Origin of the sequence: Klebsiella sp. NPDC088457 (genome assembly GCF_044900465.1) — a bacterium.
Taxonomy (GTDB): domain Bacteria; phylum Pseudomonadota; class Gammaproteobacteria; order Enterobacterales; family Enterobacteriaceae; genus Klebsiella.
Genome location: NZ_JBJDNH010000047.1, coordinates 1 through 40,468 on the forward strand (window position 1 = coordinate 1; position 40,468 = coordinate 40,468).

Here is a 40,468-nt window from a genome sequence, read left to right on the forward strand (position 1 = left end):
GCGTTAACGGTGCTTCAGCATCGTGGCCAGGATGCCGCAGGCTGCCTCACCATTGATGCAAATAACTGTTTCCGTTTGCGGAAGGCAAATGGGATGGTGAGCGATATTTTTGAGGCTCGCCACATGCAGCGTATGCAGGGCAATATGGGTATTGGTCATGTCCGCTATCCTACGGCCGGCAGCTCAAGCGCCTCTGAGGCGCAGCCTTTCTACGTCAACTCGCCGTATGGGATTACGTTGGCGCACAACGGCAATCTGACCAACGCTCACGAGCTGCGTAAAAAGCTGTTTGAAGAAAAACGCCGCCACATCAACACCACTTCCGATTCTGAAATCCTGCTCAATATCTTCGCCAGCGAGCTGGATAACTTCCGTCATTACCCGCTGGAAGCGGATAACATCTTTGCCGCGATTGCCGCAACCAACCGCCAGATCCGCGGCGCCTATGCCTGCGTGGCGATGATCATTGGTCACGGGATGGTTGCCTTCCGCGATCCGAACGGTATCCGTCCTCTGGTGTTGGGCAAGCGTGATGTCGGCGACGGCCGCACCGAGTATATGGTCGCTTCCGAAAGCGTGGCCCTGGATACCCTCGGCTTCGAGTTTCTGCGCGACGTTGCGCCGGGTGAAGCGGTGTACATTACCGAAAAAGGCCAGCTGTTTACCCGCCAGTGCGCGGAAAACCCGGTCAGCAACCCGTGCCTCTTCGAGTATGTCTATTTTGCCCGTCCGGACTCCTTTATCGATAAGATTTCGGTTTACAGCGCCCGCGTCAATATGGGCACCAAGCTGGGCGAGAAGATCGCCCGCGAATGGGAAGATCTGGATATCGACGTGGTCATCCCGATTCCGGAAACCTCCTGCGATATCGCGCTGGAAATCGCCCGGATCCTCGATAAACCCTATCGCCAGGGGTTCGTCAAAAACCGCTATGTTGGCCGCACGTTTATCATGCCGGGTCAGCAGCTGCGCCGGAAATCCGTGCGCCGTAAGCTCAATGCTAACCGCGCAGAGTTCCGGGATAAAAACGTCCTGCTGGTCGATGACTCTATTGTGCGCGGCACCACCTCGGAGCAGATTATCGAGATGGCGCGCGAAGCTGGCGCGAAAAAGGTCTATCTGGCTTCCGCTGCGCCAGAGATTCGCTTCCCGAACGTTTACGGTATCGATATGCCGACGGCGACGGAGCTCATCGCTCACGGTCGCGAAGTGGATGAAATCCGGCAGATCATCGGCGCAGATGGCCTTATTTTCCAGGATCTGAACGATCTGATTGAAGCCGTACGTGCGGAAAACCCGGATATTCAGCAGTTTGAATGCTCCGTATTTAATGGCGTGTACGTCACCAAAGACGTTGACCAGCGGTACCTGGATTATCTTGATTCCTTACGTAATGACGATGCGAAAGCGGTACAGCGTCAGAACGAAGTGGAAAACTTAGAGATGCATAACGAAGGCTAACCGGCCACGTTGCTGCCTGAAGCCCGCCGTCTGACGACCGCGGGCTTTTTTGTTTTTGCCGCGCGGCCGTTTGTGTCCCCAGACTTGCGTCGGTGGCGATATTCCGGCAAAGTCTGCGACATAACGCAGAAGGGGCAATCATCGTGAAACGACTCATCATTGGTATTTCTGGCGCCAGCGGGGCGATTTATGGCGTGCGATTGCTGCAGGTTTTGCGTGATGTCCCTGATGTTGAAACCCATCTGATTATGAGCCAGGCGGCGCGACAGACGCTGGCGCTGGAGACCGATTATTCCCTGCGTGAAGTTCAGGCGTTGGCAGATGTCGTCCATGATGCGCGCGATATTGCCGCCAGCATCTCCTCGGGGTCGTTTAAGACCACCGGCATGGCGATTATGCCCTGTTCGATGAAAACGCTTTCAGGCATTGTCCACAGCTATACGGACGGCCTGCTGACCCGCGCGGCGGATGTCGTGCTCAAAGAGCGCCGCCCGCTGGTGCTCTGCGTGCGGGAAACCCCGTTCCACCTCGGCCATCTGCGGCTGCTGGTTCAGGCGGCAGAGATGGGCGCGGTGATTATGCCTCCCGTTCCGGCATTCTATCACCGCCCACAAACCCTGGATGACATTATCAACCAGACGGTCAATCGGGTGATCGACCAGTTCGATATTACTCTCCCGCAGGATCTGTTTATCCGCTGGCAGGGACCCGTCGACGCACCAAAGTAGTGCGACTTATCGACCTTTGCGTCCCCGTAGTGCAATTTTGTCGCCTCGATCAAATCCTCGACATTTAATTTGTTTTTTTGCGTTCGGGCACTGCGGTTTATCCGTTAATGCTGGTATCTTCCCTTCTAAGACAATCCTGCAACTTTTTATTAACAAATTTAACGCTGTTTCCAGCACGCACTGAGAAGATGGCATAAAACCTGCAGGGTTGGTCGGCAACACAGATAACTACACGACAGAACGCACCGCATAACAACATCACGACACTTAAGGGTATTGTATGAAGAAGACGATCCTGGCCCTCTCTTTAATCATGGGAATCAGCAGTGCCTCCAGCGCTTTTGCCGCACTGCCGCAAAGCATCCGTATCGGCACCGATGCCACCTACGCCCCTTTCTCGTCGAAGGATGCGAAAGGTGATTTCGTCGGCTTTGATATTGATTTGGGCAATGAACTGTGTTCGCGTATCAAGGTGAAATGTACCTGGGTGGGAAGTGATTTTGATTCATTAATTCCGTCGCTGAAGGCGAAGAAAATCGACGCCATTATCTCTTCATTATCGATTACCGAAAAACGTCAGCAGGAGATTGCCTTCTCTGACAAGCTGTACGCCGCAGATTCTCGTCTGATTGCGCCGAAAGGTTCCCCGATTCAGCCGACGGTGGAGTCGTTGAAAGGTAAGCATGTCGGCGTATTGCAGGGTTCGACTCAGGAAGCGTACGGCAACCAACGCTGGCGTAGCCAGGGCGTTGATGTGGTGGCCTACCAGAACCAGGACCTGATCTATTCCGACCTTGCCGCAGGCCGTCTTGACGCCGCTCTGCAGGATGAGGTCGCCGCCAGTGAAGGCTTCCTCAAACAACCCGCCGGTAAAGATTTCGCTTTTGCCGGCCCTTCGGTTAAAGACAAACAATTCTTCGGCGACGGTACCGGTATTGGCCTGCGCAAGGCTGATGGCGAGCTGAAAAGCGCTTTTGACAAAGCGCTGGCCGAGATGCGTAAAGACGGGACCTACGACAAGATGGCGAAGAAATACTTCGACTTTAACGTTTATGGTGACTAATCCGCTCCGGGCCCGGGAAACCGGGCCTGCTGATAGCGCGCCGCTATGAATGCCCTGTAATGGTGCAGTTCTGCCTTCGCTGTTTCACTTTGGTGCAGCAAAGGCGTTTTTGCCGGGCAGGCAGTGCATAGTTAAGCGTTTATGTTGCGAAATAATTAGTTTCCCGGCGCAGAATGTTTTGCCTTCCCGGGGCGAATAATGGCACGATAACTGGCTTAAGTACTTCTAATAAACCCGTTAGAATGACAGTCTGTTGAGGATAATTATGAAAAAACTGGCGTTGTCTCTTTCTTTAGCGCTGGCCCTTTCCAGCGTTTCCACGGTATTCGCCGCCATTCCGCAAAAAGTCCGTATCGGTACTGACCCAACTTATGCCCCGTTCGAATCGAAAAATGCGCAGGGTGAATTGATTGGTTTTGACATCGATCTGGCAAAAGAGCTGTGTAAGCGTATCAATACGCAATGTACCTTCGTTGAAAACCCGCTGGACGCGCTGATCCCCTCTTTAAAAGCGAAGAAAATCGATGCAATCATGTCTTCGCTGTCGATTACCGAAAAACGTCAACAGGAAATCGCCTTCACCGACAAACTCTACGCTGCGGATTCCCGCCTGGTGGTGAAAAAGGGCAGCGATATCACCCCGGATCTCAGCAAACTGAAAGGCAAGCGTATCGGCGTGCTGCAGGGCACCACCCAGGAAACCTACGGCAATGAACACTGGGCGCCGAAGGGGATTGAAATTGTCTCCTATCAGGGGCAGGACAATATCTACTCCGACCTGACCGCGGGACGTATCGACGCGGCGTTCCAGGATGAAGTCGCCGCCAGCGAAGGCTTCCTCAAGCAGCCGGTCGGTAAAGATTATCAGTTTGGCGGCCCGTCCATTAAAGACGAGAAGCTGTTTGGCGTCGGCACCGGTATGGGCCTGCGTAAAGAGGACAACGAACTGCGTGAAGCGCTGAATAAGGCCTTCGCGGAAATGCGCAAAGATGGCACTTACGACAAGCTGGCGAAAAAATATTTCGATTTTAACGTGTACGGTGACTAAGCATCATGCGTACCCCATCGCGCGCAGTTTGGCGCGCGATGGTCGATGACAGACAGGGCAGACAGCATGTTGTACGGGTTTTCACAGGTTATATTGCAGGGCGCTCTGGTCACGCTGGAGCTGGCCCTTAGTTCGGTCGTGCTGGCGGTCCTTATTGGTCTGGCGGGCGCCGGCGCAAAACTCTCGAGCAATCGACCACTGGCGCTGGTTTTTGAAGGCTACACCACCTTAATTCGTGGCGTGCCCGATCTGGTGCTGATGTTACTGATTTTCTATGGGCTGCAGATTGCCCTCAATACGCTCACCGATGCGCTGGGCATGTCGCAGTTTGATATCGACCCGATGGTCGCGGGGATTATCACCCTCGGCTTTATCTACGGCGCCTATTTTACCGAAACCTTCCGCGGCGCCTTTATGGCGGTACCGAAAGGGCATATCGAAGCGGCGACGGCGTTTGGATTCAGCAGCGGGCAGACTTTCCGGCGGATCCTCTTCCCGGCGATGATGCGCTATGCGCTACCGGGCATCGGCAACAACTGGCAGGTTATCCTGAAGGCGACGGCGTTGGTTTCTCTGCTGGGGCTGGAAGATGTGGTCAAGGCCACGCAGCTGGCGGGGAAAAGCACCTGGCAGCCGTTCTACTTTGCCATCGTCTGCGGTCTGGTTTATCTCGTGTTTACCACAGTTTCCAATGGTGTACTGCTGCTGCTTGAACGCCGTTACTCCGTGGGCGTGAAGAGGGCTGACCTGTGATTGAGATTATTCAGGAGTACTGGAAATCCCTGTTGTGGACCGACGGCTATCGTTTTACCGGCGTGGCCATCACGCTGTGGCTGTTAATTTCCTCGGTGGTGATGGGCGGCATTCTGGCGGTGTTTCTTGCTATCGGGCGCGTCTCAAGCAACAAATACATTCAGTTTCCGATCTGGCTTTTTACCTATGTGTTCCGCGGGACGCCGCTGTATGTGCAGCTGCTGGTGTTTTACTCCGGGATGTATACGCTGGAAATCGTCAAAGGCACCGAGCTGCTGAACGCTTTTTTCCGCAGCGGCCTGAACTGTACGGTGCTGGCGTTGACCCTCAATACCTGTGCCTACACCACGGAGATTTTCGCCGGGGCGATTCGTTCGGTGCCTCCAGGGGAAATTGAAGCGGCGCGGGCATATGGCTTCTCATCGGTCAAACTGTATCGCTGCATTATCCTGCCGTCGGCGCTGCGCATCGCGCTGCCTGCGTACAGCAATGAAGTGATCCTGATGCTGCACTCCACCGCGCTGGCCTTTACCGCCACCGTGCCGGATCTGCTGAAAATCGCCAGGGATATTAACTCGGCGACCTATCAGCCGTTTACCGCCTTCGGGATTGCCGCGGTGCTCTATTTAATTATTTCGTATGTGCTGATTAGCTTGTTCCGCAAAGCGGAAAAGCGCTGGTTGCAGCATATAAAACCTTCTTCAACGCATTGAGACCGCCATGTCCGACAATAAATTAAATGTTATCGATCTCCATAAACGTTACGGCGAGCATGAGGTGCTGAAAGGCGTCTCGTTACGGGCGAAAGCCGGGGACGTTATCAGTATTATCGGCTCATCGGGTTCCGGTAAAAGTACCTTTTTGCGCTGCATTAACTTTCTTGAAAAGCCCAGTGAAGGCACGCTTGTCGTCAACGGGCAGAATATTGGTCTGGTTCGCGACAAAGACGGTCAGCTGAAGGTGGCGGATAAAAATCAGCTGCGTCTGCTGCGTACCCGCCTGACGATGGTGTTTCAGCATTTCAATCTGTGGAGCCACATGACGGTGCTGGAAAACGTTATGGAAGCGCCGATTCAGGTGCTGGGACTCAGCAAGCAGGAAGCGCGTGACCGGGCGGTGAAATATCTGGCGAAGGTCGGCATTGACGAGCGGCAACAGATCAAATATCCGGTGCATCTTTCCGGCGGGCAGCAGCAGCGTGTCTCAATTGCGCGTGCGCTGGCGATGGAGCCGGACGTGCTGCTGTTTGACGAACCGACCTCGGCGCTCGATCCCGAGCTGGTGGGAGAAGTCCTGCGGATCATGCAGAAGCTGGCGGAAGAGGGGAAAACGATGGTGGTGGTTACCCATGAAATGGGCTTTGCGCGCCACGTTTCCTCACACGTCATCTTCCTGCATCAGGGCAAGATTGAAGAAGAGGGGCACCCGGATGAGGTTTTCGGTAACCCGAAAAGCCCACGTTTGCAGCAGTTCCTCAACGGTTCGTTGAAGTAATATCTCCGCCTTCTCCCGGCGATCCTCGCCGGGAGAAACTCAACGTTCCAGGCGATACACCCAATCATCATAATCCACGCCGTTCAGGTGATAGGCCTTTTCCAGGATCTGAATCCGCGTAAAACCGTGTTTTTCCAGTAAACGCGCGGATCCCTGGTTATCCCCAAGCACCCACGCGTTAATGGCATGGATCCCGAGCTGACGAAATCCGTAATCACAGATGGCCCGCAGCGCTTCGCTGGCATAGCCCTTGCCCTGCGCCTCCGGCAGGAGAGCGTAGCCGATGTCGGCTTCATATGGGTTTTTACCGCTGATGCGCAGGCCAATATCGCCGATGGCTTGTCCCTCCTGGCCGCGGAGCACAAATACGCCGGGGTCGGCGCAGCGGGCAGCAAACAGGGTACGCAGCGCGGGTTCATCAAGGCATTCGCCCATAAAGCGCATCACCTCGCGGTCGCTGCGCAGGCGCTGGAAAAAAGGCCAGTCGGATTCGGTAAATGGAGAAAGCAGCAGCCGCGGGGTTGTCAGGATCGTCATAAGCAGATTATTCGGTGGATCGTGGACCTACCTTACCACCAGAATCCTTACGAAAAAACGATCGTTGACCCCACCCTTTCAGCAGGCCAACGGCGCGCCTGAAATGATGCTCTGGCTGGCAGGGTAGGCGACAACCGGCCAGCTCACCCCAGCACATCCTCTAACGCTTCTTCGAGATCGTACCAGCGGAAGCCGAATCCGGAGGCTTCAAGGCGTTTTGGCAACGCCCGCTGGCCGCCGAGCACCAGTACCGAGGATTCTCCCATCAGCAGACGAATAGCCGCCGCCGGAACGCGGAAAATCGCCGGGCGATTCAGCGCATGTCCGAGGGCGTGGGCGAACTGCTCGTTGCGAACCGGATAGGGGGAGACCATATTAAACGGTCCGCGCAGATCGTTATCCAGCAGCCACAGGATACCGTTGACCATATCGTCGATATGAATCCACGCCAGATACTGCCTGCCGCTGCCGATAGGGCCGCCAAGCCCGAGCTTAAAGGCCGGCGTCATTTTGGCGAGGATCCCGCCCCTGGGCGCCAGCACCACGCCGGTGCGCAGCAGGCAGACGCGGGTACGATCGCTTTGCGCTTCGCAGGCCAGCTGTTCCCAGCGCGCGCAGAGTTTATGGGTGAATTCATTATGCGGCGGCTCTTCTTCGGTGACGACGACTTCACCGAGATCGCCGTAATACCCGGCGGCAGAACCGCTAATCAGCACCGCCGGTGGGGTATCGCTGGCGTTGAATAAGCTCACCAGCTTTTGCGTGATATCCCAGCGGCTGTGGCACAGGCGCTGTTTTTGCTCCGCCGTCCAGCGTTTATCGGCAATGGGTTCGCCCGCCAGGTTGATAACGGCATCCATATCATTAAGGTTATGCTGACCGTCGAAGCCGCGCCACAGGGTGACGCGGGCATCCAGCCGGGTTTGCGCTTTGTCAGGGCTGCGCGTGGATACCGTTACGTGATGCCCAAGCTCCAGCAGCCGGGGGATCAGATGCCGGCCAATCAGGCCGGTACCGCCAGTAAGCAGAATCTTCATAGCGCCTCCCTAAGCAGCTTATCGCCGCCAGCTCATGGTCATGGAGACCGAGTCGGCGTAGCGCAGTGCGTGAAGTTTATCGATCTCTACTTCAGCATAAGTGACCCAGTGGTGTTCGCATGCGATATCGAGCACATCCTGAGTTAATTTTTCCAGCAACGAGAAGCGGTTATTCTCAATGTGGCTGATGATGCTTTTGGTGATAGTGCGGTAATTCAGAGCATCATTGATATCTTCGCTGTTGCGCGACCTGTCCGCCGGGTAGTGAATCGCCACGTTCACCACCACATCCTGACGGTTGGCGATCTCTTCCTCTTTAATCCCAATAAAAGTACGTAAGCGCAGGTTCTTTATACGAATAATGGCGTCTGGCTGAGACATTGCAGGCTTCCTCCGTGTAGTAATTTCCGCAATCATACATCAAAGCACGCCTGGCGAGCAGGGGGTTAATATTGTTGAACTTTCAGCAGGGCCTGCTCGGTTGCCGGGCGCTGGCGAATGCGCTCAAACCAGTTATGGACCGCCGGAAAATTTGCGAGATCGATGCGCTGGCGTGGGTGCGCGCTAACCCACGGCCAGCAGGCAATATCGGCAATACTGTAGTGCTCGCCGCCAAGCCACGGGCTGGCCTCCAGACGGTGGTTCAGCACGTTGTACAAGCGCTGGGTCTCCACCTGATAACGTTCGATGGCATAGGGCACCGTCTGCGGCGCGCTATGGTTGAAATGGTGATTTTGTCCCAGCATGGGGCCTAAGCCGCTGACCTGCCAGAACAGCCACTGCAGCGTGGCATAGCGCTCACGCAGCTCGCCGCTGAGCAGTTTCCCGGATTTCTCCGCCAGATAGAGCAGAATCGCCCCGGACTCAAACAGACTTAACGGCGCACCGCCGTCGAGGGGAACGTGGTCGACGATGGCGGGAATTTTATTATTCGGCGAGATGGCGAGAAACTGCGGGCGGAACTGTTCGCCCTTATTGATATCGACCCGAATCAGGCGGTAGGCCAGCTGCGCCTCTTCGAGGAACAGCACGATTTTTTGGCCGTTAGGGGTGGGTGCGTAGTAAAGATCGATCATGGTGTCTCCCGCCATCGTAGGTCCCAACGTTTCGAGTATAGGCGACCCGCCGTGATTCGGCAGAACGAGGCGCTAAATCGCGCGTGCGGCGCCGGGGCGCCCGCGCATCTCCTGTACCAGCGCGATAAAGGCCTTCAGCCCGGGAGGGACGTGGCGACGGCCGGGGTAATACAGGTGCAGTCCGCCAAATGACGGGCACCATTCCTCCATCACGCTGATCAGCCTGCCGCTGGCGAGATCGTCCTGGATAAACCAGTCGGAGATGAAGGCCAGGCCGATGCCTGAACGCGCCGCCCGGTGGATGGCGCGCATTTCGTTTAGGGTGATGCGCGGCGGGACGTTGACCGTCACTTTGTGCTGATGCCGTTCCAGCTCCCAATGATAGAGGCCGCCGTGGGACATACGCATCCCGATACCCTGATGACGCAGCAGATCTTCCGGGCTTTGCGGGATGCCATGGCGCGCAAAATACTCCGCCGTGCCGACGATAAGCATCCGCACGTCGGGCGTCAGGGGGACGGCAATCATATCCTGCGGCAGCGATTCCGCCAGGCGGATTCCGGCGTCAAAGCCTTCGGCGACAATATCCACCAGTCGCGACTCGGTGGCGATATCCAGACGCATCGCCGGATAGCGCTTGAGAAAATTTTCGAACAGATCAAACAGCAGGGTGACGCTTTCGCGTGGCGCATTGATGCGCAGCGTCCCGGTGGGCATTTCCGCCTGCGTGGCTATCTCTTCCGACGCGCGCTGAATTTCCGCCAGCGCGGGGGCCACGCGCTCAACGTAACGCTGCCCGGCTTCAGTCAGCGCCACGCTGCGGGTGGTGCGGTTAAACAGACGCACGTTGAGACGCGCCTCCAGTCCGGCGATGGCATTGCTGACGGCGGTGGCCGACATACCCAGCTCCCGGGCGGCGGCGCGAAAACTCTGCCGGTGGGCGACGGCGAGGAGGACTTCCAGTTCAGTAAGACCGCTACGATGCATGATTATCCCGATTTTCGTGACAGACTGTGTTAATTATACCTTCTTATCGGGGCAATACGGCGACTCTATACTGCCTTCATCAACACAGATGAGGAGCCCCATCATGCAGCACATCGATAAAATTTATATTAACGGCGAATTTGTGACCCCGCACGGTAGCGAAGAGTTTGCGCTGTTCAACCCGGCGACCGAGGAGGTGATTGGCCTGGTGCGACTGGCGGATGAAGAGGACGCCCGGCAGGCTATCGCGGCGGCAAGGGCTGCGTTCCCGGCCTGGTCGCGAACCACTAAGCCGCAGCGTCTGGCGGTGCTGGAACGAATGTATCAGGCGGTGCAGGCGCGAGAAGCGGATTTACAGGCCGCCATTGTGACGGAATATGGCGCCCCGGCTTCACGCGCGCAGTGGATGGCGCAGTGGCCTGCGCAAACCATCAAGCAGGCGATGGAGACGCTGGCGCGCTTTGAATTTGTTGAACAGGCGGGACGCGCGCAGGTGGTGATGACCCCGGTCGGCGTGGCGGGATTGATTACGCCGTGGAACAGCGATGCCGGTTTTATCTGCAACAAGCTGGCGACGGCGATGGCGGCAGGTTGCACGGCGGTGATTAAACCCAGCGAAATGAGCGCCTGGCAGACGCAGATCGTGACCGAAGCGCTGCATGCGGCACAGATCCCGGCCGGCGTGGTTAACATCGTTACCGGCCGCGGCGAGGTGGTGGGTGATGTTATCAACCATCATCCTGATATTGCTAAAATTTCGTTCACCGGTTCCACCGCGGTGGGGAAACATATTATCGAAAGCGGGGCGCAAACCCTGAAACGCGTCACGCTGGAGCTCGGTGGTAAATCGCCAACTCTGATTCTTGATGATGCCGATGCACGGCAGGCGGTGTCCCTGGCGCTGGCAGCAGGGTTTATGAATAGCGGGCAGGCCTGCATTGCCGGAACCCGTATCCTGGTACCCGAACAGCGTCTGGCGGAGTTTGAACAGGCCATCGTACAGGGAATGGCGGAGTATATCTCCGGCGATCCCTGCGATCCGCGGACCACGATTGGCCCGATGGTCAGCCGTAAACAGTGGCAGCGCGTGCAGGATTACATTCGCCTCGGACAACAGGAAGGGGCGAGGCTGCTGGTCGGTGGTGAAGGGCGGCCGCAGGGGATGGAAAAAGGCTGGTGCGTGAAACCCACCGTCTTTAGCGACGTCCATAACCAGATGCGCATTGCGCGGGAAGAGATCTTTGGCCCGGTACTGGTGCTGATCCCTTATCAGGATCGGGCGCAGGCCATCGCGATTGCCAACGACACCTCCTATGGCCTGAGCGCACTCGTGTTAAGCGGGGATCGACAGCGCGGCGAGGAGGTGGCGCTGGAGATTGAATCCGGCCGGGTGCTGGTGAATACTCTCGACAATGAACCGCTGGCGCCGTTTGGCGGCTTTAAGCAATCCGGGCTGGGGCGTGAAATGGGGAAATGGGGGATGCAGGCTTATCTGGAGCCGAAAACGGTGGTCGTGGGTTAACCCTCCGGACGATGCAAAATCCTCATGGTGCGATAAGTGACATCCCTCAAAAGACAGGATATGTTGACTTATCGCCCCATGATTTTTGAGGATGCCATGAGCCAGCCCGTCATTACCCTGTGGTCCGATTCCAGTTTCTTCTCGCCGTACGTGATGTCCGTATACGTTGCTCTGCAGGAAAAGAGCCTGCCTTTTACCCTCAAAACGGTCGATCTGAATCGCGGTGAGAACCGGCAGCCCGGCTGGAAAGGTTACGCCGTGACCCGTCGCGTGCCGCTGCTGGACGTTGACGATTTTTCTCTCAGCGAATCTTCCGCCATTACCGAATATCTCGATGAGCGTTTTGCCCCGCCGGAGTGGGAGCGGCTCTATCCTCATGACCTGCAAAAGCGGGCGCGGGCGCGCCAGGTGCAGGCCTGGCTGCGCAGCGATCTGGTGCCGATTCGCGAGGAGCGTTCGACGGCGGTGGTTTTCGCGGGCGAGAAGAAGCCGCCGCTGAGTGACGCGGGGCGGAAAAGCGCCGCTCTGCTGTTTGAGGCCGCCGCTGCGCTGCTGGCCCACGGCGGCCCCAATCTGTTCGGCGAATGGTCAATTGCCGATACCGATCTTGCGCTGATGCTCAACCGACTGGTGCTTAACGGCGATGAGGTGCCGGAGCCGCTGGCGGACTACGCGACATTCCAGTGGCAGCGCGCGTCGGTTCAGCGCTTTGCCGCACTGTCAGCTAAACGTGCCGGCTGAATAGCGCCGGCGGTTCCGCTATCATAGGCGTATCGAAATGCGTGGAGATGGAAGAAATGAAGCTGATGTTTGCATCGGATATTCATGGTTCCCTGCCCGCTACTGAACGCGTTCTGCAACGGTTCGCGCAAAGTGGGGCGCAGTGGCTGATTATTCTCGGTGATGTGCTCAATCATGGGCCGCGTAATGCGCTACCCGAAGGCTACGCGCCGGCGGAAGTGGCCGTGCAGCTCAACCGCGTGGCGCAGCGCATTATCGCCGTGCGCGGCAACTGTGACAGCGAAGTCGATCAGATGCTGCTGGACTTTCCCATCACCGCCCCCTGGCAGCAGGTGCTGAGCCAACGCTGCCGTCTGTTTCTGACCCACGGGCATCTGTATAGCCCCGAAAAAATGCCGCCGCTGGCCGCTGGCGATGTGCTGGTTTATGGTCATACTCATATCCCGGTAGCCGAGAAGCGCGGCGATGTTTTTCTTTTCAATCCCGGTTCGGTCAGTATTCCCAAAGGGGGATTCGCCGCCAGCTATGGCCTGCTGGAAGGGGATCGACTGCAGGTTTTAGCACTCTATGATCACCAGGTTATTGCAGAGGTGGCAATTAACCCGTAATTTACCCCCAACCGTAAAGACGCGCCGCAAGAGCGCTTTTAAAAGTAAGGTTTCCTGATGGCGGAACAGAACGATTTGGCAAGCACAGAATGGGTAGATATTGTTAATGAAAACAATGAGGTGATCGCGCAAGCCAGCCGCGAGCAGATGCGCGCGCAGTGTTTGCGTCATCGTGCGACCTATATTGTTGTTCATGATGGGATGGGCAAAATCCTCGTGCAGCGTCGTACCGAGACGAAAGATTTTCAGCCGGGCATGCTGGACGCCACCGCTGGCGGCGTCGTGCAGGCGGATGAGCAACTGCTGGATTCCGCCCGTCGCGAAGCGGAAGAAGAGCTGGGTATTGCCGGCGTCCCCTTCGCCGATCACGGGCAGTTCTATTATGAAGATCAACACTGTCGCGTCTGGGGAAGCCTGTTTAGCTGCGTGTCGCACGGACCGTTTGCGTTGCAGGAAGAGGAAGTGAGCGAAGTGTGCTGGCTGACGCCGGAAGAGATTACCGCCCGCTGCGATGAGTTTACCCCGGATTCGTTGAAAGCGCTGGCGCTGTGGATGACCCGCAACGCCAATAATGACCAGGTAAAAGCGGAAAAACCGGAAAAAGCAGAAAAACCGGAAGCAGCCGAATAGCCTTTAGCAGCTATCCCGCAGACATAAACTGGAGACGATCGCCTTCCGGTCGCTCCAGTCCCCGTCGTTAAGCCGTTCCAGCAGCGCCCGCCCGGCCTCAATGCCAATCTTATGGTGCGGTACCGTCATGGTTGTTAACGGCGGCTGGCACACCCGGCTCACATCGCTGTTGCCAAACCCGACAACGGCCAGATCGTCAGGCACTTTGATGCGTCGGCGCTGGCATTCATACAACACCCCGCAGGCTAGCTCATCTGAAACGCAGACCAGGGCATCCAGTTCCGGCCACGCCAGTAAAAATTCCGGCAGCTGGGAGGCGCCGGTGGAGAAATTCGGTGGCAGGGCGGCGTTAATCACCCTGTTGGGCGACAGATGATGGCGCAGCATCGCCTTATACCACCCCTGCAGGTGCTGCTGAAAAATCCACTGCTCCTGGTTAGCGCACAGCAGGCCGATATTCTGATAGCCGCGCTTAATGACCATTTCCGTCAGTTCATACATGGCGGCCACATTATCGATACCGATATTCATATCAATCGGGTCGGCGCGCATCGCCCCCATTTCCATGACCGGAATGGAGGCGTTTTTTAGCCAGTGGCGCACGGTATCGCTGTGCTCGACGCTCAGCAGAATCGCCGCGGCAATATTGGAAGCTAGCAGGGTTTCCAGCAGCTTTTCTTCCTGTTCCAGACGGTGCTGTGATTCCGCAAGCATGATCTGATAGCCGGCGGGCTGTAATACCTGCTGCAGACCGGCAAACATGGCTGAACATCCTGCCTCGGCAAGATTAGGTACCACCATCGCGATGGTCCACGATGAAGCGGACGCCAGCGCGCTGGCGGCGAGATTGGGCATATATCCCAGTTCCTGCACCGCGGCTTCGATTTTTTCGCGCAGTTTATCGGAAACCTGTTCAGGGGTGCGCAATGCGCGTGAAACGGTCATGGTTCCCACGCCGGCAAGCTGGGCAACGTCGGCGAGAGTCACTTTACCGGTACTACGCCGTTTTCGGGTTAGAGACATACGAATTCCTGCAGAGCAGATGCTTTTACCATCATCCTTTATTTCACCTTTCACGGAGTATACGCCTTAAATCCTTTTTTTTGCTGTGTTTTCCTCGGCAAAACGCAAATTGATAGCGCTATCACAATTTTGAATGTTAGCCGATGGTAGCGCTATCTTTGTGACCGTAATCGCAGTTAACTGCTGTCAGCTTGAATAGAGTTTGCTCATCGTGGGCTTACTGATGGGGGACAACGTGCTGGAAAAATGGATCTCTGATGCAACTATTACGCAGCAGAAAAGCGTAGCTGACTGGCGGCAGGCCCTGGAACTTTGCGCCAGACCGCTGCTGGCGGCGGGGGTTATCGGCCCTGAATATATCACCGCCATCGTCGACCAGCATCAAAAGCTGGGGCCGTATTATGTTCTGGCCCCCGGTCTGGCGATGCCGCATGCCCGCCCGGAGGAGGGGGCCAAAGGTTTAGGGCTGTCTCTGCTGAAGCTGGAAGAGGGCGTCGCATTTGGCGCCGAAGAGTTTGACCCGGTGGATGTCATTGTTATGCTCGCCGCTCCCGATAAGCATAGTCATATTGAGATGATTTCCGCCCTCGCGGAATTATTTTCCAGCGAGGAGGAGATGGGGAAATTACATCAGGCGACAACCCTGGAGGATATTAAAAAAATAATCTCACGTTTCTGATTTAATTTTATAACCTGATTTCACCGCACATTACGCGCGAGCGTAATGCGGACGTACTGTACCTAAAAAAGGTGATAATGATGAAAATCATGGCAATTTGTGGCTCCGGCCTCGGCAGTAGTTTTATGGTCGAAATGAATATTAAGAAGGTTTTGAAAAAACTCGCTATCGAGGCCGAAGTTGAACATTCCGATCTGTCATCGGCGACCCCCGGCGCAGCGGATCTGTTCGTGATGGCGAAAGATATCGCCGCCAGCGCCAGCGTACCGGAAAGCCAGCTGGTGGTGATTAAAAACATCATCGATATTAATGAACTCGAAGCGCAGCTGCGCGCATGGTTCGATAAACAATAACCTTATTTTAAGCGAGGCGGATATGTTTATCCTTGAGACGCTGAATTTTGTTGTTGATATTCTCAAAGTCCCATCGGTACTGGTGGGATTAATTGCCCTGATTGGTCTCGTGGCGCAGAAAAAATCTTTTTCCGACGTCGTGAAAGGGACGGTTAAAACCATTCTCGGGTTTATTGTGTTAGGCGGCGGGGCAACGGTGCTGGTGGGGTCGTTAAATCCGTTGGGCGGCATGTTTGAACATGCGTTTAATATCCAGGGGATTATTCCCAATAATGAAGCCATCGTCTCCATTGCGCTGGAGAAATATGGTGCATCGACGGCGCTAATCATGGCTTTTGGCATGGTAGCCAATATTATTGTCGCCCGTTTTACGCGCCTGAAATATATCTTCCTGACCGGGCATCACACCTTCTATATGGCCTGCATGATTGGCGTGATCCTCACCGTGGCCGGCTTTGATGGCATCGGCCTGGTGTTCACCGGTTCGCTGATTTTAGGCCTGGTGATGGCCTTCTTCCCGGCGCTGGCGCAGCGTTATATGAAGCGGATTACCGGTACCGACGATATTGCGTTTGGCCACTTCGGCACCCTGGGATATGTCCTCGCCGGCTGGATTGGCAGCCTGTGCGGCAAAGGCTCGCGTTCTACCGAAGAGATGAACCTGCCGAAGAATTTAAGCTTCCTGCGCGACAGCTCAATCTCTATCTCCCTGACCATGATGATTATCTATCTGATTATGGCGGTGAGCGCCGGACGAGAGTATGTCGAAAGCACCTTCAGCGGCGGTCAGAACTACCTGGTGTACGCCATCATTATGGCCATCACCTTTGCTGCCGGCGTGTTCATCATTCTGCAGGGCGTGCGTCTTATTCTGGCGGAGATCGTTCCGGCGTTTACCGGCTTCTCGGAAAAACTGGTGCCGAACGCCCGTCCGGCGCTGGATTGCCCGGTCGTCTATCCCTATGCGCCTAACGCGGTGCTGATTGGCTTCCTGTTCAGCTTCCTCGGGGGACTGGTGGGGCTGTTCCTGCTCGGACAGATGAAGCTGGTGTTGATCCTCCCCGGCGTGGTGCCGCACTTCTTTACCGGCGCGACCTCCGGGGTGTTTGGCAATGCTACCGGCGGGCGCCGCGGGGCGATGATTGGCGCGTTCGCCAATGGCCTGCTGATTACTTTCCTGCCGGTGCTGCTGCTGCCGGTATTAGGCGCTATCGGTTTTGCCAACACCACCTTCTCCGATGCTGACTTTGGCGCTATCGGCATCGTGCTGGGCAATCTCGCGCGCTATTTATCGCCATTTGCCATTACCGGGCTCGTCGTGGCGCTGTTCGCGCTGCTGGTGGCGTACAACGTGCTGGCTAAAAACAAATCTGCGCGTGGTAACACGCAGGCAAACACCGGAGCGAAACCATGAATGTGAATGAAGTGACGCAGCTGGCGCGCGATATCCGCGTTGCCACGCTTAAAACGCTGACGCAGCTCGGCTTTGGCCACTACGGCGGCAGCATGTCTGTGGTGGAGACGCTCGCCGTACTGTATGGCGAGGTGATGAACATTGACCCGGCGGATCCCGACTGGCCGGAACGTGATTACTTTGTGCTGTCGAAAGGCCACGCCGGCCCGGCGCTGTACAGCACCTTAGCCATCAAGGGCTACTTTCCGATCGAGGAGCTCAGCACGTTGAATCATAACGGCACCCGCTTGCCCAGCCATCCCGATCGTCTGAAGACCCGCGGTGTGGATGCCACCACCGGTTCGCTGGGACAGGGGATTTCCATTGCCGGAGGAATGGCGTTATCGCATAAGCTGGCGGGGCGCGCTAACCGGGTGTTCTGCATCGTCGGCGATGGCGAACTTAATGAAGGCCAGTGCTGGGAGGCGTTCCAGTTTATTGCCCATCATCGTTTAACTAACCTGACGATATTTGTCGACTGGAATAAACAGCAGCTTGACGGCGAACTGGACGAAATTATCTGTGCCTTTGATCTGGAGGGGAAGTTCCGCGCCTTTGGTTTTGATGTGGTCACAGTAAAAGGGGACGACATACCGCGGCTGCTTGAAACGGTCTCTCCGCGACCGGCGGCAGATGCCCGTCCGCGGGTGGTGATCCTCGACAGTATTAAAGGGCAGGGCGTACCGTATCTGGAGCAGCTCAGCAACTCCCACCACCTGCGCCTGACCGACGAAATGGCAGAAGCGCTCAACGAGACGATTCGCCAACTGGAGGCCGAGCATGATTAAGGTTGCACCCGCAGGACAAAAAGATGCCGTAGAAATGCGTAAGATCTACGCCGGTTTCGTCTCACAGCAGGTGGAGAAGGGGACGTCGATTATTGCTCTTGAAGCGGACCTGATGAGTTCGATGGCGATGGACAGCGTTGCGCGGAAATACCCGCAGCATGTCATCAACTGCGGCATTATGGAGGCCAACGTGATCGGCACTGCCGCGGGGCTGTCGCTGACCGGGCGCAAGCCGTTTGTGCATACCTTTACCGCCTTCGCCAGCCGTCGCTGTTTCGATCAGCTGTTTATGTCCCTGGATTATCAGCGCAATAACGTCAAGGTCATCGCCTCGGATGCCGGGGTGACCGCCTGTCATAACGGCGGTACCCATATGTCGTTTGAAGATATGGGCATTGTCCGCGGATTAGCGCATTCGGTGGTGCTGGAAGTAACCGATGCGACGATGTTTGAGGATATTCTGCGTCAACTGATCGATCTCGAGGGGTTCTACTGGGTACGAACCATCCGTAAGCAGGCGCCGAGCGTCTATGCGCCGGGTTCGACCTTCACCATCGGCAAGGGAAATGTGCTGCGCGAAGGCGATGATATTACGCTGATTGCGAACGGTATCATGGTGGCCGAGGCGCTGGAGGCGGCACGTCAGCTTGAACAGGAGGGGGTCAGCGCGGCGGTTATCGATATGTTTACTCTGAAGCCCATTGACCGCATGCTGGTAAAAAATTACGCCGAGAAAACCGGACGCATTGTGACCTGTGAAAATCACAGTATCCACAACGGACTGGGATCGGCGGTGGCGGAAGTGCTGGTAGAGACTTGCCCGGTACCGATGCGCCGGGTTGGCGTGAAGGAGCGCTATGGCCAGGTGGGAACGCAGGACTACCTGCAAAAGGAGTACGGCCTGACGGCGCACGACATTGTTTCCAGCGCGCGGGAACTGCTGTAAGCGCGGGCTCCCACAGTTGAACTGTGGGAGCTTTTTCTGTTTTTTTGCCATTATTCTGCTGTCAACAATACACTCTTCAACGCTTACCCCCAGGGCCGATACACTTAGCCTGTTAAACCGATACACTCACTTCTGTCGCCATACACAGTATTATATTATTTTTTAATACATTGATAAATTTATATATTTATAATTTGGCACGATAACTGCTTTATCGTATGAGATGCTTTCTCAGGATGCAAAAGTGAGAAAGGAGGACCTGACATAATCCGCCCATCGATAAAGAGGAATCGTTAGCCATGGAATGTTCCGTTATTGTTGTGACGCATGGCAACCTGGCGTGTGAACTGATTAATACTACCAATATGCTTATTGGTAGCCAGAAACATGTTTTGACCGTTGATTTTATGCCCGGAGAAAATCTTGAAAGTTTAATAAAAAAGCTCGCGGTAATTATTTCTGATATTTCAGAGGATATTCCGCTATTACTCCTGGTGGATATTCATTCTGGAACCCCTTTTAATGCTTCAAGCTATTTTGTTAAACACCGGCAGGATACCCGACTCATCGCCGGAGTCAATATTCCGATGCTAGTTAATATTTTACTGGAGCGTCAGGACGTCTCTTCGCTGGAGGAACTGGTGACATTATCGGTAAACGTTGGGAAAAGTGCGATAAAACCCCTGTAAAAAAGGAAATCACAATGTCTATGATATCGCTTTTACGAATTGATGACCGATTGATCCATGGCCAGGTAATGACAGGGTGGGTTAAACATCTTAATGCCACAAAGATCATTATTGTTGACGATGAACTGGTCAATGATGAGTTTATGATTTCGGTACTGGAAATGGCGGTTCCTAATAACATGACACTCAATATTTATGATGCTGAGGCCGCTGCGCTAAAGCTTAGTGAAGTGAGCTCCGATAATAATAGCGACAATATTATTATTCTGGTGAAGAGCCCACTAACAGTATTGAAAATGCTTAATGTCGGGGCTAAATTTCAGAATTTGACGGTGGGTGGTATGGGGGTAAATGAAAACCGTTCCCGCCTTTATCGTAATCTCGCCGCATCCGATGCCGAACGTCAGGCATTCAAGGATATAGATAAAATGGGTATTCCGATCCAAATTCAGGTGCTTCCCGGGGATACACCGGCAAATTTGATGAGCTATTTGTGAAAAGTTGGCAATTGCACGCCATTTATTTCTGGCGTGCCGTTGCATCATCATAAAGAAGATGACTGATAGTGTGTTATGTCGCGTTATGTGGCAGGGGGATGATTACCCTAAGCATTGCAGTATGCAGACAGATAGCGTTATTCCTGCAAACTATATGCTGGTGTTAAATCCGGCAAAATATAATAAGAGGACAAAGTACTATGTTACTTTCAGCTATTCTTGTTGCTCTGATCGCTACTATGAGTAACTGGTGGGTCAGCCACCTTATTACTCGAACCTGGCTCTACCCGATTATTTCCGGTTTCCTGGTAGCGTTAGCTCTCGGTGAACCGGTCGAAGGGATGAAAGCTGCCGCCTATATCAACCTTGCTTATCTTGGCTGGATGACGGTCGGTGGTACGATGCCCGGAAACTTACCTGTGGCATCGGTATTTGGTACGGCCATGACCATCCTCAGCGGAGCGGAGCCGTCAACGGCGGTGGTATTCGCGGTGCCGTTCTCGTTGTTGGGCATTTTGACTTTCCAGGCGTCGATGAGTATTAACGCGCTGTGGGTGCATAAAGCTGAAGCGATGCTGGAGCGCGGCAATATTACCGGTATGCGTCTGATGAACTATGTGCCTTCATTCTTCGTTATCTTTATTCTGGTGGGACTACCGGCATTTGCGATGGTCTATTTCGGTGCCGATTTTATGCGTGAAATGCTGGCAAAAATTCCGCAGGAGCTGGTTAATGCGTTCCAGGTCATTGGCGGCATTATGCCAGCGTTGGGTATTGCCATGCTGGTTTCATTCCTGGGGAAAAAGCATCTGATGCCGTTTTTCTTCCTTGGTTTTTTCCTTGTTGCATTTCTTAAACTTGGAATTATGGCGATTGCGGTGTTTGCTATTATCGCCGCCGTTATTCTGAACGTTAATACGAAATTCTCTGTCGAGAAATAACGGGAAATAATAATTATGACTATGAATAACGAAACCGACAAAACTGCGGTAGGTGAAATTCTGACCCGTACTGAACTGTTAAAAACCTGGGCGTTAAATTACTCGTCAGAAACCTGTTATAACTACGAACGTTTACAGGCTTTAGGACAGGCCAGTGCGATGGTTCCGGTAGTACGCAAACTCTATCCGGGGGATAAAGCCCGGCAGGTGAAAGAATTGAAGAAGTATTTTAATTTCTTTAATACCGAACCGTCATTCTGCGGCCACGTGATTACCGGTGTATCGGTGGCAATGGAAGAGCAGAGAGCAAAAGGTATGGATCTGCCGCCGGAAGCGATAACCTCGCTACGTTCTGGATTGATGGGGCCGGTAGCCGGGATCGGCGACACTCTCCAGGCCATTGTTTACTCTATTCTCGCGGCTATCGCCTGTAATCTGGCGATTCAGGGAAATTTCGCCGGCCCCATACTCTTTGAGCTGGGGTATAAGTTCATCATGATCTTCTGCAGTTTAAATATGTTCTTTCTGGGCTATCGAAAAGGTCGCACGGTGATCCTGGATATTTTGAAAAAAGGCTTAATGGATAAACTGACCGATGCCTTTGGGCTTATTGGGCTAATGGTGGTCGGAGGTATGGCGGCTTCGCGCGTTGATATTGTGACCCCATTGGTGATACATATTAAAGGTGCTAATATTGGCATTCAGGATATTTTAAATACATTATTACCATCGTTAATTCCGCTGATAATTACACTCGGCATACTAAAAATGATTCGCCGAAAAATGAAACCCAATACGGTTATTGCGGTTATATTTATCGTCGGCATTATTACCTCCTGGCTTGGTATTCTGGCGGTTCCTGCACAATAACTTAAATTACATCCGGCTTGCCTCAGATTACAGGTCTTTGGCCTGTAATCTGGACGCACGCCTGAATTATAGAGGATAATCAAATGAAAGTATTATCATTGACGGAATTAGGTAAGTTTTCACTCGAGGAAAGACCTGTTCCTGTACCTGCTGCCGGAGAGGTGTTAGTAAAAGTTCGCGCCGCAGGTATTTGTGGTTCCGATATTCCGCGCGCGTTTGTTAACGGCCCGTATCATTATCCCATTGTGCTTGGCCACGAATTTTCCGGCCAGATTGAAAAAGTTGCGGAGGATGTGGATTCGGGGCTAATTGGTCGCAAAGTGGCAATATTCCCTCTGATTCCCTGTAACAAATGTGCCTTTTGCCAGGAGCGTCACTTTGCAAAATGCATTCAGTACAGCTACTTCGGTTCCCGACAGGATGGTGGATTTAGTGAATATCTGACCGTCCCATTATTTAACCTTGTGTTCCTGAATGACGATGCGGATTTACGTGAAGCGGCTATGCTGGAACCTGCCGTTGTTGGACTGCACGTGATGCGCCGCGCTCGTCTGGATATGAACGATAACGTAGTGATTTATGGTGCCGGGCCGATTGGTATCATGATCGCGCGCTGGGCGGCGATTTATGGCGCGCGTAAAGTCATGCTGGTCGATGTTGACAGTAAGAAAATCGATTTCTGCCGTTCTCTGGGCTTTGAACTACTGTGCGACGCCCGTCGGGACGATCCGGTTGACTGGGTCATGCATCAGACCGAGGGCAACGGTGCAGATGTCTGTATTGAAGGCAGCGGTTCCTCCGGCGGACTCTCCAACTCTCTTCTTTCCTGCCGCGTGTTTGGCAAGGTACTGATGCTCGGCAACCCTCATGGGGATATGCATATTCCCCGCGGCGTCTATGACAAATTTATGCGTAAAGAAGCCGCGCTTCTTGGGGTCTTCAACTCCGTTTATAAGCAGCAGCCACATGACGAATGGCAGGATGCTGCAGCGGCCATCGGCAGCGGAAAACTCAAAGTTAGCGATTTAATCACCCATGAGGTGGGTATTGATGGACTCGCCGATCTTTTCGACCTGGTTCATGCGAATGACACCTTATTCTGTAAAGCAATGATGGTGATTTAAATGACGAACGCAAGTTATTCAGCAGCGGCGCAGGCGATTACCAGTGAAATTGCATCGGTATTAAAGAACATCGATGAGGCGCAGATTGCCGACTATATTGCGGCACTACGCCAGGCCAATAAGGTCTTTTTCGTCGGGGTCGGTCGTGTTGCGCTGGCGCTGGAAACCACGGTCAAACGCCTGAACCACATCGGCATTACCGCCTGTGAGGTCGGCGCTATTAATGAACCGCCTATTGCTCCTGGCGATGTGCTGGTGGTGGGCTCCGGATCGGGTGAGTCTATCTTTCCGAAACATATTGCCCAATGTGCGAAACGCTATGGCGCGACGGTGGTACACCTGACTTCCAGCCCGGCAAGCACCATTGCCCGTATGTCAGACGTGGTGGTGGATTTCCACTGCGGTTCTAAGTCCGGCAGCGGCACGCAAATGTCTATTCAACCGATGACTACCTTGTTTGAACAATCGCTGATGATTTTTGGCGATCTTATCTGCCTGCGCATTATGGATATGCAGGGTATGACCTTTGAGCAGGTCCGCCTGAACCATGCGAACCTGGAATGATTTGCTAATGCGGGCCGTCATGTCCCGCAGGAGGATGACATGAAAGTTGTTGCACTACGTGCTGTGGGCGATCTGGCGCTGGAGGAGCGAGAATTACCGGTACCGAAAAGCGGAGAGGTCAGGGTCAAAGTGATGGCCTCCGGGGTCTGCGGATCGGATATTCCCAGAATATGGCGCACGGGAACGCCGTCATTTCCTCGGGTGATCGGCCACGAATTTTCCGGACGGATTGACGCCGTAGGGATCGGGGGAGATGAAGCGCTCATCGGGCGACGGGTGGCGGTGTTCCCCATCAAACCCTGTCACGACTGCGTGTTCTGCCGGCATCATCACTATGCCAGATGTCTGAACTACAGCTCGTACGGCTCCCGCTGCGATGGCGGTTTTAGCGAATATCTTACGGTGCCGCTATTTAACCTGGTATTTTTTGCTGACGACGTTAGCTATCCGCAGGCGGCGATGCTGGAGCCCGCCACAATCGCGCTACACGTGGTACGGCGGGCGGCGCTCGACCTCAACGACACCGTGGCTATTATTGGCGCGGGGCCGATCGGACTGCTAACCGCCCGCTGGGCGCAGCTCCACGGAGCCGGAAAAATTGTGCTGCTGGATATCGATCCCGACAAAATCGCCTTCTGCAAACAGCTCGGCTTTGAGTATGCGCTGCGCTGCGATGAGGCAGGGGCGCTGGATAGTCTTCGACAGCTAACCGACGGAGGTGCCCATGTGGTCATTGAAGGCAGCGGTAGCGCTCCTGGGCTTTGCTTCGCGCTGGATGCCTGCCGTACCTTTGGCAGCGTGATGCTGCTGGGCAATTGCCATGAGGAAATGGTTATTCCACGCCTTGCCTATGACCGGGCGATGCGTAAGGAGCTAACGCTGACCGGTGTGTACAACTCAGTCTACAAAGGAGATCCCCACGATGAATGGGCGGATGCAGCGCGGGCTATCAGTTCCGGCGCTTTGCAAGTTAGTGACCTCATTTCCCATCAGGTTGGTATCGGACAGGCGATCGATCTCTTAAACGCCATTCATCAGCGTCAGCAATTTACCTGCAAATGCATGGTGACGGCACAGGAGTAACTTATGAAATTACCGGCTATTGCACCTTCACTTATGTGCATGGATCTGCTTGAGTTTCGCAATCAGATTCAGTTTCTGAACGACAAGGTTGCCTGGTTTCACGTGGACATTATGGATGGACACTTTGTTCCGAATTTGACGCTTTCCCCTTGGTTTGTTTCAAGCCTGAGTCAGCTGGCCAAAGCGCCGATCGACTGTCATCTGATGGTGACAGATCCGGAAAATTACGTTGCGCCCCTCGCGAAAGCCGGGGCGACAATGGTCAGCTTTCACGCGGAGGCGGTCAACGGAAAAGCCTTCCGTTTGATTGATACTATTCGTCGGGTGGGAATGCAGTGCGGGCTGGTGCTCAACCCGGAAACTCAGCTGGAGGATGTGACGCTTTACCTGGCCCGTATTGATAAGGTCACCATTATGACCGTCGATCCGGGATTCGCCGGCCAGGTGTTTATTCCTGAAATGCTGGGAAAAATAAAAGCTTTTGCCTCATGGCGTGAACAGCATGGCCTGAACTACCTGATTGAGGTTGATGGTTCCTGTAACAAGAATACCTACGCCAGCCTGATGGCAGCAGGAGCCGATATTCTGATCATGGGTTCAAGCGGACTATTTAACCATGCGCCGGAAATTGCAGCGGCGTGGCAAATGATGCAATCCGACCTGCAGGAGGCTTTAGCTCCGGTGTAAAGGGACGGGCGCGATGCTGACATCGCGCCGCTTCCTCTATTTGTCCTCCAGCATATCCATAATGTAGAGTAGTTCGTCATCGCTTAGTTTTACCCCTGTTTTATTTTCCAGCATATCGTTCGCCGTCTGGTAAATCGCCATTACCGGGCTGGAAAGATATTCCTCCCTGTTCTGTTTGTTGTAGGTAATGGTCTCGTTACGTACTGAACGTTCGAGAGCCAGGCAAATATGTACGCAGATGTTAAGTAATCCGCTGCCCTGATCCTCCAGCCGCCGATGCTCCTTAATCACCTGAATAAATGACATCACAATGGGCACCGCCTTTTTGGGGTTGAGAAAAACCACGAAATCCTGCAGGTACTGTTCGCTCAATTTGGTCAGAGTGACTGGGTTGTCAGCCCTGTTTTGGCGAACGTAGCTGCTGCCGATCACCGTCTGAAACTTAAGCTCTCCCTGGCGGGAAAAAAATTCCGCTAGCGGAATATGAGGCAGATTAAACTCTGGATCGACTATCCCAACCGAGAGCAGTACCTGGTACTCGCTTAACAAACTCTGCCGTCGACTGAACATTTCATCGGCGGAAAGATTTATAATGTGAATATCGCTGCGGTTGATTTCATCTAGTACCGAACGCAACAGCGACTGCAGTTTTTTAGCGATCCCCTCGCCAGAAGAACAGATGGCCAGAACCGCCAACGGCTTATCAGGCACCGGCTGTTCCCGATGCTGATTCGCGCCGTAGCCTTTGAAATGGAGTAGACTGAAATAGATATCGTCCAGTTCGACATTGAGAATGGACGTGCGGCGCAGCGCCTCGATCACCAGCGGGGTAGAGACCATATCCAGGGTACGCATCGCTATCCGGCACTCCTGGGCGATAATATCCCCGGCATGCAGCAGCGAGCCCATATCGACCAACAGTAAAAATCCCCGGGCGTTAGGCGTTGCCAGAATCGTCTCTTTTATCTGTGCGATGGCCTGGTTGGGACGAATATTCAGAGGCATATTAACCGCCGAAATGTTCTCTTCGGCGATCAGCGTACGGGCAATGTCTACCATATTACTGGCAATGAAATCCCCGTGGGTGGCGACAATTACGTGGATCAACTTCTCTTTTTCGCGGATCACCAGTGAGCTGAGTAAAATGGTCAGGTAAGCTACTTCATCTTCATGAATGTCGATACTGAATTCATCTTGCAGTCGTTTCTTAATGGTTAAGGCGGAATCATATTCCGGGAGTTTGTTAACCCGGTAGCGGCGTATCCAGCTATTACCGGGGGAATGAGTGTGGTTCCGGGTGAGATTCGTCAGGTGATACCCCAGTGAGAACAGAAAATTATCGCCGAACTCTTTTCCCATCTGTAGCTCAATTTCTGTTTTAAGCGACTGACAAAAAAGTAGCATTTTCTTATCTAGCCCGTGATCGAACCACTGGCGCATTCGCGGAAGCTTAACATCAATATAGTTATTAATTTCCGAAGTGATAAAGCGGTTGATATCGCTATCGGTAAAGTTCTGCTCCAGCATAAAATTAATTTTATTATCAATAAAATCATACATTCGTAACGGGCTGTCGTTTTTGTTGATGCTGAGTGCCGGATGAGCGGGAATGGCGTCCGGTAAAATAGTCATAATATCGCCCAGGCTATATTGCAGGCGGGCCAGATAATCATTATTACGTTTAAGATTAAAGATCCCCGTTTTGATATCCAGCGCGAGCTGCTCAAAGCGGATATCCAGCATCTGTTGCTGCTGATGTTTTTCCACAAAAAAATGGGCGCAGACCGACTGAATTGTCGATTTAAGTTTACCCACATTGCCAGCAAAGGAGCTGCCAAGTATCGATTTGGCGCTGTCAGCATCGATGGTGATCGTGCAGCCAATGCGCGCCGCCTCGATTTTAAGTAAAAATTTAAGTAGCTCAACTTGCTCCTCAGGAAGGCGGTTAGCGAGGCCGGGTAAATTGATGGTGATGGGGATTCTTCTCAGGAAGGTGGAGAGTAATGAGGAGCTGGGATCTTCAGTTGTGGCGCAGATGAGCAGGATCTCGGCGCGGCGATCGCGCTTTGTTTCACCGAGCTGTCCCCATGTTCCGGTATCGATAAAGTAGAAGATCATCTCCTGACCTTCCGGTGGCAGACGGTGTACCTCGTCAAGGAAAAGCATACCGCCGTCGGCTTCACTTAACAGACCGGGCTTGTCTTTATCGGCGCCGGTAAACGTTCCTTTGGCATGACCAAAAATATGAGAAACCAACAGCTGTGGGTTGCTGGCATAATCGGCACAGTTAAACACAATAAAAGGTGCTTGTTCTTTCAGAAGCCGCCGGGCGATAGCATAGTTATACATTAGCCGGGCAAACAAACTTTTACCAGTACCGGTCTCACCGGTTAACAACGTATGTAGGCCGTGCGGTGGGTAAATAATAGCAGCCTTTGCCTGACTAATTTGTTTTTGCAAACTGTCATGATAGCCAATCAGATAAGTGAAAGGATCGTCGATAGCCGGAGAACTTACTTTTTCGCTGATTAATTCGGTGTTGACAAAATAATAAACCGGACGTGTGTTACTTTTAGAGATAACTCCCTCTTTAACCAGCATATTTAAATCACTACTGACGTTCGGGCGTGAAATTTTCAGCGTCTCGGATATTTGTTGCGTTGTTGTGCCGCCCGGTATTTTTTTACATAAATCAGCGAGATAAGTAAGGATTCTTTTTTTACGGGTCATTTTGTCTTTTGATTATAATTTACAGGGTAGGGTAATTATATAAAGTCTGGTGATTATTACTGTGAGCCAGCAAGAAAAGATACAGAACCTGTATTTTGCGCGGAATGACTTACGGAGAGTGGGGGATTTATATGCAAACCCCCTCGATAAGAGGGGGTTAATTGACAGCAAATTACTGCTGCTGGGAAGACTGAATCGCGGTCAGCGCGATGGTGTAGACGATATCGTCAACCAGCGCGCCGCGGGACAGATCGTTCACCGGCTTACGCATACCCTGCAGCATCGGCCCGATGGAGATCAGGTCAGCGGAACGCTGTACGGCTTTGTAAGTGGTGTTACCGGTGTTCAGATCCGGGAAGATGAACACGGTGGCGCGGCCGGCAACCGGAGAGTTCGGCGCTTTGGACTTCGCCACGTCAGCCATCACCGCAGCATCGTACTGCAGCGGACCGTCGATCATCAGGTCAGGACGTTTTTCCTGAGCCAGACGGGTCGCTTCACGCACTTTCTCCACATCGCTACCGGCACCGGAAGTCCCGGTGGAGTAGGAGAGCATCGCCACGCGCGGCTCAATGCCGAACGCAATCGCGGAGTCTGCGGACTGAATCGCGATTTCGGCCAGTTGTTCTGCGGTCGGATCCGGGTTGATCGCGCAGTCGCCGTAAACGTAAACCTGTTCAGGCAGCAGCATGAAGAACACGGAAGAGACCAGCGAGCTGCCCGGCGCCGTTTTGATCAGCTGCAGCGGCGGACGGATGGTGTTGGCGGTGGTGTGTACCGCGCCGGAAACCAGACCGTCGACTTCGTCTTGTTCCAGCATCAGGGTGCCGAGAACCACGTTGTCTTCCAGCTGCTCGCGCGCGACCGCTTCGGTCATGCCCTTGCTCTTACGCAGTTCGACCAGGCGAGCCACGTAGCTCTCGCGAACCACTTCCGGATCGACGATTTCGATGCCTGCGCCCAGTTCCACGCCCTGAGCGGCGGCAACGCGGTTGATCTCATCCGGGTTACCCAGCAGCACGCAGGTCGCAATACCGCGCTCTGCACAAATGGCGGCGGCTTTAACGGTACGCGGCTCATCGCCTTCCGGCAGAACCACACGTTTGCCCGCTTTGCGCGCCAGCTCGGTCAGCTGGTAGCGGAAGGCCGGAGGAGACAGGCGACGGCTACGCTCGGAGGTGGCGGTCAGAGACTCGATCCAGTCGGCGTTGATGTAACTGGCCACGTATTCCTGAACTTTCTCGATACGCTCGTGATCGTCAACCGGGACTTCGAGGTTGAAGCTCTGCAGGCTCAGGGAGGTCTGCCAGGTGTTGGTGTTGACCATGAATACCGGCAGGCCGGTAGCGAACGCACGTTCGCACAGCTTGCTCACGCGAGCGTCCATTTCGTAGGCGCCGGTCAGCAGCAGGGCGCCGATTTCAACGCCGTTCATGGCGGCGAGGCAGGCGGCAACCAGCACGTCAGGACGGTCTGCGGAAGTCACCAGCAGAGAGCCGGCGCGGAAGTGTTCCAGCATGTGCGGAATGCTGCGCGCACAGAAGGTCACCGATTTCACGCGGCGGGTGTTAATGTCGCCTTCGTTGACGATGGTGGCATTCAGGTGGCGCGCCATATCGATAGCACGGGTAGCAATCAGATCGAAGCTCCACGGTACCGCGCCCAGAATCGGCAGCGCGCTGCCGGTGGCCAGCTGAGCCGGATCGATCTTCACCACTTTCGCTTTCGAGGAGTCATCGAAAATTTCCGACAGATCGGGACGAGTACGCCCCTGTTCGTCAACCGGTGCGTTCAGCTTGTTGACGATAACACCGGTGATGTTGGTGTTCTTCGCGCCGCCGAAGCTGTTGCGGGTCAGTTCGATACGTTCGTTCAGCTGTTCCTGGGTATCGGTACCCTGAGACATGACGAAGACGATTTCCGCGTTCAGCGTTTTAGCGATTTCGAAGTTCAGGGACTGAGCGAACTGGTGTTTACGGGTCGGAACCAGGCCTTCAACCAGCACGACTTCAGCATCCTGAGTCGTTGCGTGGTAGTTAGCGATGATCTCTTCCATCAGCACGTCTTTCTGATTGCTGGACAGCAGCGACTCGACGTGGCTCATCTTCAGCGGCTCGGCGGCCGGAAGATTGGAATTTGCGCGTACGATGGTGGTGGTCTGGTCTGGCGCATCGCCGCCAGCGCGTGGTTGGGCGATAGGTTTAAAGACGCTAAGACGAACGCCTTTGCGCTCCATCGCACGGATAACACCGAGGCTGACGCTGGTCAGGCCAACGCTGGTTCCGGTAGGGATCAGCATGATTATACGGGACACGATATATCCTCTTTCGTTACCGCCAGTATCAGGCGGGAGACAAAACTGCACCACCAGCTTCTCGTCATACTTCAGGTTGCATCTACGTTGGCCTGGTAACCCGGCTCATCCATAAGCCTCGCCCTTGCGGGCCGCCTTCCTGCAACGCGAAGTATTTAAGGTTATCGCTGGCGGTGTGGCATCAGGCAGTCAGACGATTGGCGTCTTGCGCGATGACCAGCTCTTCGTTGGTCGGGATGACCAGAGCCGGGCGGGTGCCTTCTTTGTTGATGAAGCCAGACTTGCCGAAACGGGCCGCCAGGTTACGCTCGTGATCAACATCGAAGCCCAGAACGCCGAGTTTGCCCAGCGACAGCTCGCGTACCATGGCCGCGTTTTCACCGATACCGCCGGTGAAGACCACGGCATCCAGACGGCCGTCCATCAGCGCGGTGTAGGAACCGATGTATTTCGCCAGGCGGTGGCAGTAAACGTCCATCGCGCGTTTAGCGTCTGCTTTATCTGCGTAGTTGTCTTCAACATAGCGGCAGTCGCTGGTAACTTCGGTCAGACCCAGCAGGCCAGACTCTTTGGTCAGCATTTTGTTGATCGCATCAACGCTCATGCCCAGGGAGTCGTGCAGATGGAAAATGATGGCCGGGTCGATATCGCCAGAGCGGGTACCCATGACCAGGCCTTCCAGCGGGGTCAGACCCATAGAGGTGTCAACGCATTTACCGTTGCGGATCGCGGAAACAGAACCACCGTTGCCCAGGTGGCAGGTGATGATGTTCAGTTCTTCAACCGGTTTGTTGAGGACTTTTGCCGCTTCCTGAGTCACGTAGAAGTGGCTGGTGCCGTGTGCGCCGTAGCGACGTACGCCGTGCTCTTTGTACAGGCTGTACGGCAGGGCGTACAGATAGGATTCTTCCGGCATGGTCTGGTGGAACGCGGTGTCGAACACGGCAACGTTCTTATCTTTCAGGTGCGGGAAGGATTTCAGTGCTTCAGCAATACCGATCAGGTGAGCCGGGTTGTGCAGCGGCGCGAAAGAGGCGGAATCTTTGATGCCCTGAATCACGGAGTCATCAATGACCACGGAGCTGGTGTATTTTTCACCACCGTGAACGATACGATGGCCGATTGCGGTCAGCTGAGCAGACAGTTCTGGTTTTTGTGCCAGAATAGTGTTAACGATAAAGTTAAGCGCTTCACTGTGAGCGGCGCCAGCGCCGAGATCCGCTTCGTGTTTGCTGCCATCCATTTTCCATTTGATACGGGCTTCAGGAAGATGGAAACATTCAGCTAAACCAGACAGATATTCGTCACCGTTTACGGCATCAAGGATAGCAAATTTCAGTGAGGAGCTACCGCAGTTCAGAACCAGTACTAACTTACTCGACATGGAAGTACCTTTTATGATACGTGGCTAAAAAAACGTCAGTGTGTCACAAAGCGTAGCGCAGGATGACAACGACATTTATGATTAACATCATGCCTTGTTCTGTTTTCGGGCACGATGGGAGAAGTACATTTGATTTTATGCCATTTTGGATAATTTTCAGCCAATGGCAGAATGTGCGATAATTTGACTAACCTGGTCAAAGGGTCTATCGCCCTTTCAGGCGGGCACAGGATACCTGATTGCCGCAGCCATTGCCAAAATGTTTTGAACGTTGTCATGCATAGTTGGTGTTTTGCACGAATATTTTAAGATTTATATGTAAAGTTGAGGTAAAGCCATGTCGACCCCCGAGAATCGCCCCGTTAGCTTTTTTGGCTTGTTTCGCCACGGGCAGCACTATGCAAAGACCTGGCCTTTGGACAAACGCCTCGCCCCGGTATTTATTGAAAACCGCATCATTCGCGCCACCCGCTACGCGATCCGCATTATGCCGCCGGTCGCTATCTTTACGCTGTGCTGGCAAATCGCGCTAGGCGGTCAGCTTGGCCCGGCGGTCGCGACCGCGCTGTTCGCCCTGAGTTTACCGATGCAGGGATTATGGTGGTTGGGCAAGCGTTCGGTAACGCCGCTGCCGCCATCGGTACTGAACTGGTTTTATGAAGTGCGCGGCAAATTGCAGGAGGCAGGGCAGGCGCTGGCGCCGGTTGACGGCAAGCCGGATTATCAGGCTCTGGCTGACACGCTTAAGCGCGCCTTCAAACAACTGGATAAAACTTTCCTTGATGATTTGTAATTCACCAGGGAAAACGCATATAAAAGAAGGCGCATAATTAATGCGCCTTCTTTTTTCACGCCATAAAGTGCTACAGGAGTCAAAAATGGAAATGACCAATGCGCAGCGTCTGATTTTATCGAATCAGTACAAGATGATGACGATGCTCGACCCGGACAACGCTGAACGTTACCGCCGTCTACAGACCATCATTGAGAGTGGATACGGACTGCAAATGCGCGAGCTGGACCGCGAATTTGGCCAGCTGACGGAAGAAACCTGCCGTACCGTCATTGATATCATGGAAATGTATCATGCGCTGCATGTCTCCTGGGCCAACCTGAAGGACGCCAGTGAAATTGACGAACGCCGGGTGACCTTCCTCGGGTTTGACGTGGCAAGCGAAGCGCGTTTCCTCGGCTATGTGCGCTTTATCGTTAACGTTGAAGGGCGCTATAGCCACTTCGACGCCGGCACCCACGGCTTCAACTCTCAAACGCCGATGTGGGATAAATATCAGCGGATGCTCAGCGTTTGGCACTCTTGCCCGCGCCAGTATCATTTAAGCAGTAACGAAATTAATCACATTATTAATGCCTGATGGAGGTTCCCGTGCAGTGTAAAGGTTTCCTGTTTGATCTTGACGGGACGTTGGTCGATTCGTTGCCGGTGGTGGAACGCGCGTGGTGCAAATGGGCGGATCGATTCGCCATCCCGCGTGATGAGGTGCTTAACTTCATTCATGGCAAGCAGGCAATCACCTCTTTACGCCATTTTTTAGCGGGGCGCAGTGAAGAGGAGATCCAGGCGGAGTTCACCTATCTTGAAGCGGTGGAAGCGGCGGATACCGATGGCATCACGGCGCTGCCGGGCGCGGTCGCGCTGCTGGCCACTCTGGATGAGGCGGGGATCCCGTGGGCCATCGTCACCTCAGGTTCGGTGCCCGTTGCCCACGCCCGCCATCGCGCTGCGGGGCTGCCTGAGGCTAAAGTCTTCGTCACCGCGGAGCGCGTGAAGCATGGCAAACCGGCGCCGGATGCCTACCTGCTCGGAGCGGAACTGCTGGGACTGGCGCCGCAGGAGTGCGTCGTGGTGGAGGATGCGCCAGCCGGGCTACTTTCCGGGCTGGCCGCCGGGTGTCATACCATCGCCGTGAATGTGCCGGCGGATGCGCCTCGTCTCAATGAAGCCGATTTTGTGCTGACCAGCCTTGAAAGCCTGGCGGTTGAGAAGCTGGCGGACGGTAGGGTGAATGTCGCTCTTAAAGCGTGATCTCATGATATAGCCCCGCATCGCCGGGGCTTTTTTATGCAAAAATTCCGGCTCCATCTTCAGACAAGGATAGGTTGTGAACGGTGAACTGATTTGGGTGTTGTCTCTTCTTGCCGTCGCGGTTGTGCTCTTTGCCAGCGGGAAAGTGCGCGTGGATGCGATCGCGCTGCTGGTTATTGTGGCCTTCGTGCTCAGCGACACGCTGACGCTCAGCGAAGCGTTCTCCGGATTTAGCGACCCGAACGTGATTTTGATCGCGGCGCTATTTATTATTGGCGATGGCCTGGTGCGTACCGGGGTCGCCACCAAGGTCGGCAGCTGGCTGGTGAAAGTGGCCGGCAACAGCGAAACGAAAATGCTGGTCTTTCTGATGCTGACCGTCGCCGGTCTGGGGGCCTTTATGAGCTCAACCGGCGTGGTGGCGATCTTTATTCCGGTGGTGCTCAGCGTCTCGCTGCGGATGAATACCTCGCCCTCGCGCCTGATGATGCCGCTCAGTTTTGCCGGCCTGATCAGCGGGATGATGACGCTGGTCGCCACGCCGCCAAACCTGGTGGTGAACAGCGAGCTGCTGCGTGAAGGGCTGGAGGGGTTTAGTTTTTTTAGCGTGACGCCGATCGGCCTGGTGGTACTGGTGCTGGGCGTAGTTTATATGCTGGCGGTGCGCTTTATGCTGCGCGGCGGCGAGGGCGAACAGACGCGCGACGGGCGTAAAAGAAGCACCTTTCGCGATTTAATCAAAGAGTACCATTTGACCGGCCGGGCCCGTCGGCTGGCGATTCGCCCGGGCTCGCCGATGATTGGTCAACGCCTGGATGACCTTAAGCTGCGTGAACGCTACTGCGCGAACGTCATCGGCGTGGAGCGCTGGCGTCGTTTTCGCCGGGTTATCGTGAATGTTAACGGCGTCTCTGAATTTCGCGCCCGCGATGTGCTGCTGATCGATATGTCGGCTTCAGACGTCGATTTACGTCAGTTCTGCGGGGAGCAGATGCTCGAACCGATGGTGCTGCGCGGCGAATATTTCGCTGACCAGGCGCTGGATGTCGGCATGGCGGAGGTGTCATTGATTCCTGACTCGGAGCTGATCGGCAAAACGGTGCGCGAAATCGGTTTTCGTACCCGCTTTGGCCTCAATATCGTTGGCCTGAAACGCGATGGCAAGGCCCTTGATGGTTCAGTGGTCGATGAGTCGCTGCAACTGGGCGATATTATGCTGGTGGTGGGGGACTGGCGGTACATCGGCCAGCTGGCGAAACGCGGTCGTGATTTTGTGGTCCTCAACATGCCGGTTGAAGTGAATGACGCTTCGCCCGCGCACAGTCAGGCCCCGCATGCGATCTTCTGCCTGGTGCTGATGGTCGCCCTGATGCTCACCGATGAGATCCCCAATCCTATCGCCGCCATTATCGCCTGTCTGCTGATGGGGAAATTCCGCTGCATCAATGCCGAGAGCGCCTATAAAGCCATCCACTGGCCTAGCATTATTTTAATTGTTGGTATGATGCCGTTTGCGCTGGCGCTGCAAAAAACCGGCGGCGTCGATTTGGTGGTTCAGGGGCTAATGGATGTGGCCGGTAGTCAAGGCCCGTATGTGATGTTGGGCTGCCTGTTCGTGATGTGCGCGACCATCGGTCTGTTTATTTCCAACACCGCAACGGCGGTGCTGATGGCGCCGATAGCGCTGGCGGCGGCGAAATCAATGGACGTTTCGCCTTATCCCTTTGCCATGGTGGTGGCGATGGCGGCATCGGCGGCCTTCATGACACCGGTCTCTTCGCCGGTGAATACTCTGGTACTGGGCCCCGGGAAATACACCTTCAGCGACTTCGTCAAGATTGGCGTGCCGTTTACCGTGCTGGTGATGGTGGTTTGCGTGCTGCTCATTCCGGTGCTGTTCCCCTTCTGAACGGCTCGATAGCCCGGCTCAGGCGGTGTTCACCGCAAGCCGGGTTAGCGCCGATTTACAGCGGGGAATCCTGGCTGATTTCGTCCAGCGACAGCTGGAAGCTGGGGACGAACACCCGCATAAAGTAGTCCATCTCCTCGCTGCGGCGAGACGCCAGGGTCTTCTCAAGCCGGCCCTTAGCCAGTAAAAACTCGTTGTTACCGGCCGACAGCTCTTCCAGGCATTTCAGGTAGGCGCAAAGCGCGTCGGCCTGTTTGACGATCGACTGCTCATCTTCGCTATAGAGATGCTCGTCGATCAGCGGTGCAAAGATATCGCGCAGTTCGTCAGGAACCATGTCGATCAGCTTTTGCTGGGCAATCTTTTCGATCGCCTTATATTCTTGCGCAATCTGCGAATTGAAATATTTTACCGGGGTCGGGAGATCGCCGGTTAAGACCTCCGACGCATCGTGATACATTGCCAGGAGCGCAATTCGCTCGGCATTAACCGTGCCGCCAAACTTACGGTTCTTAATAGCGGCCAGCGCGTGGGCGACCATCGCTACCTGCAGACTGTGCTCGGAGACGTTTTCGGTGCGGACATTGCGCATCAACGGCCAGCGGTTAATCAGCTTCAGGCGAGAGAGGTGGGCAAAGAAATGACTCTGACTCATAGGAACCCTTAATCAGTGACAACATCGGGTGCTATTGTGCGCAGGGATTGTCGCCGGATGCAAACACCGGCGGCAAGGCTTATCAGAGCTGATGATAGCCGGAGAGGAAGCGGCCAAAGCGAGAAATCGCCATTTCCAGATCGTCCTCGCGCGGGAGGGTGACAATACGCACATGATCCGGCCACGGCCAGTTAAAGGCGGTCCCCTGAACCAGCAGCACTTTCTCCTGCAGCAGGAAGTCGAGCACCATCTTCTGATCGTCGTGAATGTTAAAGCGCTTCGCGTCGATTTTCGGGAACATATACAGCGCTCCTTTCGGCTTGACGCAGGAGACGCCGGGGATCTCGTTGATCAACTCCCAGGCGCGATTGCGCTGCTCATACAGCCGACCGCCGGGGACGATAAATTCACTGATGCTTTGGTAGCCGCCTAAGGCGGTTTGAATCGCGTGTTGCGCCGGTACGTTGGCGCACAGGCGCATGGAGGCCAGCATCTCCAGCCCTTCAATGTAGCCCTTCGCGTGTTTTTTCGGCCCGTTCAGAACCATCCAGCCCTGGCGGAATCCGGCCACGCGATAGGTTTTAGACAGGCCGTTAAAGGTGACCGTCAGCAGGTCAGGGGCCAGCGCGGCGATCGAATGGTGCTGGGCCTCGTCGTAGAGGATCTTGTCGTAGATCTCATCGGCGAAGATGATCAGGTTGTGCTGGCGGGCAATCTCAACGATCTCCATCAGCAGCTCTTTTGAGTATACCGCCCCGGTCGGGTTGTTCGGGTTGATGATCACGATGCCGCGGGTGCGCGGGGTGATTTTGGCGCGAATATCGTCAAGGTCCGGGAACCAGTCAGCCGATTCATCGCACAGATAGTGCACCGCTTTGCCGCTGGAGAGCGATACCGCAGCGGTCCACAGCGGGTAATCCGGCGCGGGAACCAGCATCTCATCGCCGCTGTTCAGCAGCGCCTGCATGGCCTGGACGATCAGCTCTGAGACGCCGTTGCCGATATAAATATCTTCCACCGTTACGTCACGCATGCCGCGAGCCTGATAGTGCTGCATGATGGCCTTGCGCGCAGAGTAGAGGCCTTTCGAATCACAGTAGCCCTGGGCGGTGGGGAGATTGCGAATAACGTCAACAAGGATCTCGTCGGGGGCATCAAAGCCGAACGGCGCCGGGTTGCCGATGTTCAGTTTCAGGACTTTATTGCCTTCTTCTTCAAGACGTTTTGCCTCTTTCAGAACCGGGCCGCGGATGTCGTAGCAGACGTTATCTAACTTGCTGGATTTTTCGATAGGGGACATGAACCTTTGACCTTTTAGCTGTTATCGCCACTCCCTGCCGTGGAAGTCAGCACGGAACAATGTACTCTTCATCCCCGAGGTTTTGAAGGGTTAACAGGAGAAGATTTTGCTAATATGATTTTTTTGGAGTAATCAATTTAGCTGATGCCGGGCTTTTTGTTTTATACAATATGCCTTCCATTGGTAATTTAATGGTTAAATATTGTGTGTTTTTCGCTATTTAATGAACGTTTATCTGGTTTTCTGCCGGTCGGGAGACATCGGAGCACGTTTTTTGTACGTTTAGCGCGACCCGGCGTAAAAAGGTGTATAACTATTTAAGTAGGATGGCTGTAACGCTAATGTTAAATATGCTGAGCGAGAATATTTAACAAATTAAAAATTTTTTATTTTTTCGCCAGCGGAATTCTGATTTTTGTTAATTTAATTAAAGAGCTGAAAAAAAATTTAAAATTAGCTTTAATAGTAAAGATTAGCTCTTATAAATAATTCAGTTTTCGGTTAGGATACACCTGTTAATATCGATTAAAGGCCTGCCGTTAGCGCGGGTTGGTTGTTAATATATTGTTATTGCAGGCTTTTTTTGTTCGTCTTTGTGCGGGTTGCGAGCGCGTGACTTGTGGGCTGATGGCAGTGCTCTGGTTATTGATGTTTTTTTGAATGCCATCACCGAAACTCGCTCGCGGTAATAAAAAGCGTAGAACTACGAACAAAATATTACTCAGACGTTTCGCACACTTGTCGCGGACGAGTACTTTCAAATGCAATAACGTTCTTCCAGTTGCCGATTCATTTTATGGATGGCACAAGGCTCAAGGAATAGCCGGAAACCTGGAGCACAGCATCAACAAGGCAGGTCAGCATTCGCCACCTGTAAGTGAAGCACATATGATAAATGCAAATCGTCCGATACTAAACCTCGACCTCGATCTGCTGAGAACATTCGTTGCCGTCGCCGATCTGAATACGTTCGCCGCCGCCGCCGCCGCGGTATGCCGTACGCAATCCGCAGTAAGCCAACAGATGCAACGTCTGGAACAGCTGGTTGGAAAAGAACTTTTTGCCCGCCACGGGCGCAATAAATTACTGACCGAGCAGGGTATCCAGCTGCTGGGTTATGCCCGAAAAATCCTGCGTTTTAATGATGAGGCCTGCCTGTCGCTGATGTTCAGCAGCCTGCAAGGCATCTTAACGATAGGGGCCTCGGATGAAACGGCAGAGACGATTCTGCCGTTTTTGTTGAACCGAATCGGCGGCCTCTACCCGAAACTGAACCTGGAAATCAAAGTCCTTAGTCATGTTGAGGCGGTGGAGATGCTGGCCAACGGTGCGATTGACCTCGCGTTGACCACTCACCAGTCCGGATATGTCGATACCCTGACGTTGCGCACTTCGCCAACGTTATGGTACTGCGCGGCCGATTATGTCCTGCGGCACGGGGAGTCGATCCCGCTGATCCTGCTCGAAGAACCGGGACCGTTCCGGGCGGATATCATTGCCGCGCTCAATGCCGCCCGTACCCCATGGCATCTGGCCCATTCCGCTTCGACGCTTGCCGGTGTCAAAGCGGCGGTGAAGGCGGGGCTTGGCGTCACGGCGCGGCCGGTGGAAATGATGAGTCCTGAACTGCGCGTGGTGGGGGAAAACGACGGTCTTCCGGGGCTGCCGGATACGCATTACGTACTGAGCAGCAATCCGCAGAAAGCGAACGAACTGGTGCAGGCGATTTTCCGCTCGCTGCGTCAGGACGATAGCCCATGGTCATCGGAGCCGGTTTTTACCCCGGAAGGGGGAGATAATTCCCTCGTTTCCTGAGGGGATTTAGTTACGCAGATCACAAAAAGCTGGTAACAAATTGTAAGTGTAGAAAAGGGCCACAGAGGTTTGAATTACGCCCTGCGGTTCTTTTTTTTCTTATTTTACAGCGATTTTTACTATTTATTTGTTTTATTTTTATATTTATCAATCAGTTAACCAAGTTGCTGTGCTCACTTCCCGACTTTTCCCTGCACTTTCAATACTTCATGCTAATGTTAAAAAACCGACGGTATTGTTGCTGTTTTACAGCTTTAATTAACAAAAGCGTGTCACAGATCAAGAAAATACCCCTCCTTAGGGGGAGGAATCGAAGCTAAATCCTGTCAAAATAGACGGGTAATTTTGATTTACACCAGAAACGGACACGATTCAACAACACTAAATCCGGTTTGTATGCAAGGTTATTTCGCATAAAAGGGCATTTAATGTTAATGAAAAAAACCTAATGTAAATTAATGTGGTTAAAACTTTTGTTGAAGTTGACAAAAGGTTAAAGAAAGGGGTAAAAAGCCACCGCATATAGCCTTCTACGCTAAGTAGGGACGCTTTTTTGCAAGGTTATTTTTTTATTCCTCCCCGTGAAACGCTGTGGCGTTCATCTGCCAGCAAGAGCAGAGGGTTTAGCGCTACACTTTTTTGGTTAAGCAATGCGTATGTCAACATCCACTGAAGTCATCGCTCATCATTGGGCATTCGCTATATTTCTCATCATTGCCATCGGCCTGTGCTGCCTGATGCTTGTCGGGGGCTGGTACCTCGGCGGTCGCGCGCGCGCGCGTAGCAAAAATACGCCGTTTGAATCGGGGATCGACTCCGTTGGTTCGGCTCGCTTACGTCTTTCTGCGAAGTTTTATCTGTTTGCATTTTTGTTGTTTTTCTTGTAGGTTTATTGTGTTTATCTGTTTGTATTTTTGGGTTGTATCCGTTTAATT

Annotated in this window: 40 protein-coding genes and 1 pseudogene; 30 read left to right on the plus strand and 11 right to left on the minus strand. The window is 53.9% G+C overall.

What is annotated here, in order from left to right; translation table 11 throughout:
• From purF to hisP, 7 genes are all read left to right on the plus strand, one after another.
• On the plus strand, positions 1-1,461 hold a 1,461-nt coding region (purF, locus tag ACI2JR_RS23180; RefSeq protein WP_462479564.1), incomplete at its 5' end, for an amidophosphoribosyltransferase.
• Positions 1,462-1,604: 143 nt separating this feature from the next.
• Positions 1,605-2,189: a UbiX family flavin prenyltransferase gene (locus ACI2JR_RS23185; RefSeq protein WP_132725747.1), complete on the plus strand. Its 585-nt coding sequence runs from the start codon at positions 1,605-1,607 to the stop codon at positions 2,187-2,189.
• 280 nt (positions 2,190-2,469) lie between these two features.
• Complete coding sequence (gene argT, locus ACI2JR_RS23190; RefSeq protein WP_132725745.1) at positions 2,470-3,252, plus strand: lysine/arginine/ornithine ABC transporter substrate-binding protein ArgT; 783 nt, start codon at positions 2,470-2,472, stop codon at positions 3,250-3,252.
• 265 nt (positions 3,253-3,517) lie between these two features.
• The gene (hisJ, locus tag ACI2JR_RS23195; RefSeq protein WP_132725742.1) at positions 3,518-4,300 is read left to right on the plus strand and encodes a histidine ABC transporter substrate-binding protein HisJ; all 783 of its coding nucleotides are present in this window, start codon (positions 3,518-3,520) and stop codon (positions 4,298-4,300) included.
• A 66-nt stretch (positions 4,301-4,366) separates the two neighbouring features.
• The gene (locus ACI2JR_RS23200; RefSeq protein WP_132725739.1) at positions 4,367-5,053 is read left to right on the plus strand and encodes a histidine ABC transporter permease HisQ; all 687 of its coding nucleotides are present in this window, start codon (positions 4,367-4,369) and stop codon (positions 5,051-5,053) included.
• Positions 5,050-5,766, plus strand: a complete 717-nt coding sequence (locus ACI2JR_RS23205; RefSeq protein ID WP_132725736.1) for an ABC transporter permease — start codon at positions 5,050-5,052, stop codon at positions 5,764-5,766. Before ACI2JR_RS23200 ends, ACI2JR_RS23205 begins: the two co-directional genes overlap by 4 nt.
• A 7-nt stretch (positions 5,767-5,773) precedes the next feature.
• Positions 5,774-6,547 (plus strand): histidine ABC transporter ATP-binding protein HisP, encoded by a 774-nt coding sequence (hisP, locus tag ACI2JR_RS23210; RefSeq protein ID WP_132725733.1) that lies wholly within the window; start codon positions 5,774-5,776, stop codon positions 6,545-6,547.
• Positions 6,548-6,586: 39 nt separating this feature from the next.
• On the opposite strand, the gene ACI2JR_RS23215 is transcribed toward hisP, so the two are convergent.
• From ACI2JR_RS23215 to ACI2JR_RS23235, 5 genes are all read right to left on the minus strand, one after another.
• Positions 6,587-7,084: a GNAT family N-acetyltransferase gene (locus tag ACI2JR_RS23215; RefSeq protein WP_132725730.1), complete on the minus strand. Its 498-nt coding sequence runs from the start codon at positions 7,082-7,084 to the stop codon at positions 6,587-6,589.
• Positions 7,085-7,227: 143 nt separating this feature from the next.
• Positions 7,228-8,121: a TIGR01777 family oxidoreductase gene (locus tag ACI2JR_RS23220; protein ID WP_132725728.1), complete on the minus strand. Its 894-nt coding sequence runs from the start codon at positions 8,119-8,121 to the stop codon at positions 7,228-7,230.
• 18 nt (positions 8,122-8,139) lie between these two features.
• Entirely contained in the window at positions 8,140-8,502 is a 363-nt protein-coding gene (folX, locus tag ACI2JR_RS23225) for a dihydroneopterin triphosphate 2'-epimerase (RefSeq protein WP_132725726.1), read from the minus strand.
• A 65-nt stretch (positions 8,503-8,567) separates the two neighbouring features.
• On the minus strand, positions 8,568-9,197 hold the full coding sequence (gene yfcG / locus ACI2JR_RS23230) for a GSH-dependent disulfide bond oxidoreductase (RefSeq protein WP_462479565.1): 630 nt from the start codon (positions 9,195-9,197) through the stop codon (positions 8,568-8,570).
• Between the two features lie 72 nt (positions 9,198-9,269).
• Positions 9,270-10,184, minus strand: coding sequence for a LysR family transcriptional regulator (locus tag ACI2JR_RS23235; protein WP_462479566.1), 915 nt, complete (start codon positions 10,182-10,184; stop codon positions 9,270-9,272).
• A gap of 103 nt (positions 10,185-10,287) precedes the next feature.
• Here ACI2JR_RS23235 and ACI2JR_RS23240 point away from each other — a divergent pair, with 103 nt between their 5' ends.
• The 4 genes from ACI2JR_RS23240 to yfcD all read left to right on the plus strand — a co-directional run bounded on the left by ACI2JR_RS23240 (position 10,288) and on the right by yfcD (position 13,685).
• Positions 10,288-11,706 carry an aldehyde dehydrogenase family protein gene (locus ACI2JR_RS23240; RefSeq protein WP_462479567.1) on the plus strand — a complete coding sequence of 473 codons (1,419 nt, stop codon included), beginning with the start codon at positions 10,288-10,290 and terminating at the stop codon, positions 11,704-11,706.
• Between the two features lie 96 nt (positions 11,707-11,802).
• Positions 11,803-12,447 (plus strand): glutathione transferase, encoded by a 645-nt coding sequence (yfcF, locus tag ACI2JR_RS23245; RefSeq protein ID WP_462479568.1) that lies wholly within the window; start codon positions 11,803-11,805, stop codon positions 12,445-12,447.
• A gap of 56 nt (positions 12,448-12,503) precedes the next feature.
• Positions 12,504-13,055 carry a phosphodiesterase gene (gene yfcE, locus ACI2JR_RS23250; RefSeq protein WP_132725713.1) on the plus strand — a complete coding sequence of 184 codons (552 nt, stop codon included), beginning with the start codon at positions 12,504-12,506 and terminating at the stop codon, positions 13,053-13,055.
• A gap of 57 nt (positions 13,056-13,112) precedes the next feature.
• A complete protein-coding gene (gene yfcD, locus ACI2JR_RS23255) occupies positions 13,113-13,685 on the plus strand; it encodes an NUDIX hydrolase YfcD (RefSeq protein WP_132725711.1) in 573 nt (190 codons plus the stop codon).
• A 3-nt stretch (positions 13,686-13,688) separates the two neighbouring features.
• Here the strand turns inward: yfcD and ACI2JR_RS23260 are convergent, their stop codons facing one another.
• Positions 13,689-14,708, minus strand: coding sequence for a LacI family DNA-binding transcriptional regulator (locus tag ACI2JR_RS23260; RefSeq protein ID WP_132725708.1), 1,020 nt, complete (start codon positions 14,706-14,708; stop codon positions 13,689-13,691).
• Between the two features lie 235 nt (positions 14,709-14,943).
• Here ACI2JR_RS23260 and ACI2JR_RS23265 point away from each other — a divergent pair, with 235 nt between their 5' ends.
• The 13 genes from ACI2JR_RS23265 to alsE all read left to right on the plus strand — a co-directional run bounded on the left by ACI2JR_RS23265 (position 14,944) and on the right by alsE (position 25,382).
• The gene (locus ACI2JR_RS23265; RefSeq protein WP_132726296.1) at positions 14,944-15,387 is read left to right on the plus strand and encodes a PTS sugar transporter subunit IIA; all 444 of its coding nucleotides are present in this window, start codon (positions 14,944-14,946) and stop codon (positions 15,385-15,387) included.
• Positions 15,388-15,467: 80 nt separating this feature from the next.
• Entirely contained in the window at positions 15,468-15,740 is a 273-nt protein-coding gene (locus ACI2JR_RS23270; RefSeq protein ID WP_004865143.1) for a PTS sugar transporter subunit IIB, read from the plus strand.
• Positions 15,741-15,762: 22 nt separating this feature from the next.
• Positions 15,763-17,154, plus strand: coding sequence for a PTS ascorbate transporter subunit IIC (locus ACI2JR_RS23275; protein WP_462479569.1), 1,392 nt, complete (start codon positions 15,763-15,765; stop codon positions 17,152-17,154).
• A complete protein-coding gene (locus ACI2JR_RS23280; protein WP_132725706.1) occupies positions 17,151-17,981 on the plus strand; it encodes a transketolase in 831 nt (276 codons plus the stop codon). Before ACI2JR_RS23275 ends, ACI2JR_RS23280 begins: the two co-directional genes overlap by 4 nt.
• Entirely contained in the window at positions 17,974-18,927 is a 954-nt protein-coding gene (locus ACI2JR_RS23285) for a transketolase family protein (protein WP_132725703.1), read from the plus strand. Before ACI2JR_RS23280 ends, ACI2JR_RS23285 begins: the two co-directional genes overlap by 8 nt.
• Before the next feature lie 299 nt (positions 18,928-19,226).
• The gene (locus ACI2JR_RS23290; protein ID WP_132725701.1) at positions 19,227-19,616 is read left to right on the plus strand and encodes a mannose/fructose/sorbose PTS transporter subunit IIA; all 390 of its coding nucleotides are present in this window, start codon (positions 19,227-19,229) and stop codon (positions 19,614-19,616) included.
• Between the two features lie 14 nt (positions 19,617-19,630).
• Entirely contained in the window at positions 19,631-20,113 is a 483-nt protein-coding gene (locus ACI2JR_RS23295) for a PTS system mannose/fructose/N-acetylgalactosamine-transporter subunit IIB (protein ID WP_462479570.1), read from the plus strand.
• 200 nt (positions 20,114-20,313) lie between these two features.
• Entirely contained in the window at positions 20,314-21,054 is a 741-nt protein-coding gene (locus ACI2JR_RS23300) for a PTS mannose/fructose/sorbose/N-acetylgalactosamine transporter subunit IIC (protein WP_132725697.1), read from the plus strand.
• Between the two features lie 15 nt (positions 21,055-21,069).
• Complete coding sequence (locus ACI2JR_RS23305; protein WP_243655193.1) at positions 21,070-21,924, plus strand: PTS system mannose/fructose/sorbose family transporter subunit IID; 855 nt, start codon at positions 21,070-21,072, stop codon at positions 21,922-21,924.
• 83 nt (positions 21,925-22,007) lie between these two features.
• Positions 22,008-23,048: a galactitol-1-phosphate 5-dehydrogenase gene (locus ACI2JR_RS23310; protein ID WP_132725694.1), complete on the plus strand. Its 1,041-nt coding sequence runs from the start codon at positions 22,008-22,010 to the stop codon at positions 23,046-23,048.
• Positions 23,049-23,612 (plus strand): 6-phospho-3-hexuloisomerase, encoded by a 564-nt coding sequence (gene hxlB / locus ACI2JR_RS23315; protein WP_132725692.1) that lies wholly within the window; start codon positions 23,049-23,051, stop codon positions 23,610-23,612.
• Positions 23,613-23,651: 39 nt separating this feature from the next.
• Positions 23,652-24,695, plus strand: coding sequence for a galactitol-1-phosphate 5-dehydrogenase (locus tag ACI2JR_RS23320; protein ID WP_132725689.1), 1,044 nt, complete (start codon positions 23,652-23,654; stop codon positions 24,693-24,695).
• A gap of 3 nt (positions 24,696-24,698) precedes the next feature.
• Positions 24,699-25,382, plus strand: coding sequence for a D-allulose 6-phosphate 3-epimerase (alsE, locus tag ACI2JR_RS23325; protein WP_462479571.1), 684 nt, complete (start codon positions 24,699-24,701; stop codon positions 25,380-25,382).
• A gap of 36 nt (positions 25,383-25,418) precedes the next feature.
• On the opposite strand, the gene ACI2JR_RS23330 is transcribed toward alsE, so the two are convergent.
• The 3 genes from ACI2JR_RS23330 to ackA all read right to left on the minus strand — a co-directional run bounded on the left by ACI2JR_RS23330 (position 25,419) and on the right by ackA (position 31,810).
• On the minus strand, positions 25,419-28,112 hold the full coding sequence (locus tag ACI2JR_RS23330; RefSeq protein ID WP_462479572.1) for a sigma 54-interacting transcriptional regulator: 2,694 nt from the start codon (positions 28,110-28,112) through the stop codon (positions 25,419-25,421).
• A gap of 172 nt (positions 28,113-28,284) precedes the next feature.
• Positions 28,285-30,426 (minus strand): phosphate acetyltransferase, encoded by a 2,142-nt coding sequence (pta, locus tag ACI2JR_RS23335; RefSeq protein ID WP_132725681.1) that lies wholly within the window; start codon positions 30,424-30,426, stop codon positions 28,285-28,287.
• Positions 30,427-30,607: 181 nt separating this feature from the next.
• Positions 30,608-31,810 carry an acetate kinase gene (ackA, locus tag ACI2JR_RS23340; protein WP_132725679.1) on the minus strand — a complete coding sequence of 401 codons (1,203 nt, stop codon included), beginning with the start codon at positions 31,808-31,810 and terminating at the stop codon, positions 30,608-30,610.
• A gap of 337 nt (positions 31,811-32,147) precedes the next feature.
• Between ackA and yfbV the strand changes: the two genes are divergently transcribed.
• From yfbV to ACI2JR_RS23360, 4 genes are all read left to right on the plus strand, one after another.
• On the plus strand, positions 32,148-32,603 hold the full coding sequence (gene yfbV / locus ACI2JR_RS23345) for a terminus macrodomain insulation protein YfbV (protein WP_132725676.1): 456 nt from the start codon (positions 32,148-32,150) through the stop codon (positions 32,601-32,603).
• 85 nt (positions 32,604-32,688) lie between these two features.
• Entirely contained in the window at positions 32,689-33,183 is a 495-nt protein-coding gene (locus tag ACI2JR_RS23350) for a YfbU family protein (protein WP_462479573.1), read from the plus strand.
• 11 nt (positions 33,184-33,194) lie between these two features.
• Positions 33,195-33,854, plus strand: coding sequence for a sugar phosphatase (locus tag ACI2JR_RS23355; protein WP_132725671.1), 660 nt, complete (start codon positions 33,195-33,197; stop codon positions 33,852-33,854).
• A gap of 76 nt (positions 33,855-33,930) precedes the next feature.
• A complete protein-coding gene (locus tag ACI2JR_RS23360; RefSeq protein ID WP_462479574.1) occupies positions 33,931-35,763 on the plus strand; it encodes an SLC13 family permease in 1,833 nt (610 codons plus the stop codon).
• 55 nt (positions 35,764-35,818) lie between these two features.
• Here the strand turns inward: ACI2JR_RS23360 and yfbR are convergent, their stop codons facing one another.
• Both yfbR and alaA read right to left on the minus strand, forming a co-directional pair.
• Entirely contained in the window at positions 35,819-36,418 is a 600-nt protein-coding gene (gene yfbR, locus ACI2JR_RS23365; protein ID WP_462479575.1) for a 5'-deoxynucleotidase, read from the minus strand.
• Positions 36,419-36,500: 82 nt separating this feature from the next.
• Positions 36,501-37,718, minus strand: coding sequence for an alanine transaminase AlaA (alaA, locus tag ACI2JR_RS23370; protein ID WP_462479576.1), 1,218 nt, complete (start codon positions 37,716-37,718; stop codon positions 36,501-36,503).
• A gap of 888 nt (positions 37,719-38,606) precedes the next feature.
• On the opposite strand from alaA, the gene ACI2JR_RS23375 reads away from it, so the two are divergent.
• A complete protein-coding gene (locus ACI2JR_RS23375) occupies positions 38,607-39,533 on the plus strand; it encodes a LysR family transcriptional regulator (protein WP_462479577.1) in 927 nt (308 codons plus the stop codon).
• A gap of 650 nt (positions 39,534-40,183) precedes the next feature.
• Positions 40,184-40,411: pseudogene (nuoA, locus tag ACI2JR_RS23380) on the plus strand (NADH-quinone oxidoreductase subunit NuoA); the annotation flags it as partial.
• Positions 40,412-40,468: the final 57 nt, after the last annotated feature.

Excerpts from the sequence above, each read along its gene's own strand:
- hisJ (WP_132725742.1), top strand. The coding sequence starts at position 3,518 with ATGAAAAAACTGGCGTTGTCTCTTTCTTTAGCGCTGGCCCTTTCCAGC.
- ACI2JR_RS23330 (WP_462479572.1), bottom strand. The coding sequence starts at position 28,112 with ATGACCCGTAAAAAAAGAATCCTTACTTATCTCGCTGATTTATGTAAA.
- yfbV (WP_132725676.1), top strand. The coding sequence starts at position 32,148 with ATGTCGACCCCCGAGAATCGCCCCGTTAGCTTTTTTGGCTTGTTTCGC.
- ACI2JR_RS23310 (WP_132725694.1), top strand. The coding sequence starts at position 22,008 with ATGAAAGTATTATCATTGACGGAATTAGGTAAGTTTTCACTCGAGGAA.
- alaA (WP_462479576.1), bottom strand. The coding sequence starts at position 37,718 with ATGTCCCCTATCGAAAAATCCAGCAAGTTAGATAACGTCTGCTACGAC.
- ACI2JR_RS23215 (WP_132725730.1), bottom strand. The coding sequence starts at position 7,084 with ATGACGATCCTGACAACCCCGCGGCTGCTGCTTTCTCCATTTACCGAA.
- ackA (WP_132725679.1), bottom strand. The coding sequence starts at position 31,810 with ATGTCGAGTAAGTTAGTACTGGTTCTGAACTGCGGTAGCTCCTCACTG.
- argT (WP_132725745.1), top strand. The coding sequence starts at position 2,470 with ATGAAGAAGACGATCCTGGCCCTCTCTTTAATCATGGGAATCAGCAGT.
- ACI2JR_RS23200 (WP_132725739.1), top strand. The coding sequence starts at position 4,367 with ATGTTGTACGGGTTTTCACAGGTTATATTGCAGGGCGCTCTGGTCACG.
- ACI2JR_RS23275 (WP_462479569.1), top strand. The coding sequence starts at position 15,763 with ATGTTTATCCTTGAGACGCTGAATTTTGTTGTTGATATTCTCAAAGTC.
- ACI2JR_RS23300 (WP_132725697.1), top strand. The coding sequence starts at position 20,314 with ATGTTACTTTCAGCTATTCTTGTTGCTCTGATCGCTACTATGAGTAAC.
- ACI2JR_RS23235 (WP_462479566.1), bottom strand. The coding sequence starts at position 10,184 with ATGCATCGTAGCGGTCTTACTGAACTGGAAGTCCTCCTCGCCGTCGCC.
- ACI2JR_RS23260 (WP_132725708.1), bottom strand. The coding sequence starts at position 14,708 with ATGTCTCTAACCCGAAAACGGCGTAGTACCGGTAAAGTGACTCTCGCC.
- ACI2JR_RS23270 (WP_004865143.1), top strand. The coding sequence starts at position 15,468 with ATGAAAATCATGGCAATTTGTGGCTCCGGCCTCGGCAGTAGTTTTATG.
- ACI2JR_RS23295 (WP_462479570.1), top strand. The coding sequence starts at position 19,631 with ATGTCTATGATATCGCTTTTACGAATTGATGACCGATTGATCCATGGC.
- ACI2JR_RS23290 (WP_132725701.1), top strand. The coding sequence starts at position 19,227 with ATGGAATGTTCCGTTATTGTTGTGACGCATGGCAACCTGGCGTGTGAA.
- ACI2JR_RS23305 (WP_243655193.1), top strand. The coding sequence starts at position 21,070 with ATGACTATGAATAACGAAACCGACAAAACTGCGGTAGGTGAAATTCTG.
- ACI2JR_RS23350 (WP_462479573.1), top strand. The coding sequence starts at position 32,689 with ATGGAAATGACCAATGCGCAGCGTCTGATTTTATCGAATCAGTACAAG.
- alsE (WP_462479571.1), top strand. The coding sequence starts at position 24,699 with ATGAAATTACCGGCTATTGCACCTTCACTTATGTGCATGGATCTGCTT.
- folX (WP_132725726.1), bottom strand. The coding sequence starts at position 8,502 with ATGTCTCAGCCAGACGCCATTATTCGTATAAAGAACCTGCGCTTACGT.
- ACI2JR_RS23280 (WP_132725706.1), top strand. The coding sequence starts at position 17,151 with ATGAATGTGAATGAAGTGACGCAGCTGGCGCGCGATATCCGCGTTGCC.
- yfcE (WP_132725713.1), top strand. The coding sequence starts at position 12,504 with ATGAAGCTGATGTTTGCATCGGATATTCATGGTTCCCTGCCCGCTACT.
- hisP (WP_132725733.1), top strand. The coding sequence starts at position 5,774 with ATGTCCGACAATAAATTAAATGTTATCGATCTCCATAAACGTTACGGC.
- ACI2JR_RS23240 (WP_462479567.1), top strand. The coding sequence starts at position 10,288 with ATGCAGCACATCGATAAAATTTATATTAACGGCGAATTTGTGACCCCG.
- ACI2JR_RS23375 (WP_462479577.1), top strand. The coding sequence starts at position 38,607 with ATGATAAATGCAAATCGTCCGATACTAAACCTCGACCTCGATCTGCTG.
- yfbR (WP_462479575.1), bottom strand. The coding sequence starts at position 36,418 with ATGAGTCAGAGTCATTTCTTTGCCCACCTCTCTCGCCTGAAGCTGATT.
- ACI2JR_RS23220 (WP_132725728.1), bottom strand. The coding sequence starts at position 8,121 with ATGAAGATTCTGCTTACTGGCGGTACCGGCCTGATTGGCCGGCATCTG.
- yfcG (WP_462479565.1), bottom strand. The coding sequence starts at position 9,197 with ATGATCGATCTTTACTACGCACCCACCCCTAACGGCCAAAAAATCGTG.
- yfcF (WP_462479568.1), top strand. The coding sequence starts at position 11,803 with ATGAGCCAGCCCGTCATTACCCTGTGGTCCGATTCCAGTTTCTTCTCG.
- hxlB (WP_132725692.1), top strand. The coding sequence starts at position 23,049 with ATGACGAACGCAAGTTATTCAGCAGCGGCGCAGGCGATTACCAGTGAA.
- yfcD (WP_132725711.1), top strand. The coding sequence starts at position 13,113 with ATGGCGGAACAGAACGATTTGGCAAGCACAGAATGGGTAGATATTGTT.
- ACI2JR_RS23285 (WP_132725703.1), top strand. The coding sequence starts at position 17,974 with ATGATTAAGGTTGCACCCGCAGGACAAAAAGATGCCGTAGAAATGCGT.
- ACI2JR_RS23320 (WP_132725689.1), top strand. The coding sequence starts at position 23,652 with ATGAAAGTTGTTGCACTACGTGCTGTGGGCGATCTGGCGCTGGAGGAG.